Here is a 57,671-nt window from a genome sequence, read left to right as displayed (position 1 = left end):
TGAGGGCATGATTTCGTTGGTGCTGTATATGGTGTTCGTATTCGTGCAGACGGTGAGCCATCGCGATTACTTCCTGGCCAAAGCGCCGAGTGAGGAAGTGCATGTGGCACCGCCGTCGCGCCGCACGGCCGTGCTGAGCCTGGGGCTGCTGGTCGTGGCGTTGCTGGCCGTGGTCGGCCTGGCGAAAAAGCTCTCGCCCGCCGTCGAACAAGCGGTCGCCGAGGCTGGCGCGCCGAAAGCGGTCGTCGGTATTGTGATTGCCGCGCTGGTATTGTTGCCGGAAGGACTGGCGGCCTTGCGCGCCGCACGTGCGAACAAGCTGCAGACGAGCCTGAATCTGGCGCTCGGCTCAGCGCTGGCGAGTATCGGGCTGACGATTCCGACCGTGGCCGCCGTCTCGCTCGTGCTCGATCAGCACATCGAATTGGGGCTTGCGCCGAAGGAGACCGTGCTGCTTGCCGTGACGCTGCTCGTTGGCGTGATCACCCTCGGCACGGGACGCACGACCGTGCTGCAAGGCGCCGTCCATCTGGTACTGTTCGCCGCCTTCCTGTTCCTGGCGATCGTTCCTTGACCGGCACGCGGGCCGACACGACCGCCTGATGCGTTCAGTTGACGCGTTCGATTCTCGAGCGGGCCACCGTAGCGGATGTGGTGGATGTGGCGAACGTGGGATCATCGCGTCCGCCGCGCACTCGACGCGCTCAGTCCTTGTCAGCGCCCTGCTTTGTCGCGTCTTTGCCGGTCGTGCCGGCAGTGTCGGCGGCCGCCGTGTCGTCTTCCGACGCGGTGCCGAGCAACGCGCCCAGCAGCTTGCTGCCGGCGGCATTGCCCTTGTTTTGCACGCCAACCTGCTTGCCGCGTTGCGGGCCGCGACGCACGCTGCCGTCGATCTTCAGGCCCTTGCGCTTCTCAATTTCAAATTTCGTCTGTGTCATGATGCTGTCCGTGGTGGGCTTGCCCCTCAGGCAGGCCGGGGGTGATTCGGTGGTTCAGAGATCGATGCCGAGACTACCGTCGGCGGCCAGCGACTTCGCCAGCGCGTGAGCGGCTTCGAGCGCGTCGTTCGCCCAGCGATAGGCCTCAGGCGTAGTATGGGTCAGCGGCGGGTCCAGCGTTTCGATGACGTCGTCCACGTCGCGCCAGCCGGTGAAATGCACCACGCCGTGAAATTGCCCGTCCGGCGCGGGCGACGTCTCCGCCCAATAGTAAAAATCCTCCGCCAGCAGGCAACCTTCGAAACTCATGTCGATCCCGTGAAAAGGCGGCATCGTAGCACGCCGCACGGCGAGCGGCATACTGACGCAACGCAGTAGAATACTGCGACACAGCACCCCACGACTCTAGTTACCGACATCACGATGTTTACCGGAATTGTTCAAGGCACGGCCACGCTCTCGTCCATCGACGATCGCGACGGCATGCGCACCCTCGAGCTGGCCTTCCCCGAAGGCTTCTGCGAAGACCTTACCCTGGGGCCAGCGTCTCGGTCGACGGCGTTTGCCTGACGGTCACGCAATTGCTCTCGCCCACCAGCGCGTCGTTCGACGTGATTCTGCAGAGCCTGAACGTCACGACGCTCGGCGGCTTCGGCGCGGGCGCAAAGGTCAACGTCGAACGTGCCGCCAAGGATGGCGCTGAAATCGGTGGCCATCCACTCTCGGGCCATATCGATTTCTCGACCGACATCCTCAGCGTTCGCACGTCGGACACCAACCGCGTGCTGCGCATTGCGATTCCCGAAGCGTTCCGCAAGTACGTCTTCGCGAAGGGATATATCGCGATCAACGGCGCGAGCCTGACAGTCTCGGAGGTCAATCGACAGGAAGGCTGGTTCGAAGTGTGGCTGATTCCCGAGACGCGCCGCATGACGACGTTCGAGGACAAGCTCGCCGGCACACGCGTCAACATCGAGATCGAGCGGAGCACGCAGGTGGTGGTCGACACGGTGCGCGAAGCCGTGCAAGAGAGTCTCGGCCGTCTGCAACCGGTGCTGGAGGCGCTGCTTAAGGAAAAGGGCCTCTCGCTCGACGATTTCGTGTCGGTGCCGCAGTTGCCCGCTGGCACTGCCAGCGACACACCGCCTTCCAAGACCTGAGCCTGCCGAACACTACTGGACTGAAGGACATGCATGCGACTTGCCACGTGGAAGTTTCATGCATGTGCGAACACGTCTCGGTGAGCGTCACACACCGCTCGATAGCTCTGAACATTAAGACGGCGTCGTCGACGGCATGACGCAACGCCACACAACGCTGCGCCCTCGCACGCCATCAGCCTTGCGCAAATCATGAGCGCTCGACCGCCGCGCCCCAAAACGCGCGGATGGCGGCAATGCCGTGTGCCCCCGCTTCACGAGCCTCAGCCACGGTGCCAAGCGACATTCCGCCCAATGCATAGACGGGAACCGACGTCAGCGCCGCCAGTTCACGAAATCGCGACCAGCCAAGGGGGACTGCCGAGGTGTGTGTCGCTGTGGGAAGGACCGGTGAAATGGTCAGCAGGTCAGCCCCCATCTCAGTTGCATGTTTGACTTGGCGCTCGTCATGGCACGCGGCGGACACTAGCTGCCCATGCGGAAGTGGCCGGCGCCGACACGTCATCAACCGTGTGCTCGTGAGGTGTACGCCATCCGCCCGCAATGTCTCGGCCTCGCCGAGCGACGCGTTCAGCACGAGGCGCGCATCGTAACGTCGACAGCAAGCCACGGATTTCTCGGCCAACCATGCGTACTGCTCAGGCGTCACGGTCTTGGCACGTAACTGCACCAGTCGGACGCCGGAGCGCAATGCGCAGTCAAGTTGCTCAATGAAGACGTCCAGCGGCTCGTTTCGTGGCGGTTCGGGGTAATCAGATAGGTGAGCGGCAATCGCGTCATCGGTTCCATTGCAGTCAACGTCCAGCGCGAGACGCATAGGGGCCACCGGCGTCGGAACCGGCAAAATCAAGCGTTCTGTGACGATGGGTACGGCAGATATGGTAGGCCACCGGCGCTGCCAGCAAGCCACTTGCTGAGATATAGATCGCCGGCGCGCTTAGAAAGCCTGTCACCTGAATCAGATAGGCGCACACGACGGGCGCGGTTCCACCAAACAGAGCCGTAGCAAATGAGTACGTGACAGCCATACCGAAGTCGCCCCAGTTGCGCCTCAACAGGTCGGGGAGAAAGACAAAGATCACGCCCCCCATGCAACCCGTCATGATGGCAAACGCGGCCAGAGCGGCGACCACGGCCACAAACCCTCCCTCGCGCAGGACACAGAACAACGGATAGGTGCCGATCACCAACGAAGCGATTCCCACGACGACGAGCCTTGAGGCGTCGATAACGCGTGAGGCATAGCCTGAAACTGCCGAACATTATGACAATTGCTGAACACGTACTTTCCGGTATCCGATTCCTTAAGACTCGCCGGAACCGGGAAATTCTCTATTAGGCTGAGTAGTTTGCTGTCGGATTTCATCGTGACCTTGAAGTGTTTGATCAATCTATCGACGAGTGACCTTTCTATACGAATCCAACCTCAGTGGTTAGCGCGGATGTTTACAACAAGCGACGAAGAAATAATTGCCCATCCCTCTAGGCAGAGTCGATACGGTAGCGTCGAAATGGAGAGGCTTTCTCCGAAAGCGCGGCCTAAACGGAGCGACAACGCATCACGCACGTCCTGATTTGCATCGCAACGACTCGCAGATCACGCCAATGTCTGCCAGAGAGCTGTTGACCCTCAATACCGGAAGTGGAGTTCTCATGTCGAGGCAAGAACGCTATGAAAATGTCGTGGGATGGGCGAAAAAAATCAGAAAAGGCCCAGGTAAAGGCGACGCTGAAGAAAGACGCCGTGCGATACGTCCACCGGGTCAAGTGGCATTTAGAGGATTTGCCGTATGGCAATGTGCGAAGGGCACCTTTCTCATCGCCAAGGACGGCCGACCAATGCCCGGCGATCCTGAGCAGCCGTCCAACATTGCACGCTATTCCGATTTTGCTTCGGCGTGGAAATGTGCGCGGAAAGTGGGTCCGTACGGCGTGGTCATTTATGCGGGACCGGGGGGAACTGTGTTCACCGTTGGCTAGGGCGCGCCAGCGTCACCGGGCGATCACGGCCCGCACGATAGTCGCCTACAATGCCGGGTATCACGGCGTGCTGTCGCGCCCCCAACCGGGCGAAAAATGGGTTGCCGGATGGACATCCAGACACCGATCCGCCCGACGAAACGCCAACGAAACCCGCACCCATCAGAGGGATAAGAATTTTCATGCAACTCGCCACCTGGAACGTCAATTCGCTCAAGGTTCGTCTCGGTCATGTGCAGGACTGGCTACGCAGCAACCCGGTCGACGTGCTGTGCCTTCAGGAACTGAAGCTGACCGACGAGAACTTCCCCATCACCGAGATCGCCGCGCTCGGTTACACATCGCACTTCACCGGCCAGAAGACGTATAACGGCGTCGCAATGTTGGTCAACCACGCGAAGGTGGGAGAAGCGACCGACCTGGTCAAGAATCTGCCGAATTTTGCCGACGAGCAGCAGCGTCTGATTACCGCAACGATCGGCGGCGTACGCGTGGTCTGCGGTTACTTCCCGAACGGACAAGCCGTCGATTCGGACAAGTTCGTCTACAAGCTGAACTGGCTCGACGCACTCACGCACTGGCTCTCCGACGAATTGGTGCGCCACCCGCGCCTTGCGCTGCTAGGTGACTACAACATCGCCCCCGAAGACCGCGACGTACACGATCCCGCGAAATGGGAAGGTCAGAATCTGGTGTCGCCGCAGGAACGCCAAGCGTTCGCACGGCTGCAAGGACTCGGGCTGCGCGATACGTTCCGCATGTTCGATCAACCAGAGAAGACGTTCAGCTGGTGGGACTATCGCATGGGCGCGTTCCGACGCAACGCAGGGCTACGCATCGACCACATTCTCGTGTCTTCCGCATTGGCCGAGCGCTGCACCGGGTGCGAGATCGACCGCGTACCCCGCACCTGGGAACAGCCGTCGGATCACACACCCGTCATCGCCACTTTCAAGGACTGACGGGCGTCCTGACACGTCCTGGGCACTGCGCTCCGCGCTCTACGCGCACGCCATGCGAACGGCACCTGATTCAGGTGCCGTTTTTTCCATCGAAGGCTTTGCGGATCATTGGCCGCTGCGCGGATCCGTCAGGCGCGACTCATAGACAAAACAGCGAATCGCCGCCTTGTTTCGCGTGTCCATCTGCGTGAACTCCAGACCGTAGGCCCACGTTCCATCGATCCGCGGACCCTCCACGCTGCGAACCGCTGCCATACCGAGAATCGCCACCACATCGGCGCCGATCGGCACACGGAACTGCAACGCGACGAGACGACAGCCTTCCGGCAGCGGCGCCTTCACCACGATTCCCGCGCCATCCGCGCTGACATCGCGCACCAGTACGAGCCACTCAGGTGTGTCCTGCGGGTCCGCAAGCATGCGCGTGAACGAGACCCGCGACGTCTCGTCCAGTGGCGAGAGTCGCGCCACCAGCCGCGTATCGACGCGAGGTGTACGACGCACGGGCGTCTCACGCACCTGCGAAGGACGCGAAAGCACCACATAGTCGAACGGCCCCTGATGCACGCTGTGCACATCGCAAGTGAATTCGTACAGGTTGTCGCCCGGAAATGTCCAGAGCGCAAGCCGGTCGCCCGCCGTCACCGGTCGACGCGTGTCGCCCGAAGCGGGCGGCGTGATGATCAACATACCGTTGGGCGCGCGGCCAATCAGGCGAGCGCGTACGCGTGGGCTCTCGGCGTCCGGCGAGACACGCACCTGTATCCATGCGCCGACTGGCAACGGCACCGGCAACCCTTGCAGGTACACGGCCGATGCGCCGGTCCCTAGTGGCGACGCGGAATTTGCGGCCTCCGTGCGCCCCGCCGCTTCGCCCGTGGTCGCCCCCTCGGGAAGCGGCCGGTGCGGCGCGAACGTCGTGAAGAGCCAGTCGAGATCGGCCTCTGAAGGCAAACGCTCGCCCGCCGCCAGCAGCGGTGTGCCGTCGGCGTCGAACAACGGCCAGGAGAGTGGAATGTGAGCGTCAAGCTCGCGACGATTCACAGCCACGAACCCCGGATAGCCTGACGCGATACCAGTCGAGTCCATGATGCCTGGGAGAGTATGAAACCCTTGATTGCCTGAAAACAGGGCGTTGGCCTTCCCGTATCCCAACGCACGGGGCCGCCGCTTGGCCCCCCGCTTCGCAATGGCATCCGCAGCCAACACCCAACAAAAGTCACCAACGGCCGGCACTTGAAGCGTCCGGACGTCCGAAAAGCGTCACCGCGAACGGGAACGCTTGGCGCGCAAGCACGTTTTACCACGAAAGACGACATGCCCTGACGGTGAAACATCGGGCAAAAACCGGCTCATTCCTGATTAATCGCCATCGGTCCCCGCCGAAAAGCCGTCGTTGGCCTCCCCCGCTGAAAGCATCCATCGACGAATCGCGCCCGCCTGGAGCGGCAGACGGATCGCCCAGAACCAAGGCAGCGTTTGACGGCACGCCTGCGCCAGCCCCGGCAACTGTGCAATGTCCGGGCATGTCAGCCAGTCGGCCAACCGCTCCGCCAGTCGTTCCACCGCGCTCGTCTCGCCGGCCAGACACTCGCGCAACGCCAGCGCCTGCGGCAAGTGACGCGACGCGGCGTCTCCTCGCAGGGTTTCGTTCAGGGCCGCGAGCGCGTAGTCGCGATAAGCCCTCAACTCATCTGCCGGCAACCGCTCACTTGCCGGCGCCCCCGAGGCGCCGTTCGCGATCGACCACGGTCGGTGCCATTCCGGTTGGGTCGCCAGCCAACTCAATCCGGCGACGACGGACACCCATCGAACGTGCCGTGCCATGGCAACGCTCAACGGCGGCTCGCCGGCGGGCATGACGAAGGGAATCTCGCGGAAAACATCTTCGATGTCGGCATGTCCTGCCCGCCGCAGCTGCGCATGGTTCGGTGAGCGCGACGAACGGACCACGGCGTCGAGTCGGTCGGCCGTGCTCAATGGCGCTGACACGGCCTGCACTGTCGCCATGCCGACGGCCGAGTGCCACGGATCCCATGCCCCATGACACGCGGCATCGGCGTGGTTGGCGCCGCCCATGCCAAACCAACGCCCGACAAGCCGGACGAAGGGGGCGAGCGGATGCTCTATTGGCCAAAGCCCGGCAAGAAAGCCGAACTCCCTGAGCAGCCCCTGAAGTTGCGCCATGCTGCCCGGGACAAAATCGTCGGGCGACGCCGCATCGCGCACGATGACCCGCGTACCGACCCATCGCCAGCCCGGCAGCGTCTCGAAAACGTGGGACACGTTGCCCTGCGTCGCCGGACGCCCCGCCCCCCCCTCCAGCACACTCGCCAGCAGGTGCCTCGGCAGACGTGCCGCAACCCCGCCGTCCGCCCCAATCAGTACGATGTACGACGCATCGAATGCATCGATTCCATCCGCCGAAAGCGCCACGTGCACCTGTGGCGGCAGCGCCTCGAACCACGCGGACCGCAGCGCCTGTACACGCGTGTCGCCAATGCCATCCACGCCTTCTCCGGCCCAGTAGAGGGTTTGGCACATCGCCCCGGCCAGCGGCCATACGGCCTGCGACGACACATTGCTGCAGCGCCGGTGCAACGCCGTCATGAGCGACGCCGTCCCCCATTCCGCCCGTGGCCGCAACCACCGCTCGTCCACCAGTTCGTGAAGCGTGCGCCTGAGCCATTGCGCCCGAAGTTCGGCAATGCCGTCATGTCCGCCAATGGCTCCCGCCTCGCCCCCGCCGACCAGCAAACGACCGAGCCAGTCGCTGCGCTGCACGGACGCAGGCAGCCGCTCGAGCTGCGGCGCGACCTCGCGCCCCCCGCCCAGAATGCCTGGCGAACTGGCGAGCGCGACCAATAGTTGTATGAAGATGCTCGCGCGCATCGCCGGCTGGTCGAGCGGCAACGTCGTCAACGATTGCACGACTTTTTCAAGTTCGAACGGTGTCAGGTGGCGCAGCCACGCGGCGTCGAGGCGAACGCGGGCGCCGTGCCATTGCGTGCCGGCCAGATTGCAGTTGGCCCCGATGCGCACGTGCTTCAAACTCGCCCCGCTGAATCGGGAATGGCGCAGATCGCAGGATTCAAAAAACACGCCGTTGAGCTTCGCTCCGCGCGCGTCCCACCCCGGGCATTCGCAGTGTCGGAATTCGGCGCCCCGCAAGTCGGCGCCGATGGCCTGCGCGTTGCGCATGGCCACCGACGTCCATTGCGAGTGTTTGGCCTTTGCGCCGATCAGCTTCGCGCCGTGGGCGGTGCCCCCGGTAAAGCTCGCCTGCTGCAATTTGGCCCGGTGGAACGATGCGCCATCGAGACGAACTTGCACAAACTGCAGTCCCTGGCATCTCGCTTCGCTCAGGTCGGTGCCGCACATCACCGTATGCCAAAGATCGGCACAACGAAGATCGGCTTTCACGAGCCGTGCGCCACTGACATCCGCCGCCCGAAAACAGGCCCCTCGCAGATCTGTCTTTTCGAAGTCGGCATTGACATGATTCGAGTACGCAAATCCCGAATTTACCAACGATGCGCCAGTCCACCATGCCCCGCTGAAATACCCGCCGCCAAACTGAGCGCCTGGCGCCGTCACACCGCGCAAATCACCGTTCGGCATCGACAGATCGGGCAGCGTTGCATTGCGCAGATTCGACAGCGTTAGCGCAACACTCAGCACAGCGACCGGCCATTCACGCAAGGGCAAACGCTCGCATGCCCGCACGTCGGTCGCCGCTTCGTCGGTCGACGAGAGCCAATGCCATTGAGGGACGACCGGCATCCGGCCGTCAGGGACCGCGCACCACTTCATCAGATCGCGTGCCACTGCGCTGACCCGCGTACCGTCCAGCAGATGGGAAAAGCGGGTGCGCCAAGCCTGTCGCAGCGCATTTTTATCGAATGGCAAGTCGATGCCCATGGCGCTCGCGCCGCCCTGCGGCGCCGCATCGATCCCAAATCGATCCGCGGTCTCGGGGCGCCCGGCGAACCTGTGTGCCAGCCAGGCCACTTGCAGCGAAATCACGCGACGCTCGTCCGCGCTGGCACGCAGCACCGCATGGCGCAGCCCCTCGGGCGGCGGGGCACTGCGTGCCGCCAGATCGGAAGACGACAATGTGCTGTCGCTACGCCCGTCGATTGGGCGGCTAACAACGGATATTTGGGCCCCGCCCGATATCCCGCTCTGAACCGACCTCATGCGTCGCTCCTTGGCGCGCGCTCATGGGCGCGCGCAAAAAAGCACCATGTTGCCGAAGACGTGCGGCCCTGCGCACCGAGGAAATTCCGATTTGGTGCGCGGGCGCGTCAGGCAGGAGGGTCGTGTCAGCCGAGGCAGAGTGTCAGCGCGTCCCGCCAGTCGGGCGCGCGAAGACCGAAGGTGCGTGCGAGCTTGTCGTTGTCGAGGACCGAATACGCCGGGCGCTTGGCCGGTAATGGATAGGCAGAAGTCGGAATCGCCACAACGTTCGGACGCTTCTGCACTGCGCTCAGATCGAGAATCGCTTCAGTGAACCCGTGCCAGGTCGTCTGCCCGGCGGCCGTCAGGTGGTACAAACCGCCATGTTCGCGCCAGAAGTCGGCGTCGCTTCCCTTTGCTCCGAAACCTTGCACCAGCGCCTGCGAGGTCAGTTCGGCGATCGTGCGGCACCACGTCGGCGCACCGTGCTGGTCAGCCACGATCCGCAATTCGTCGCGCTCGCGGGCCAGTCGTTGAACGGTGAGCAGGAAGTTCGCACCGCGCGCACCGTACACCCAGCTTGTACGCAGCACCAGATGATTCGCACCGCTCGCCGCGATGGCCGCTTCGCCTGCCAGCTTGGTGCGGCCGTACGCGTTCTGTGGGTTGGTGGGTTCGTCCTCGCGGTAGGGCGTGGAAGACGTACCGTCGAAGACGTAGTCAGTGGAAAAGTGAACGACGAGTGCGCCGGTGCGCTTGGCCGCTTCGGCCATGATGCCGGGCACGACCGCGTTCACCTGATACGCGGCGGCCTCGTCCGTCTCGGCACGATCGACGGCCGTATAGGCCGCCGGATTGACGATCAGATCCGGCGAGAAGTCACGCAGGGTGCGCACGACGCTGTCGGTGTCGAGCAGGTCCATCTCGTCGCGCCCGGGGGCGTGCACGTCGCCCAAACCCTGCAGGCTGCGTGCCAGCTCCCAGCCCACCTGCCCGGTGGCGCCCGTCAACAGGATGCGTCTTGCCATGGTAAAGCTCCCTTGTGGCCGAATCGTCAAACCTGGGAGCCTACCGTGATTGGCGTCAGGTTTCCAGCCCGAGTTCCTGGATCTTGCGCGTGATGGTGTTCCGTCCGATGCCAAGGCGGCTTGCCGCCTCGACTTTGCGTCCGCGCGTGAAGTCGAGCGCCTCGTTGATCAACGCCGTCTCGAACCGGCGCGTCAATTGATCCATCACGTCGGGCGACGCGGAACGAAGCAGGCGCGCCACTTCACGGCGCAAGAGCGGCTCCCAGCTGTCCGCACCGGTGACGTCTCCCGTCGCGCCAACATTGCCCGCGACCGCAGCGGCACCACCGACACCCGCGATCCCGCCGACGGCCGACAGCCCCGCGTCCACGCCGCCATAACCCGCGATGGCCGGCACCGGGGCGGTGGTCCCCGTTGCCGCCTGGGGCGTCGCGGCGGGGTAGGCAGGCATGCTTGCCGACGCCCCCACTCCGGCCCCCGGCGCCGCTGCCAGCGTCTGGAACTCCGGCGGCAAATCCTTGATCTCCACCGTCTGCGCCGGGGCCATGACCGTCAGCCAGTTGCTCAGGTTTTCCAGTTGACGCACATTGCCCGGGAACGGGAAGCGCGTCAGATGCGCCAGCGCAGCCTCGCTGATGCGTTTCGTCTCGACGCCCAGGTCGCGCGCGCTCTTCTGCAGAAAGTGACGCACCAGCAGCGGGATATCCTCATTGCGCTCGCGCAGCGACGGCAAACGCAAGCGAATCACATTCAGTCGGTGATACAGATCTTCGCGAAACAGACCCTGCCGCACACGATCTTCCAGATTCTGGTGCGTGGCCGCGATCACGCGGACATTCGCCTTGATCGGACTATGGCCGCCGACGCGGTAGTAGTTACCGTCCGAGAGCACGCGCAGCAAACGCGTTTGCAGATCGAGCGGCATGTCACCGATTTCATCGAGGAACAGCGTGCCGCTCTCGGCTTGCTCGAAGCGCCCGCGCCGCGTGGCCTGCGCACCGGTAAACGCCCCGCGCTCATGGCCAAACAGTTCGGATTCCAGCAGATCCTTCGGAATTGCCGCCGTGTTGAGCGCGATGAACGGCCCGCCGGCGCGCGGCGAGTGGCGGTGCAGTGCACGCGCGACCAGTTCCTTGCCGGAGCCCGATTCGCCGGTGATAAGCACCGTGGCGCTCGAATGCGAGAGACGACCGATCGCTCGGAACACGTCTTGCATGGCGCTCGCCTGCCCGAGAATTTCCGGCTCTTCGGTGATGCGTTCGTCGTCCGTCGCCTCGCGCAGGCTTTCCTCGACCGCGCGCAAAATCAGCTCGACCGCGCGATCGACGTCGAACGGCTTGGCGAGATATTCGAACGCACCGCCCTGAAAGGCCGCGACGGCGCTGTCCAGATCCGAGAACGCGGTCATGATGATGACCGGCAGTCCGGGATGTCGTTGTTTGACCGTCTGCAGCAGTTCGAGCCCGGAGCCGCCCGCCATGCGGATGTCCGAGACCAGCACCTGCGGCGAGTCGTGTTCGAGTGCCGCGCTGGCTTCGCGCGGACCGGTAAAGCTGCGCACCGGCAGATTGGCTCGTGAGAGCGCCTTTTCGAGCACCCATCGAATCGATTGGTCGTCGTCTACTATCCAGATCGGCTTCATTGTTCACCGTTTAACGTCTATGCCCGGCCGCAGGTGCTACGGCCGACGGCGTGAGGGCCGCTTCAGCCCAGGGGCAGCAGGATTCGGAAATCCGTCCGTCCGGGCCGGCTTTCGCATTCGATCAAACCCTCGTGGCGCTGCACGAACGACTGCGCCAGTGTGAGTCCCAGACCGCTCCCCCTTCTCGCCCGGAGACGAGCGGATAGAAAATGCGGTCACGAATGTCGGCGGGAATGCCTGGCCCGTTGTCGATCACATGCAATTCCAATGCCAGCTTGTGCAAACGTTTGGCAATCGTGATCTTTCGCGCCACTCGCGTGCGCAAGACGATGCGCGCATCGCCCCGTGCAATCTGCCCGCGCAGCGCTTCGGCACCATTGCGAACGATGTTGAGCAGGGCTTGAATGAGTTGTTCCTTGTCGCCACGAAAGTCGGGCAGGCTTACATCGTAGTCGCGCTCGATCGACAGCCCCTGCGGAAACTCGGCGAGCACCACCGACCGCACGCGCTCGCACACCTCGTGGATGTTGACGTCGGTGGCAATGAACGGATGACGGTGCGGTTCGAGCAGGCGGTCGACCAGCGTCTGAAGTCTGTCGGACTCCTTGATGATGACCTGTGTGTACTCGCGCAGCTCACGCTGATCCAGCTCGAATTCCAGCAACTGCGCCGCGCCGCGAATCCCGCCCAGCGGGTTCTTGATTTCGTGCGCCAGGTTGCGGATAAGCTGTTTGTTCATCAGCGCCTGATCGATGATGCGCTCTTCACGCTCGTTCTTGATCTTCTGTTCGTTCTCGATCAGCTCAACGATCACGAAATCGGGGGCGGCCTCAGGGGCGGCAACAATCGCATGCGTGTGCAGAGGCTCCTGCGCGGTGCGCTCGAGCACCAAATCGAGGCGCGTCGTCTGAAAGCGGTTGGCGATGAGATCGGCCATCGTCGAGCCGAGCACCTCGCCGTTCGTGAAGACATCATTCCACGTCATTTGCGACAGCGAACGGCGCGAAAGCGCGAGTAGCGCCTCGGCGGCCGGGTTGGCAAACACGACACGCAGCGATTGCTTCTCAAGCACGAGCAAGACGGTGGGCAACGCTTCGAGACCGGGCAACACGCCCGTCGCAGCGAGCTTGGCTTCCCACGGATCGACGCCCGGCGGCAACACCGTCGTCTGGCCGGCGGCGTCGGGGGTCATATCGGCGGCATGGGGATCTTCCGCGGCAGCGGCGTGCTCGGCGCGCTTCGTCTGCCCTTTCCCACCGGCACGGACACTGTTCATTAAGGATCGAGGCGAGAGGTTCATGGCTGGCTACTTAGCGAATGCGCGCTGCGGATAAAAAAGGGGGACGGCCGCGGCCATCCCCCTTGCCTGTCGAGCATGACGGTCGGCCGCTGGCGTTCCGTCATGCCGGCGCATTCCCTGCGCAGCGATTCAATTACAGCGAGTAGTACAGTTCGAACTCGAGCGGGTGCGTGGTCATGGCGATACGACGCGCTTCGTCCGTCTTCAACGCGATGTACGAATCGAGCATGCCGTCCGTGAACACGCCACCACGGGTCAGGAACTCGCGGTCTTCGTTCAGGTATTCCAGCGCCTGTTCGAGGCTCGAGCACACGGTCGGGATCTTTGCGTCTTCTTCCGGCGGCAGGTCGTACAGGTTCTTGTCGGCAGCTTCGCCCGGGTGGATCTTGTTCTGCACGCCATCCAGACCGGCCATCAGCATGGCCGAGAAGGCCAGGTACGGGTTGGCCATCGGATCCGGGAAGCGCGCTTCGATGCGGCGGCCCTTCGGGTTGGCAACGTACGGAATACGGATCGAGGCCGAACGGTTACGGGCCGAGTAGGCCAGCTTCACCGGCGCTTCGAAGTGCGGCACCAGACGCTTGTACGAGTTGGTCGACGGGTTCGTGATCGCGTTCAGGGCACGTGCGTGCTTGATGATACCGCCGATGTAATACAGCGCGAACTCCGACAGACCGCCGTAGCCGTTACCGGCGAACAGGTTCTGACCATCCTTCCAGACCGACTGGTGGATGTGCATGCCCGAGCCGTTGTCGCCCACGATCGGCTTCGGCATGAACGTTGCCGTCTTGCCGTAGCTGTGTGCCACGTTGTGCACCACGTACTTCAGAATCTGCGTCCAGTCGGCGCGCTCGACCAGCGTCGAGAACTTCGTGCCGATTTCGTTCTGGCCCTGACCCGCCACTTCGTGGTGGTGCACTTCGACCGGCACGCCCAGTTGCTCGAGCAACAGGCACATTTCCGAGCGCATGTCCTGGAACGAGTCGACCGGTGCGACCGGGAAGTAACCGCCCTTCACGCCCGGACGGTGGCCCGTGTTGCCGCCTTCGAAGTCCTTCGCCGACGACCACGGGGCTTCTTCCGAATTCACGCGGACGAACGAGCCCGACATGTCCGTGCTCCACTGCACCGAGTCGAAAATGAAGAATTCCGGCTCCGGACCGAAGAAGGCGGTGTCGCCCAGGCCCGTGCTCTTCAGGTAGGCTTCAGCGCGCTTGGCGATGGAACGCGGATCGCGGTCGTAGCCCTTGCCATCGGCCGGCTCGATCACGTCGCAGGTCAGCACCAGCGTGTTTTCTTCGTAGAACGGGTCGATGTAGGCAGTGTTCGCGTCCGGCACGAGCAGCATGTCCGAGGCTTCGATGCCCTTCCAGCCAGCAATCGACGAACCGTCGAAAGCGTGGCCGCTCTCGAACTTGTCAGCGTCGAAGTGCGACACCGGCACCGAGACGTGTTGTTCCTTGCCGCGCGTATCGGTAAAGCGGAAGTCGACGAACTTGACGTCTTCTTCCTTAACCAGATTCATCACATCTGCCACAGATTTGCTCATGCTATCTCCCGAAAGATTCAATCTGGCGCTGCTGGCGCTTATCGCCCGCGTCGCCGTACCGTCTTAACGAACTCCGTGTTCGGATTCGCCAGTGATAAGCAGGAAGCGTGCCAACAATTCATCACCCTGCCCTCCCTGACCCTCGCCCTCTGATTTCTAAGCGAATATTCTATTCTGGTGCGTCCAGCCCGGAATCCCCGCTCACAGGCCACAATTCCCCAATTCAGTGCAACTCACGCCGAAACATCACCGCATTGGTGCATTTCGCGATTATGCACCTTTTGAGTGCCAACGTCCGATCGGTGCGAACCGAAATTGTGCGTCGCCCTGCACCGCCATCACGCGCGGCCAAACACTGACTGCGCGCCGGCCAACCCCGATGCCACGCAACACGTAAAGTGCCTCGCGCACGAAGGGCACGCTAGAATAAAGCACAATCATCGTCCAACGAGATCACAGCCCCATGACAAGCGCCAAAGCCATTCTCGAGCAAGCCTCCCAACGCCGCGCGAGCGCTCAGCTCGCCTACGCAGGCGCCGTGACGCCGGACGAAGCCCTGGCACTGCTTGGCGCCGATGCCAGCGTTCGCCTGATCGACGTGCGCACGCGTGCCGAACTCGACTGGGTCGGCCGCCCGCAGGTACCCGATGGTCAATACGCCAACGTCGAATGGGTTCGATACCCGGGCGGCGTGCCCAACGAACACTTCCTCGAGCAACTCGCTTCCCAGACGCCGGACAAGACCACGCCGCTGTTGTTCCTGTGTCGCAGCGCCGCCCGCTCGAAGGCCGCCGCCAAGGTCGCCTATGAAGCCGGTTACACGCAGTCGTTCGACATTCTCGAAGGCTTCGAGGGCGACAAGGACAAGGCCGGCCATCGGAAGACGGTGAGCGGCTGGTGCTTTCGCGGACTGCCTTGGCTCGGCGCCTGAGTGGGCATTCCTGTGTGCAAGTGAGCGCACAGGAGCACCCGTCGAGGCACGCGCGTCGACACTTTTCCAGACAACGCTGAACGTCTCAATCGCGAGGAAACACTGAGATGGAGTGGACCCCTTTACTTACGTTCGCGCTCGCCCTGTTCGTCGGCGCCGGCACGCCCGGCCCGGGCATCGCGGCCATCGTGGCGCGCGTGCTCGGACGCGGCACGCAGGGCGCCATCGCGTTCACAACAGGCGTGGCGATCGGCGATGTCGTGTGGCTGACGCTTGCCGTGCTGGGCGTCGCCGCACTGGCCCATACCTTCGCGGGCGTGTTTCTCGCGATCAAATACGCCGGCGCCGCCTACTTGCTCTACCTGGCCTGGAAGATGTGGCACGCACCGGTCGCCGCGCCTGCAGAACCGATGGCCGCCGCGCCGCGCGAGCAATCGTGGCGTCTGTTTCTCGGGGGACTGTCGGTCACGATGGGCAACCCGAAAGTCGTCGTGTTCTACTTCGCCCTGCTGCCCAATCTGCTCGATCTCCAACGGGTGACAGCGCTCGGCTACCTCGAAATCGTGGGCGTTACGCTGAGCGTTCTCGCGCTCGTCTTCGGCAGTTACATCGCGCTCGCTGCCCGCGCCCGCCGACTGCTCAGTTCGGCACGCGCCGTGCGACGTCTGAATCGCGCGACCGGTACGGTGATGGCCGGCGCCGCCGTCGTCATTGCGACTCGCTGAACGCAACACCAGCAGCCATCGCCACTGCGTCGTGATCGCCACCTGCGGGTGGCGTTTTTTTTGGCGCACGTCGCGCATTGTTGCGATTCCCGGAAGTATTTATTCCCTCAATTGCCATTTTTCCGTGATAGCCAGACGCTTAGACTGTCTTCAACGGTCGCACACAACGCATACCGAAGCCCACGAAAGCGAACGCCGGTACCGATGCATTGCGCGCCCCCGCAACTGAGAAAGACAGGAGTCAACGTCATGAATCGCAAGCACATCGCCTCAGCCCTGATGTCGGTCTTGATGGTCACCGCCGCCGGCGCCGCCTTCGCACAGGCGGGTCGGAGCAGCGATGCCTATCCCGAGGGTTCGCAATTCGCATGGGTGTCACAAACCTCGCAGGTCTCGCGCGAGCAGGTTCGCCAGGAATTGGTCGATGCCCGCGCGCAGGGTCTGATTCCGCAGAACGATTACGAGTATCCCGTGCTCGCCACGATGCAGCCCAATCAAGCGCCGGGCAAGACGCGCGCCCAGGTGTATGACGATCTCGTGCGCGCACGCCAGAACGGTGAAATGAAGTACTCGAATCCGTAAGCCTTGCGCCCTCGCTGAGCATTGCGGCACGCCGCAGCGCTCAATCGACAGCGTCGGTCGCCGCTCTCCACCCCCCCTCCGAGCCGCGCCGCACGCGCCGTCCCTCGTCGTGCTGCCGTACCCCGGCAGCACGACGTGACGCACACAGGCAGGACGGCATCGCCAGCCTGTGTTGCGTCACCTCGTATTGTCCCGCCGACAGGCACGCGCCTGAGCCTGACCGGGCAACCGGCACGCCCGCTCGTCCAGAACACTTCCCCTCTGGTCGGGCAGACACCGACGGTTTCCCCACGGGCGCCTCTCCTGTCGCCATGTGCTCCCGCGAGCGCATGGGACCTTCGCCCGCGCCCAGCCCAAGGCGCGGGCTTTTTTCTTGAGTCGCGCAAGCTGCGTGCTACCATGCAGCCGTTTCATTTTGCATAGACAGGATCATCCGGTGAGTCAGATCGAATTCGATATCGAGTGGACCGAACGCGCAGCGAAGAAGGTCGAAAAACTCGTCCCCAAGGGCACCCCTCTCGCGCTGCCGCCGATCGAATGCATGCCGGCCGAAGGCGACGTGCTGTTCCTCGGCCAAGGCGACAAGAAGCAACCGTTTATCGTGGTGGAGCGTCAGTACCACCACGAGGGCGAAGATGCATGGACGATCGTGCTGATTCTCGATCTGCCCGAATAACGTTGAGGATCGTTTGCGGCGCCTGGATCGCGTGAATCGAACGTTTCGGACAGATCGCAACGCAACAACGCGCGGCGCGGCCACTGGGGAAATCCCGGTTGCCGCGCCGCTTTGCTTGGACGGGGCCGTTTTCTATACTTGAAACATGATTTGACTCGCGCAATAGCGGCAGGGAGACCGGCGATGATCGTGCCCCACCTTTCCAACGCTGAACTCATGAGCATGTTTGCGATCGCGGCATTCGGCGCGATCGCTGTCGGCGCCATGCCCTGCAAAGGAGCCGTTCGCATGTGCTGGCGCTCGCTACTCGTTGTCGTCGGCGCGGTGCTTGCCGTGCTGGCGTTCGAGCTGGTACCCCTGCTGACGTAAATCGTTTTTGCGGATTTTCACCATTAAGGGTTGACCCCTTACGGAAGAGCCGATATTATCTCGGTCTCGTTGGGGCGTTAGCTCAGTTGGTAGAGCAGCGGACTCTTAATCCGTAGGTCGAGTGTTCGAGTCACTCACGCCCCACCAAACGAATTTTGAAAAAGGCTGCTACGCCGTGCAGCCTTTTTTATTCCCGGTAGCATCGGGGCGTTAGCTCAGTTGGTAGAGCAGCGGACTCTTAATCCGTAGGTCGAGTGTTCGAGTCACTCACGCCCCACCAAAGTACGACAGCGAAGGCTGCGCCACGTGCAGCCTTTTTTGTTCCCGGCAGCACCGGGGCGTTAGCTCAGTTGGTAGAGCAGCGGACTCTTAATCCGTAGGTCGAGTGTTCGAGTCACTCACGCCCCACCAGATGCATGACGAAGGCCGCACGCTGTGCGGCCTTCGTCGTTTCTGCCCGCCCATGCTCCGCCTCCGGCCGGTCATCCCCTGTCATCCGATTCCTACAGTCGATTCAGCCGCGACCGATAGTCCGCGAAACGCGTGCCATCTAAGCTGGATTCACGTCGTTGCGGGTCGCACGGCCACCCCTTGCTTCAGGAGACGCATCATGAATACGACGAAGTCGATTCTCGTTGTCATCACGGCACTCGCGATGGGCTCGCCCCTGGTCGGCTGCACGCTGGGCGGCGCTGCCGCGGGTGGGGTCATCGGGCACGAAGCCACCGGCGGCAGCACTGCCGGCACCATCGGCGGCGCGGTCGTCGGCGGGGTCATCGGGCACGAGTTGGGCAAGTAACGTTGCCGCTCGGCCCGGCGGACGCCGTCATCGCCCCACGGCATAGAGTGGGGAGTTGGCGGCGTAGCCGTACATGATCAGTACCGCACCCACCAAGGCGTCTGCCGCCGCCCGGGCCTCCGCCACATTCGCATAACGCTTGGCCTGTGCCGTGCAGGTCGCGTAATGACGCGCGCCATGCCTTAACGCGCCGTCGTGCCGACCGATAAACGCCGCCTGGCGGCCGCTCCATACGAAGTAGCCTTCACACCTCGCCATCTCCGGCGGCCGCCTGACCGTCAAGTCCTCCTTCTGCGAAGCCTCGCCCGCCTTGTGCAAGCGCCACTGACGCTTGATCGCCGCATCCGACCAGCGTCCCATGCCAATGTCTTTTCCTCGGTTCTTTGCCATTGCTCCCTCCTGGAGTTTGCCTGCGGCACTGCGCTCGCGGGCACTCCGATAATGGTGAACAATAACGCGGTGAAGTGGGATGGGGAGTGTCCGATATGCGATGCCACACCCTACGGCGACGCCCCACAAGACTCGATACTCGCTGCTCGTTATGCAAAGGAAACCAAACCGCGCTCTCGCGCCTCATGATTGGCCGCAAGGGAAGACGAGCCCGCTATCTTCCGGCAAACATAGCGCGGCGAACGCACAACAGTGCTGCACTGCACACCATGCAAGCCATCCGCATTGTCTACACTGAAGGTCTCGTTCTCTTCGGAAGATGGATCCGTTGGCCTCAACGGCATCCGCGAAACCAGGACATGGCGACCGTCACCTTCGCACCCGCAATTCAGCGCCACGTCTGCGTTGACGATCAATGCATCGATGGACCGACTGTCCATGCCGTGCTCGCGCAATGCGTGACGCTCACGCCCGAGTTGCGTGGCTACCTGTTCAACGATCAGGGACGATTGCGTGCGCACGTCGCGGTCTTTGTCGATGGCCGGCTGATCCGCGACCGACACACGCTGGGCGACACGCTGAACGACGCCAGCCGCGTGTATGTCGCCCAGGCGCTCTCGGGCGGATAAGGGAGCACGGCGCAAGCGGCAGATGAATGCGCGAGCATCGAACAAGACTCGCGCGAGCCAAGGAGGCAGATCGTGAAACACGTCACCGGAGCCACGTTGCTGGTTGCCACCCGCAAGGGATTGTTCACATGGCAGCGTGAGGACGCCGTCTGGCGCCTGAAGTCGAGCGCGCCCGACTTTCCCGGCGAGCCCGTGAGCATGGTGCTGCGCGACCCGCGCGACGGCACCGATTACGCCGCGCTCAATCTGGGTCACTTCGGCGTGAAGCTCTGGTGCCGCGAACGCGACGCAAACGAGTGGACCGAACTCTCACCGCCGGCCTTCGCCCCACAAATAGAACAGTCCGAAGCATCGGCGGACGATGCGCAGGCGTTGTCGGCACCGTCGGCACCCTCGGTCTCACTGCTCTGGTCGCTCGAAGCCGCGGGGCCCGACGCCCCCGGCGTTCTCTGGGCAGGCACGATTCCCGGTGGCCTCTTCCGCTCCCACGATCGAGGCCGCACCTGGACACTGGTGCAAAGCTTGTGGGATCGCCCCGAGCGCGCCGAATGGATGGGGGGCGGCTACGATCACCCCGGCATTCATTCGATCTGTATCGATCCGCGCGACAGCCGACAGGTGAGCGTCGCCATCTCGACCGGCGGCGTCTGGCGCACACGTGACGACGGACACACCTGGGCTTTGGCGGCCAGCGGCATGGAAGCCGATTACATGCCGCCCGAACGACGCCTCGATCCGAATGCGCAGGACGTCCACCGTCTCGTGCAATGCCGCGACGCCCCCAACGCCCTGTGGGCACAGCATCACAACGGCATCTTCCGCAGCCTCGACTACGGCGCCTCGTGGCGGCGGATTCAAGCGTCACCGTCGAGTTTCGGTTTTGCTGTCGCCGTCGATCCGCACGACCCCGATGTCGCGTGGTTCGTACCGGCCCAGCGCGACGCCTGTCGCATGCCGGTCGACGCCCGTCTCGTCGTCATTCGCACGCGCGATGGCGGCGAGTCGTTCACATCGCTCTCGCACGGACTGCCGGAGGTGCCGTCCTACGATCTGATCTATCGCCACGGCCTGGATATCGACGCCACCGGCCACTCGCTCGCCATGGGCTCGACCACCGGCGCGCTGTGGGTCAGCGACAACGCAGGCGAGCAGTGGCAATGCCTGTCCACGCACTTGCCCCCTATCTACGCCGTGCGCTTCGTGTAGCGGGCGTCTTGTCGTTCGAGATGCCGAGCGTCTCGCCGCCGCGCCCTCGCCCGTTTTGCTGAAGGAAACCTTCAGTTAGCGCATTTCGCGTCGTAGATAGAGATAGGCGAACTGGCTTCATTGATCCCCCCGTCACGCGTTGCTTGGCGTGTCGCACGCGCCGACGTCGGTGCGTGCGACAAGGTCGCGTCTTCCTGCTGAGCGTCGGCGTGCACCGCGCAGCGATCGGCAACCCGGCCTCGCAACGCAAGTGGGCCACAACGTCCCCCATGTCGTCCCGGCATCCAATCCCTAAATGGAGTCACCCGAATGCGAATCGCCGACCTGAAGATCCGAACCCGACTGGCCATCGGTTTCGGCACGTTGCTAGCCCTGTTGTTGACCATGCTTGTCATCGCCCTGATGCGTTTCGTCGCCATCGAGCGCGACAACGAAGAACTACTCACCAGCGCGTGGGCCAAGGCCGATGCGGCACACAGCATCGATGCCATGGTGCGTGGCAACGGCCGCCGCATGCTGGAGATCTTCACGATCACCGACGCCGCGCAACGCAACACCATCAACCAGCGTATCGACGCCAATCTCAGCCGGATCGCCGAGGCGCAGGCCGTGCTCGACAAGTACGTGGTGTCGGCGCAAGGCAAACAATTGATGACCTCGATCCGGCAACACAACGACGCGTTTGTGACGGCACGTCGTGCGACGCTCGCCGCATTGACCTCGGGCGAGCGAGACTTGGCGCTGGACGTCACCCATCGCGACGCCCTCCCCGCGCTCGACGCCATGCAGGCCGAAGCCGCCGAACTGGTCACGCTCCAGAAAAGGATCGTCGACGACACCGGCGCCACAACGCGCGCCGGCATCGTCTTCGCCAAATGGCTGCTCATCGCCATCGGTGCAGCGGCAACCCTCCTGGGCATCGGCGCCGCCTGGTCGGTCACGCGCAGCATCACGCGTCCGCTCGCGCGCGCCGTGGCCGTGGCCGAGCGCGTGGCACAGGGCGATCTCACGAGCCGCATCGACGTGACAAGCCGCGACGAGACGGGCCAATTGATGGGCGCGCTCAAGCATATGAATGAAAGTCTGGAACACATTGTGCGACGCGTACGACACGGCACAGCCGCCATCGCCTCGGCGTCGGGGCAATTGCTTGCCGGCAACACCGATCTGTCGTCCCGCACCGAAGAGCAGGCCGCATCCCTGGAAGAGACCGCCTCGTCGATGGAAGAGTTGACGGCCACCGTGCGCCAGAATGCCGATAACGCGCGGCAAGCCAGCCAATTGGCCACGAACGCGTCGGAAATCGCCGGTGAAGGCGGCCGGGTGGTCGAACGTGCGGTCGCCTCGATGCAGGGAATTGCGGCCAGCTCGACGAAGATCAACGACATCATTGGCGTGATCGACGGCATTGCCTTCCAGACCAATATCCTCGCCCTGAACGCCGCCGTCGAAGCGGCGCGTGCCGGCGAGCAGGGTCGCGGTTTCGCCGTCGTGGCGGGCGAAGTGCGCACACTCGCCCAACGCAGCGCCGCCGCTGCCAAGGAGATCAAGACACTCATCGAGACGTCTGTCGGCAAGGTCGAAGACGGCTCGGCACAAGTGCGCGACGCCGGTCGCACGATGGCGGAAATCGTGCAGGCCGTGCAGCGCGTGACCGACATCATGGGCGAGATCTCGGCAGCATCGAGCGAGCAATCGGGCGGCATCGAGCAGGTCAACACCGCCGTCATGCAGATGGACCAGGTCACGCAGCAAAATGCCGCGCTCGTCGAGCAGGCCACGGCGGCCGCCGGGTCGTTGGAAGATCAGGCGCGCAATCTGCGCGACGCCGTCGCCGTGTTTCGGCTGACCGATGGCGACGTCGTCACATCCGTGCTCGACGACGCCGCCCGGACGGCCGCCAACGGCCCGCGGGGCGACGTGCTGGCGTTCGCCCGGGCGCGCCATACCGCGTAATCGGCATCATCGGCATCATCGGCGCCCTCGCCGTTCCGGCCGTGCCGCTGGGGCGTGCCGGCGAGGCGCCGCGCCGGCCGGCAGGCGGTGCCGCCGCCCGGCGCAAACCCCCATGCCTGCTGGGCTTCCAGCCGATGTCACGGTCAGCGCGGCATGGAGACATTGGAGTATGATGGCTGCTGCTATGCTTTTTCCCACCGTCTGGAAAAGAGGTGTACCGTGGCCCGAAAGACCCCCATCGAGCGCTACCGAAACATCGGCATCAGTGCTCACATCGACGCTGGCAAGACAACGACGACCGAGCGCATCCTGTTCTACACAGGCGTCAACCACAAGCTGGGCGAAGTCCACGAAGGCGCTGCCACGATGGACTGGATGGAGCAGGAACAAGAGCGCGGCATCACGATCACGTCTGCCGCGACGACCTGCTTCTGGCGCGGCATGGCTGGCAACTATCCCGAACACCGCATCAACATCATCGACACGCCGGGCCACGTCGACTTCACGATTGAAGTCGAGCGCTCGATGCGCGTGCTCGACGGCGCCTGCATGGTCTACGATTCGGTCGGCGGTGTGCAACCGCAGTCAGAGACTGTCTGGCGGCAAGCCAACAAGTACAAGGTGCCGCGCATCGCGTTCGTCAACAAGATGGACCGCGTGGGTGCCGACTTCTTCCGCGTGCACAAGCAGATTCACGAGCGTCTGCGCGGCAATGCCGTGCCCATCCAGATTCCGATCGGCGCCGAGGACAGTTTCCAGGGCGTGGTCGATCTCGTGAAGATGAAAGGCATCGTCTGGGATGAGGAATCGAAGGGCGTGAAGTTCGAATACGTCGACATTCCGGCCAATCTCAAGGACACGGCGCAGGAATGGCACGACAAGATGATCGAAGCCGCCGCCGAGGCCGATGAGGCGCTGCTCGAGAAGTATCTTGGCGGCGATACGCTGACCGAGGCCGAGATCCGGCAGGGGCTGCGCAAGCGTACCGTCGCGGGTGAAATCGTGCCGATGCTGTGCGGCACCGCGTTCAAGAACAAGGGCGTGCAGGCCATGCTCGACGCCGTGATCGATTACCTGCCGTCGCCCGTCGACGTGCCCGCCATCGCCGGTCACGACGAAGACGACAAGGAGATCGAACGTCACCCGTCGGACGACGAGCCGTTCTCCGCCCTCGCCTTCAAGATCATGACGGACCCGTTCGTCGGCCAGTTGATCTTCTTCCGCGTGTATTCGGGCGTGATCGACTCGGGCGCCACCGTCTTCAACCCGACCAAGGACAAGAAGGAACGCTTGGGGCGTATCTTGCAGATGCACGCCAATCAACGCATCGAGATCAAGGAAGTGCGGGCGGGCGATATCGCCGCGGCGGTCGGTCTGAAGGAAGCGACGACCGGCGACACGCTGTGCGATCCGAACGCCGTGATCATTCTGGAGAAGATGGAATTCCCCGAGCCGGTGATTTCGCAGGCGGTCGAGCCCAAGACCAAGGCGGACCAGGAGAAGATGGGCCTCGCGCTCAATCGGCTGGCGCAGGAAGACCCGTCGTTCCGCGTGAAGACCGACGAAGAGTCCGGCCAGACGATCATCTCGGGCATGGGCGAGCTGCACCTCGAAATTCTGGTCGATCGCATGCGCCGCGAGTTCGGCGTGGAAGCCACCGTCGGCAAGCCGCAGGTCGCCTATCGCGAAACCGTGCGCAAGAAAATCGAAGACGTGCAGGGCAAGTTCGTCAAGCAGTCGGGCGGACGCGGCCAGTATGGCGACGTGGTCATCACGCTGGAGCCGGACAAGGAAAAGCCGTATGAATTCGTCGATGCGATCAAGGGCGGCGTGGTGCCACGCGAGTTTATCCCGGCCGTGGACAAGGGCATTCGCGAGACGCTGAACAACGGCGTAGTGGCCGGTTATCCGGTCGTCAACGTGAAGGTTACGCTCACGTTCGGGTCGTACCATGACGTGGACTCGAACGAAAACGCGTTCCGCATGGCGGGCTCGATGGCGTTCAAGGAGGCGATGCGCCGTGCCGACCCGGTGCTGCTCGAGCCGATGATGGCGGTCGAAGTCGAGACGCCCGAAGAGTTCATGGGCAACGTGATGGGCGACCTGTCCGGGCGGCGCGGCATGTTGCAGGGCATGGACGACATCGTGGGCGGCGGCAAGATCGTGCGCGCCGAGGTGCCGCTGTCGGAAATGTTCGGTTACTCGACCTCGTTGCGCTCGCTCACGCAAGGACGCGCCACATACACGATGGAATTCAAGCATTACGCCGAAGCGCCGAGGAACGTGGCCGACGCGATTATTTCGACCAAGAAGTAACGCGTCATCGGATGTCGGACGCGATGTCGGGCGCGGCGGGTCAGGATTGACCGCCGCGCCCGATGTCTTTGTCCGGCTGTCGCGTTTGCCAACGCGCTGACTGCCTCGCCGTCATAAGGCGTGATCGGTCCGAGGGAATCGGGCGCGCTCAGTAAGTGCGCAGATGCTCGGCGTGATGCGACAGATGATCCGCCATGAAGGTCTGAATGAAGTAGTAGCCGTGGTCGTAGCCGTGGTGGCGTCGCAGGTTCAACGGCTGACCGGCATCCTGGCAGGCGCGCTCGAAGAGGTGCGGATGCAGTTGCGATTCGAGGAATTGATCGTTCAAGCCCTGATCGATCAGGATACCGCCCGGAAACACCACCTGCCCGGCCTTCGCCATCAGTTCGCTCGCGTCATATTGGCGCCACGTCTCTCGATCCGCGCCCAGATATCCCGCGAATGCCTTCTCGCCCCATGGGCAACGCGTTGGCGCCGCGATCGGCGCGAATGCCGACACCGAGCGGAATTTGTCAGGGTTGCGCAGTGCGAGCGTCAGGGCACCATGCCCGCCCATGGAGTGGCCGAAGATGCCGATGCGTCCCGCGTCGATCGGCAACGATTGCGTCACCAATCCGTAGAGTTCGTCGACGATATAGCTGTACATGCGATAGTGCGCGGACCACGGTGCCTGTGTCGCGTCGAGATAAAAGCCGGCGCCGACGCCGAAATCCCAGGCATCGGTCTCGCCCGGCACGCCAGCGCCACGCGGGCTGGTGTCGGGCGCAATCAGCGCCACGCCGTGTTCTGCAGCGAGCCATTGCGCGCCGCCCTTGACCATGAACGTTTCTTCCGTGCAGGTCAGCCCCGCGAGATAGAACAGCGCCGGCACCGCGCGGCCGTCACGCGCCTGAGGCGGGATGAACACCGAGAAACGCATCGGCAGGCCGATGACCGTCGACGTATGGCGATAGAAGCGTTGCGCACCACCGAAACAACGGTGTTCGGAAATGAGTTCGAGCATGACGAAATCCGGGAGGGTTCGGGAAGTCGGCCATGGCGCCGCGCCGCCGGGAGCGTGGCAACCATTGCGATGATGGCCGCTATCTTACCTCGCGAGGCGGCGGGTGACATCGGCTAGGTGTGTGGGGTGCGCCGCGTGCGTGGGCGTGCGCTGAACGACGCCCCCTATGTCTCGCTTGTCGCTTCGCCCGCTTTCCCCAGCATCACCAGGCGAATTGATACCCCACCTGGCCGAACACATTCCGCCGGAACGCCCCGCCAATGCTGTGTTCGTATTTCACGCTCGCATAGACTTGGGAACGCTTGCCGAAGCTACCCGTCAGGCCGACGCCGACGTCGTACCACGTCTTGCCCAACTGCGTCGGGAACGCAATGCCGCTCACCGTGGTCTGGCCCGGCGAAAAGAAGTCATGCAGCACGTTGGCAGCAAAGTACGGCGTCACGGTCGACGTATGCAGGGCGTTGCTCATCCCCGACTTAAGCAGACGGAAGCCAATACGCCCGCGAAGCGCATTCGTCGTATTCGTGCCAACCGGCGAGATGCCGTCGCCGAAGCCGTTCAGGTGCACGTACTGGTACAGCAACTGCGCTTGCGGTTCGATCGCCACGCCAGTGGAACCGAGGGCCATCCGTTGGCCAATTTCGCCCGACAGGCCGACACCGAAACCGTTTTGGCTCGCGCCGACGCCATAAATATCGGCGTAGCGGTTCTGGTAATGCGTCAGTTGGCCCACGCCGTCGAAATAGCTGCCGTTCGCGGCGTAGCGGGTCCAGTAGCCACCGATTGACTGCGCCTGTGTCTGCACGCTGCCAGTCGTGGTCGAGCCGATGACGCTTCGCGCGCTGTCGGTGAACGAGGCCGACGACGAACCGAACGTCATCGTGGCACCGGCGTGCGTGCTGGCGCCATCGTCGTCGCGCGCCAGCGTCCAGTCACGGCCGATCTGCGCGAAGAATGTACGCTCGTTCGTCGCGTAGCGATCGCTTGCCTCGGCATCGAGATTCTGCCCGCCAATGCGACCCCAGACGCCGTTGGCATGCTCGGGCGCGGGGTCCGGGTTCGCGATGTCGCGCACCCGTTCGTTCAGGCGACCGAGGATGCTGAAACCGTAGTCCGTATTGAGTTGCGGCGCCACCGCGTAGCCGGCGATACCCGGACGATAGGCGATCGGTGCGTCGGTTGTCGAGGCAGACCCCGTCGACGCGGGAGCGAGCAGGTACGAGCGGAGATACCAGTCATTTGCGCCGGTCGGACTCCCCCGATACAACAGATACTCATACGCACCCGCTTGCAACGCCGAGGCGAGGCGGAAGCTGTTCGTGGCAGACGTGCCGCCAACTTGCACCACGCGGATGCCGTCGCCCACGGTCAGGACCCCCGTGCCCGTGCCATTGATCCTCAGCGCCGTGTCGCCGCCAGTGTTGCCGGCGACAATGAGCCGGTCCGTTTGCGTCGCGGCACCGCCCTCGTTGAGGACGGTGTTCAGCGTGACTAAACCGTTCGCGCCGATGTAGTTGCCGGCCACGTTAAGCGTGTTGCCGATGACGCCCGATGCCGCAGCGAGGTTGACGGTGCCCGCGTTGGTCAGATCGCCACCGATGGTGAACGTGCCGTTGCCGCTTGTTGCAAACGCGCTCAAGGCATTCCCGACAGCCACCGTGCCGCTATTCGTCACCGCGCCTGACACGATGCCGTAGCCGCCCAGCGTCGCACCTGCGGCGACGCTCGTCTGCGCGGACGCGATCGAGGCCGTCGCGTGCGCGGCATCGCCCACGGCCAACGTGCCGGCGAGCACGTTCGTGTCGCCGGTGTACGTGTTCGCTGCGGTAAGCACCGTGGTACCGGAACCCAGTTGATTCACCGATCCTGTGCCGCCGACAAGGTTATCGAACGTGAAGGTATCGCTACGGTTGAAGGCCAGCGTGGCGTTGTCGGTGATGTCACCGATGACGCTACCGCTGGTGCCACCGTTGCCGATTTGCAGCGTGCCCTGCGAGATCGTCCACGGCGTGGACGTAATGCCCGTGCCAGTTAGCGACCAGGTGCCCGTGCCGGTTTTCGTGTAGGTATTGAAATTCTGGTATTGGGCCGTGCTGCCGACAGTGGAGATGTCGAACACCGCATTGGTGCTGCCGCCCAGAATGAAAGCGTTGTTCGTTCCCGCGGCTGACGCGACAACATTGCCAACGATGGTGGAGCCGGCCTGAAGCTCGAGCGAAAATGCTGCCACGGTGGTACTTCGAATGGCAACGCTCTGGCCTGCACCGGCTTGAATCAGGCCGCTATTGACGACGCTGACACCGACCGTGTTGGCAATGGCGATGCCGCCATTGCCCCCCACGATCGTGCCCGTATTGACAATGGCGTTGGGACTGCCAGCCGCTCGCACGGCGACACCAATACTGCCTGTGGTGTTGACACCGGTCAGATCCGAACCGCCTTGTATGGTGCCGTGGTTGACGAGCGTTGCGCCGCCTGTAGACCAGTTGACGCCAGTGCCTCCGGCCCCCCCTGTGCTGTTGCCCCCCTGAATCAACCCATTGTTGGTCACCACCGCGCCGTTCCCGATCTGCGTGCCAGCGCCGCCGGGGCTATCGTGGTAGCGCTGCCCCCGGTGATCGTACCGTTGTTCACGAGTGACGCCGCATTCACGACGGCGCCCACGCCAGTGACGACACCTCCGGCAATGCCGGCCCCCGAGATGTTGCCGTTATTGACGAATGATGTCGTGGAAGAAACGCCGTTCAAATTGATGCCCGCCCTCGCGGCGGTCGCGCCGACACCGGTACCCACCAGCGTTCCGTCAAACGTGATGGGCGTGCCAGACCAGACTAACGCCGATCCCGACAGCGTGAAGCCCTGCGTATCTAACGTGATGGCTTTTGTCGCCGTGGGCAGCGTGCCGCTGGCCGAGAAACTGCTGCCCAGTTGAATGGTCGCGCTTGCGTCGCTCGATGCATTGGCATTGTTGATTGCCTGGACAAGCTCCGCCTGACTATTCACCACGTACGTGGCTGCGTGAGTTGCGCCGGGAAGTGCCCCCGCGACGGCAAATGCTATGCACGAAAGCTTGAAGTAGCCGCCGCGCTTCGCACGCTCCGCAGATAGCCGGCGCGCGCTCCGCCACGGGGTGTTCGCATGAGTTGCCGGCCCACGATCATTCACCGCAACGTGTCTATTCCGCATTCTCGCTGTCCCCCTTACACGCCATGCCCCGTATTTCACGGCCAAAGTACCCCGGGTGCGCAAATTATCGGAAGAATCGGAAAGGGTTTCTATCAAAATGATGGGATTGCTGCGACGGTGCAACAGAAATTTTTGGCATGCCTAACCTTTGTTAAGTCGCACGCCGAAACAGCGGACAGGCTTGCAGGACAAGGCAATAAAATATCTACACACGTGGATCTACGCATCGCTCGCGCTCGGTGTCGAGAAGATCGACCGGGAGCGCCTGGTTGACGTGAAAGTTGGCCCGACTCCCAAAGATGAGCAAAATTGAATGACGTTACGCCCCCCGGGCGCCGGCATTTGAGAAGTTTGATGTCAGAAAAACACCGATTATTTATGTAAATTGACGCCGACATTGCGCGCCGGATGAAAGCGATTCAATGGCCTACTAAATATCCGGGAAATAGACGGGTTCGAATTATTCTGATAGCGAACTTGAGCGAGGTACACCGATGGACGGAAGACCCATCAGGTTTGCGAAGCCGGATTACGCCGCCAAACGACCTATTGCATCGCAGTGCAACATTTGCAGGCTATCCGCGCCAAACGCTCGCGATGAGCAATGTCGCGCAACTTGACTTCGCACGGAATTGATTCAGGTTACGCCGCCCCCCGAACGCGAGCGCCTCCAGTCACCGGACGAACGCACGACTCGACAATCTCGAAGATCCGTATCGGCTGTTTCGCTGCCGATCGATGTTGAACTGCACCAACCTTTGCCCTAAGGGATTGAACCCAGCGAAGGCCATCGGCGAGATCAAAATCATGCTGGTACGCCGGACCCATTAAACCGAACGCCGCGCGAGCCCCCGGAAAACCGATCCACGTGCGACCGGCCGGCCCGAGCGTGGACGGTGCCAAGTCGGTGACGCTCACGCGATCCGACCCGCTTGAGGTCGTACGGCCTTCGACGAGAAACGCCCCCTCCCCTTTCGCCCCCAGTGCCGAACCGGGACGATCGCCGGGGCGGCCATGCATAACGACCTACGGCAGCCGCGCCGACACAGGCGCCCCGTGGCATGCCATCGCTTTCGCACGCCATTCCCACACGTCTCAAAAAATTTGTCACGATTTCTAAACTTTTCGCCGCGCACGTCGCTATACGGTAAAGGATGTGGGTGACGTGCGGTGATCTGTTGCACCGCGCTCGACGCGAGATTTTCGCCGCCGGGAGATTTGTCACATTTACCGGCTATGATGCTTCGCGCCATGTGAGACGCGAATGGCGATCAGGCCGCGTCAGGCACACCGAGCCCCGTCCCGAAAGGCAGTCGCAGCAACGTCGTCCATCATCAGTGCACAAGAAGCATCGCGCCACCATTGCCGGCACAGTCCACGCCAAGGACTGGTCAGGACAAGGACGACGATGCATGACACCGACCAGATCATCAGAGATTTACCGGGGCCCCTATGAAGCTGATCCTGCTGGCGCTTGCCGCCTCGCTATTTACGCTCGTCATGATGGTACAGGCGCGCAGCGAAGCCGACGACGTAGGTATCTCCGCCGCCCGCGCGCAACCGCCGGGCGTCATCGTCAGTGACCGCGTACGTACGCGCAAGGACATGGCAATGTGGAACGCTCGCCGCAAGATGCACGCGGTGCGTCAGGAAGACTGACGCGGCAAGGGCATCGTTTCCCGTGCAGCAACATGCTGCAACGCACCAAACTTGGGCATCCTCCGCAACCGTCCTATAGTGGAAGGGAAATTCAGGCGAGGAGACAAGAACGATGCCCGTACTTCACTTCAACCTTTACGACCTGACCCTGTTCCTGCCGATGGCCGTGGCCGGTGCATTGCTCGTTGGCGGCATTCCCGTCACCACACGGGCCACGCGCTACAGTCTGCGCGCGGTCGGTGCCGTGGTCGGCGCCCTCGTCGCGTTGCTGGTCATGGAGGCGTTGCCCGTATTGGTGTAGCCACCGGGCGCCGCAGGCGGGCAACCCGCCATCCGATTCTGGATGGCGTTGCGTAGCGTTCACGCTTTCGACCCTGGTCAGCCCCTATCACGCCTGCCACGGCCTACCGCCCCTGAAGTGACGGCGGTCACGCCGCTGTCATCGCCGCCACCTATGCTGGTTTCCGGCAACCTCGGTTGCGCTGTCACCCTCTCTGTTGCGCCGCCGACCCGCTCGGCGGCCTTTTTTATGCCGAGGCCGAGGCCTCGCATCCCCACGCTTGCACTGGCATCGTTTTCTCCCGACGCGCACGCCGCCATCGCCTACAATCACCGGAAGTGCAACGCTTCGCGCCAAGTCTCCAGCGCTCGACATCCGGGACACCGCGCTACGCCGACAGAGGAGGTTTCCGTATGTCCGACGCGTTTTCCCGCGCCTTCGCCGTGGTCATCAATCAGTACCGCTCGCCCCGTCAGTACACCGTTTCGGTCGAACGCACGAGTGAGATGATCGCCAAAAATATCGGACTGTTCTCCGACGGCTTCGCCGCGGAACCGCATCTGATCGTCGGCTTGTTCGAATGCGAAGCCGACGCCTGGGCCCTCGCCCGACGTCTGCAGCGCACGCGCACGACCATGCAGGCACTGCTACAAACACCCGCGCGCGCCACCTCCGTCTCGCCGCCCGAACTCGATCCTAGCGACTGACGCCTCCCCCTCGCGCCTCCGAACTTGCGCGCTTCCGAACTTCCTCCCCTCCCTCGCAACGACGGCTGTCGATCGAAAAAACGTCCCCGGGCGTTCGCTTGCACGAGTAGAATTCGGAATTCCAGATATCATCGATGTCGGTAAGTGCCCGAATCCCATGTCGAACTCCGCTAGCCACGCCGACTTCCCAGCGTCCGGTCCGTCGCCCGCGACTCATGCAGCGCTTGCGCCCCTTGGGCCACTCGCCAGCACGCCGGTGCTGATCGACCTGGTCTATTCGCGTCTGCGCGACGCCATCGCCGATCTCACATTGCCGCCGGGCGAGCGCATCCGGCAGGCCGAGTTGGCCGATGCGCTGGGCGTGTCGCGTCAGCCCGTCAGCCATGCGTTGCAGTTGCTCAAGCGCGACGGTCTGGTCTGCGACAGCGGGCGCCAAGGGCTCGAGGTCGCGCCGATCGACGCCGACCATCTTCGCCAGCTCTATCAGGTGCGCACCGCGCTGGACGGTCTGGCCGCCCGGTTGGCAGCCACGCGCATGGCACAGGGCACGCTGACCGACGCCGAATTGCGCCGCCTGCAGGACGCCGTCGCCGCCGGCATGGCGATGGCACGAGGCACGCCGGTGGCGCGTCAAGTCCGCGTGGAGGTTGCCTTCCACACGGCGCTGCATGACGCCTCGGGCAACCCATTGATCGCGCAGACGGTGGCGCCGCAATGGCCGCACATCATGCGGGCGATGGCGGCAACGCTCGGCGCGATGCCAATGCAGGAAGTCGTCTGGCATGAGCATGGGGAAATCGCCGCGCGCATCGCCGCGGGCGACGCCATCGGCGCCGAAGCCGCCGCCCGCGAACACACCGAAGCCGACGGCGGCCAGTCGCGACGCGCGTGGCTCGCCCGACTGGCGGGGACCAACTGACGATGCAAGCCGTTATCTCTGCTGCCCTGCCCGTCTTCGGGCTGATCTTCGTGGGCTATCTCTGCGCTCGCCGGGCCTGGCTCGGCGAGGGCGCCCTCGACGCCCTCAATCGCTTCGTCGTCTATCTTGCCCTGCCCGCCGTACTGTTCCAGTCGATGGCGCAGATTACGTGGGCGGAACTGGTCAATCCGGGGTTTCTGGGGGCGTTCGGCGGCGGCATGGCGGCAACGTTCGCACTGTCGTTCCTGCCCGATCGCACGGTGCGCGGACGGCTGACCGATGCGAGCATCGAAGGCATGGGCGCCGCCTATCCGAACGCCGGGTTCATGGGACTGCCGCTGTGTCTCGTGGTCTTCGGTCCGGCCAGCGTGCCGGCGGTTGTCGTTGCGATGCTGCTCACCGCCACCGTGCTCTTCGCGATCTCGATCGCGATCATCGAGACGGATCTGCAAGCCACGCCGAACTGGCGTCGCACGGCAGGCTTCGTGGTCCGCGCGCTGGTGCGCAATCCGCTTGTCGTCTCACCGTTCGCCGGCATGGCATTTGCGGGCGCCGGTATCGCGTTGCCCGCCCCCGTGCTGCACCTCACGACACTGCTCGGCGGTGCCGCGAGTCCCTGCGCATTGGTCGCGATCGGCCTGTTTCTCGCGCAGCGATCGGGCGCGGCGCGAGAGCCGCGCATGGCACGGGCGGTCGGGCGTCTCGTCGGACTCAAGCTGGTGTTTCAACCGGCAATCACGGCGTTCCTGGCGTTCCGCGTTTTCGATCTTCCGGCGATCTGGGCGCACAGTGCCCTGCTGCTCTCGGCCCTGCCCATCGGCACCGGTCCGTTCATGCTCGCGCAATTGTACGGACGCGAAGCCACCGTCGCTTCGCGCGCGATTCTGATGTCGACGGTGCTCTCCGTGGTAACGGTGTCGCTGCTGATCGGGTGGTTCAGCGTGCGTTAAGCGCGCAGAAAGCGACGCCCCGAGACGGCCGGCGCGAACGGTCGCCCCCTTCAGCCCAGGCTCGCCGCAGGTGCCACGACCACGCGGTCGCGCCCCCCGCGCTTGGCGGCGTAGAGCGCCGCATCGGCGGCGCCAAGCAAACGCATCGGCAGCGTGTCCCGGTCGGACACATCGCGCGGATCCACGCTGGCAAGCCCGATGGAAATCGTGAGCGGTACGCGCGCGCCATCGTCGTCGGGCACGTCCAGCCGTGCCACGGCCCGACGCACTCGCTCGGCGACCGTGCCCGCCCAGTTCTGCTCGGTCTGCACGAGCAACGCAGCAAACTCTTCCCCGCCATAACGCGCGAGCGTATCCGTCACCCGAAGTTGCGCACGCATGCATGCGCTGGCCGCCCGCAAGGCCCGGTCGCCCGTGGCATGACCATGACTGTCGTTGACGCGCTTGAAATGGTCGATGTCGATGAGCAGGCACGCGAGCGGCGCGCCATAACGCGCCCCCCGGATCACCTCTTCCCGCAAGCGCTGATCGAAGTAGCGTCGGTTCGACAAGCCTGTGAGCGGATCGGTCAGGCCGATACGCTTCAGACGCTCGCGATTCCACATGTTCTCGAGACACACCGCAACGACCGCGCCGAAGCGTTCGATGAAATCGGTGGCCATCTCCGGCGCGAAGCGGCGCGCGTCGCGACTCCCCAGCGCGATCACGCCAAAATACCGGCCGTTGCGTGCCAGGGGCATCACCACGGCGCTGGCCGGCGGACGCGCCCCGAAGAGCGGCGCGTGGCGCTCGCGCGGCGCACCGATCCAAAGCTGCCCGTCGCCGCAGACGGCCGCGAACGTGCCGGCATCCTGCGCAATGCACAGACCGGCGTCGAGTGCGCGAATGCCCTCGGCCGTATCGATGAGATCGCGCAGGGTGTCGTCGACCTCGGCGAGCATCAGCCGTACGCCCGACAGGTCGAAATCGTGACGCAGGCGATTGAGCACCACTTCCAGAAACTCGCCGAAGTCCGGGGCGCCCATGAGCGCCAACTCGATATCCTGGAATCGCTTTAGCGAGCGCTCATTGCGCTGGACCGTCGCCAGCAGCGATTGCAAGGAGTCGAGCGTCGGTGCCTGGTTGGTTGCCACGTAAGGTCTCGAAAGACACGCGGCACTTCGCGGCCGCCTAGCGTGATCGCCCGGCATTGTGCCGTAGCGCCCCGGTATCGCGCTCGCACTGCGCGCCGAGAAACAAGTTCCGGGCAGAGACGCACACGTTGAACGCATTCGCCGAACCCGATGGTGAGGCCATGACGACGCCGGTTATCCGACTGTCATTAGCCGTTAACGGCACGTCCCCCACCGGAGTGAAGGGTAGCAGAATCGAATCTTGCCAGACGTGAAATCGAGCCGTCACGCGGCCCTCCGATACCCTAGGGAAAATACTTAGTTCACCCCAACGTCATGCGGCAGCGCATCAAAACGCTCGCTGCGGCTCAGGACGTCTTCCGGGCGATCGGCCGGCCATCGCGCCAAGCCGCAGCCGATGGCGACCCATCACCTTCACGGTGCATCAGCAAAATCGTTGACAGTCGACGTCGCGAGCCCGCATCGCGCCCGCCATCGCCCGCCATCGCTCGCGTTGCGCCCGCGCCACATGACATTCGCCTGTACTCGGCTTTTGCGCGTGTCTTTGCGTCGTCGACGTGTGACTGCCGACGGGGCCGATTCGCCGGGCACACTGTCCGGATAAGACATTCCGATATTGGGAAACCGGTCGTCCGGAACGCATGCATACCTATCGCAACGCAGCGAAAAATCATCGAAAACTGGCGTAGATCAACAATCCCAATGTTTCCCCGCTTGACACCTTCCCACCTTTCCCGTAAAAAAACGACTGCATGAACGTTGTATGGCGAGTCTTGTGTTCATCTAATGTCGCCCTAGCGTCGCCTCGGTTGTACCTGATCAGCTTTAATGTCATGCGCTCACTGAGCTTCTGGCTCGCTCATTTGAAAACTTTAAGGATTTAAGAAATGGCAACTGGTACCGTCAAGTGGTTCAACGACGCCAAGGGTTTTGGTTTTATTACGCCGGACGAAGGTGGTGAAGATCTCTTCGCTCACTTCTCGGAAATCCAGTCGAAGGGCTTCAAGTCGTTGCAAGAAAACCAGAAGGTCACCTTCGAAGTGAAGATGGGACCGAAGGGCCGTCAGGCCAGCAACATCCAGCCGGTCTAAGCGACGGATGTTTCGCTGCTGATCGCTTAACGCGATCGACGCGTCTCGGGCAGGGCTAAAATGGCCCGCCCGAACTGAAAACCCCGCTCTCGCGGGGTTTTTTCGTTTGGCTCGACCGGCGCGTCAGCGCCACGCAATCACACCGCGCGCGGCTTCACCCGACTCGCGGCTTCGACCGCGTGACGACGGGCTACCTCCAGATCGCTGTCGTACGCCAGCGCCACCCCCATACGACGCTTCACGAAGCTCTCCGGCTTGCCGAACAGACGAATATCGGTGTGCGGCACCTGAAGCGCCTGATCGACGCCGTCGAACACAATGCCCGCCGCATCCACGCCACCATAGATGACCGCGCTCGCCCCCGGCGTCTTCAGCGTGGTGTCGACCGGCAAGCCGAGAATCGCCCGCGCATGCAGTTCGAACTCGTTCTGCCATTGGGTAATCATCGTGACCATGCCCGTATCGTGCGGACGCGGACTGACTTCGCTGAACCACACCTCATCCCCTTTGACGAACAGTTCGACACCGAAGATGCCCTGCCCCCCAAGGTTGTTCGTCACCTCGCGCGCCACCACGCGCGCACGCTCGAGCGCCACCGACGACATCGGATGCGGCTGCCAGCTCTCGACATAATCGCCGCTCACCTGCTTGTGGCCGATCGGCGCGCAGAAGTGCGTTTCGACTTGGCCGTCGGCACCACGTGCTCGCACGGTCAACAGCGTTATTTCGTAGTCGAAATCGATGAAGCCTTCGACGATGATGCGACCGTGACTCACACGGCCACCGGCCATGGCGTAGTCCCATGCCGCCTTCACGTCGTCAGGGCCGTCGATCTTGCTCTGTCCCTTGCCCGAACTGCTCATCACCGGCTTGACAATGCACGGGTAGCCGATCCCACTATCGATGGCCGCTTGCAGTTGCGCCAGCGAATCGCAGAATTGATACGGGCTCGTCGGCAAACCGAGCGTCTCGGCCGCCAGACGGCGAATGCCTTCGCGATCCATCGTCAGACGCGCGGCACGGGCCGTGGGAATGACGCGGACCACGCCGTCGGCCTCCAGCGCTTCGAGCATCGGCGTGGCGATGGCTTCGATTTCGGGTACGACGAGATCCGGCTTCTCGGCTTCGATCAACGCCTTGAGTTGCTCGGGATCGGTCATCGCAATAGTGCGCGCGTGATGCGCCACCTGCTGCCCCGGCGCATTTTCATAACGATCGACGGCAATCGTCTCGACGCCAAGACGCTGCAGTGCGATCAGCACTTCACGGCCGAGTTCGCCGGCGCCCAACAGCATGACCTTCGTCGCGCTCGGCGACAGCGGTGTTCCGATAGTGGTCATGGGTGACCTTTGGAGAGTGAGAAATCAGAAGGCGTCGACGCACCCTGGCGCCGTACGCGAAAGTCGTATTGTAGCGAGCATGAACGGCAACGCGGCATCAAACCAGCGCGCCACGCAGCACGCGACGGCAGCTGGCAACCATGCACGCTTCAGTATCCTGGTAGCCCATGAGCACCCAGGCGGTGCCGGCGTTGGTCATTGCGCCCACGAGCGCCAGGCCGACGATTCTCGCCTGCGCTTGCGCGTCCTCACCGATGGGCGCCGGTGCGTCGGCCATCGCCAGGATCAGCTTCGCGAACTCGAAGATGTAGCGCTGATACGTCTGGTCCGTCTCCGGACTCACCCCCATCACTTCGAGCAGCAAGACGCGCGCTGCAGGCGGTTGGCGCAAAAACGCGAAGAAGGTGCGCAGGCCGGCGTCGAGGCGGGCGTCCAGGGTCGGTGCGCTCTCGGCAACGGCGGCCTGCAACTGGCCGAGCAACGATTGCGCGTGATGGGCGTACGTCGCGCGCAACAAATGCTCCAGATTCTCGAACGCCGCATAGAAGTACCGGTCGTTGAGCTTGGCCAGACGACAGACCGAGCGCACCGTGGCGCGGCGAAAACCCACGGTGCCGAAGACTTCCGTGGCGGCGTCGATCAGCGCCGCACGGCGCGCCTGCTCTCGCTGCGCCTGCCCCACGCCACCGTAGCGCCGTCCGGGCGTCGCCCCGGGCGGTGTCGCGTCCGTGCCGACCTGTGCCGATGCCGATGCCGATGCTGTCGACGCGGTATCCCTCGATTCGAGTCCTTGTTCCATTTCGCTATTTGACATCACTCGGACGCAAAATTAAAGTGGTGACACACATCACCAAATTATAGGCAACGCGATCCTCGTAGCCAAACAGCGGATCGACGCGGCACCGATGGGAGACAGCACCATGAAGACATTCACGGGCAAGGTGGCGGCCATCACAGGCGCAGGCTCCGGCATGGGACGTGCATTGGCGCTCGAACTGGCGCGTCGAGGGGCGCATCTCGCGTTGTCCGATATCGACGAAGCGGGCGTGACGGACACGGCCATCGCCTGCCGCGCCTTCGGCGTGCGCGTCACATCGCATCGGCTCGATGTGGCCGACCGCGCGGCCGTCTTCGACTGGGCCCGCGAGACCGCCGCCGCGCACGGCAAGGTCAATCTCATCTTCAACAATGCCGGTGTCTCTCTATCGGTGCCGGTCGCGACCGCACGCCACGAAGATTTCACATGGCTGATGGACATCAACTTCTGGGGCGTCGTGCACGGCACGCAGGCGTTCCTGCCTTACCTCACCGCGTCCGGCGACGGCCACGTCGTCAATACGTCCAGCCTGTTCGGCCTCATTGCGATGCCAACGCAATCCGCCTATAACGCGAGCAAGTTCGCGGTACGCGGGTTCACCGAGGCGCTGCGCATGGAGCTCGATCTGGCGAATGCCCCAGTGTCCTGTACCTGCGTGCATCCGGGCGGCGTAGCGACAAAAATCGTGCAGGCCTCGCGCATCGATGACAGCATTGCCGCGCTCACCGGCGTGGATGCACTCACACACCGGCAACGTGCGAACCAACTCATCGACGTGACGAGTGCTGACGACGCCGCGCGGCAAATGCTGGCAGGCGTCGAGCGCAATGCGCGGCGCGTGCTCGTGGGCCCCGATGCGCGCCGCGTCGACAAGCTGGCCCGCCTGCTGGGTGCGCGCTATCAAGGCATGGTCGTATGGTTCTACCGGCGCACGGCCATGTCGCGCAAACCGTCGTCGAACAAAGGCCGCGCGACAACGCGCCCCACCACGCCCCAGTAACGGACGACGGCCGAAGGACATCGCGATGAACACCCACACCACAACCACCGATATCGCCAGCGCCGCCACGGATCTCGACGTCATCGTCGTTGGCGCCGGGCTCTCCGGCATTGCCGCCGCGCATTACCTGCGCGAGCGCTGCCCGGGCACGCACTTTGCCATGCTCGAAGCGCGCCAGTCGCTGGGCGGCACATGGGACCTCTTCCGCTACCCAGGCGTACGCTCGGACTCCGACATGTTCACGCTGGGCTTCAGCTTTCGCCCCTGGCCAAGTGACCAGGCGATTGCCGAGGGCGGCAAGATCCTCGACTACCTCAACGACACCGCCCGCGCAGAGGGCCTGGACGCTCGGATCCGCTACGGCCACAAGGTGCTTGAAGCCCGCTGGGATTCGAACATCGCCCGCTGGACGCTGGACATCGAACGCACGCACGCCGACGGCGCTCAGGATACGCAATCGCTCACGTGTCGCTTTCTCTTCATGTGCAGCGGGTACTACGCCTACGACGCCGGACACACGCCAACCTGGCCGGGCACGGACACCTTCACCGGCACCGTCGTCCATCCGCAGCATTGGCCGGCCGATCTCGACTATCGCGACAAGCGCATCGTCGTGATCGGCAGCGGCGCCACGGCGGTGACACTGCTGCCGAGCCTGGCGGCGAGCGCGGCGCACGTCACAATGTTGCAACGCTCGCCAAGCTACATCCTGTCGATGCCGCAGCGCGACGGCGTTGCCGAACGGCTGCGCGCGTGGCTGCCGGCGAGCGTTGCGCATCGCATCGTCCGCATGAAGAACGTGCTCATTGCGCTCGGCTTCTATCAGGCGGCGCGACGCTGGCCGCATGCCATCCGCCGCGTGCTGATCCGGCGCGCGGCGCAACAGGTGCAGGGTCATGCCGACGTCGCACGCGATCTCACGCCGCGCTATCAGCCTTGGGATCAACGCCTTTGTCTCGCGCCGGGCGGCGATATCTTCAAAGCACTGCGCGGTGGACGAGCGGCCATCGTGACCGACGAGATCGCGTCGTTCACGCCACGCGGACTGGCACTCAAGAGCGGCAAGACGCTCGACGCCGACATCGTCGTGACCGCCACCGGCCTGCGCGTGCAACTGATGGGGGGCGCGCGCCTGCGGGTCGACGGCAAACCGGTGGATCTCTGCGACGCGGTCGCCTACAAGGGCATGATGTACAGCGACGTGCCCAATCTCGCGTCGATCTTCGGTTACACCAACGCGTCGTGGACGCTCAAGGCCGAGCTGATTGCGCAATACGTCTGCCGCCTCATCAATCATATGAACGCACACGATGTCGACACCTGTGTGCCGCGCCTGCGCGAAGGCGAGCATGGCGAGTTGCCGGCCATTGGCCTGACGTCGGGCTATATTCAGCGCGCCGCGGGCGTGCTACCGAAGCAAGGGCGGCGCAAGCCTTGGGTGTTCTATCAGAGCTACCTGCGCGATCTTCGACTGATGCGCTGGGGCAGCGTCGACGACGGCGCCATGCGCTTCGAGCGTCGCGCCACGCGCTCGGTCGTGCCGGGCACAACGGTGCGCGACGCCAACGCATCGAGTGCCGTAGCTGCCACGACACAATAGCCCGCGCCATTCGACGACGACGCCAGACATGCGGCGCGTCGCCCCATAGCCAACCCCTGCCGCACGTTGCTACGATGCGGCCTAACCGAACTTGCCTGCGGATCCACTCGACGCCATGCTCATCGTCTACTTGTTGGGTTGCCTCGCCATTGCGATTGCCGCCGTGGTGTTCGTGCTGAGACGCTTCACGCGCCGCGTCGAGCGTCGCGCCGAGGCGGCCGTGCCACCGGACGGGCAATATCTCGACATCGATGGCGACCGCCTGCACTACGTCGACATCGGGCGTGGACCGGCCATCGTGTTCATCCACGGCCTTTGCGGCCAGTTGCGCAACTTTGCCTATCTGCCGCTGGCGACGTTGGCCCAAACGAATCGCATCGTGTTGATCGACCGCCCAGGGTCCGGCTACTCGACGCGCGACGCGCAGCGCGACGGCGGACTCGCGTCACAGGCGAACGCGGTCGCGCGCTTGATCGACGCGCTCGCACTCGACCGGCCGCTGGTCGTGGGTCACTCACTGGGCGGCGCAATAGCGCTCAGGCTGGCGCTCGACCATCCGCAGCGGGTGGGGGCGCTCGCGTTGATCGCCCCGCTGACGCAACCGGTGTCCGACGTGCCGGCGCCGTTCCGCTCGCTCGCGATTCGCAGTGCCGGGTGGCGTCGCTGGATCGCGCGCACGCTCGCCGTGCCTGTCGGCATGATGACGGGCCGCACGACGCTCGCCTATGTCTTCGGCCCGGAAGACGCACCAAAGGACTTCCTCATTCGCGGTGGCGGCGTGCTCGGCTTTCGTCCCGGCAACTTCGAGGCCGGCTGCGCCGACGTGCTCGCCGCCGAACGCGACATGCCTGGCCTCGCCGCACGTTACGCCGCGTTGACCGTGCCCGTCGACATTCTCTACGGGCGCCGCGACCGCATCCTGGATTGCCATGTGCATGGCGAGACGATGCCGGCGCTCAGCGAGCGCGTGCGCCTGACGCTCGTCGACGGCGGGCACATGCTGCCCGTGACGCAACCGGAAGCGACCCTGCAATGGTTGCAGGACGTCGTTGCACGCATGCCCGCGCCGCAATACGGCGCAGCCCAACCCAACATGACGGTGCCGATCTGCGTGGCGAACGACGCTGACTGAGCGCCACGACCCTGGCGACTTCGCCTGAGCAACGCTGCCCAGGCGCACGACACTATCGCGTCGCCGCCGACGACCCCGACGTCCCTGTCGCGCATCGGCGGCCACCCCGCGTGCGGCGGCGTCCGTCCAATGGCAAACTAGGGACTTTCCGATTTCGCGCGGCCTGCGCGCGCATGCCTCATGTCCGATCGTCCTGAAGCGCCTCCCGTGCCGTCCAGCTTGCGCATGGCCGCCAGTCTCGTCACGCTGCGCGAGCGCGCAAGCGGCATGGAAGTCTTGTTGCTCCGGCGCGCCGTTCGGGCGAACGACCATAGCTCCGATGCCTACGTCTTCCCCGGCGGCGTTGTCGATGCGGCCGATGCTGCCGGCGCATTCGGCCACGCCGCCTGCGACGGCCTCGACGACGCCACTGCCAGCCAACGCCTGTCCCTCGCGCACGGCGGCCTCGATTACTACGTGGCCGCCATACGTGAGTGCTTCGAGGAAACCGGCGTGTTGTTTGCCGACGATATCTCGGGCATGCCGGTCGACGCAGCTCGCCTCGTCGCCATGCGCGCGCAACGCGATGCGCTGCATGAGGGACGGATCGATCTGGTGTCGCTATGCCGATCGTTCGGCGTCAGGCTCACGCCGGAACGTCTGCACTATTTGAGCCACTGGGTCACGCCTTTGGGTCTGCCGAAGCGCTTCGATACGCGGTTCTTTCTGGCGATGCTGCCCGCGGGCCAGCAGGTGGAAGTCGATCAGGTCGAGACGGCGGCGCACCGCTGGATGCGCCCCCAATATGCGCTCAAGCATGCCGATCAACTTCGGCTGTTGCCTCCCACGCGCAAGCTGCTGCAATGGCTGGACGGTGTCGGCACGGCGGATGCCGCCCTGGCGGCCGCCAGGGCGCTGGCGGCGGTGCCACGCATTCAGCCGCGACTGGCCACCGGCAAACGCGGCCGCTGGCCGGTCACGCCCGACGAGCCGGCATGGGCCGAACTGACACTGACCGATCCCCATGAACTCGGCACCGGCAGCTACGACATCGTGCCTGGGCGTAGCGTGACGCTGATGCCGGGCGTGCTGCGTCTCACCGCCCCGAATCCCGGCATGATGACCGGCCCCGGCACGAACACGTACCTCCTGGGCGGTGGGCCCGACAATGCGTGGGCCGTCATCGATCCGGGCCCGGATGACCCGGCGCACATCGACGCGATTCTGGCCGCGGTGCCCGGCGCCATCCGGCAGATCTTCGTGACGCACACCCACCGCGATCATTCGCCGGGGGCGCGCCGGCTAAAGGCGACGACGGGCGCAACGACGTATGGCATGCGCGCGCGTCACGACGACGGGCAGGACGCGGCGTTCATCCCTGACGTGGCGCTCGCCGATGGCGATGCGGTGCCCTTGCCGGACGGCCGAATCTTGCGGGCCATTCATACGCCGGGGCACGCGGCCAATCATCTGTGCTTCGGACTGGACGACGCGGCGCTGGTCTTCACTGGCGATCACGTCATGCAGGGTTCGACGGTCGTCATCAACCCGCCTGACGGGCATATGGCGACCTATCTGGCGTCGCTCGAGAAGCTTGCGGCACTTGCGCCCGCGTGGCTCGCGCCGGGACACGGCTTCGTGATGGATCGGCCGGCGCAGCGGATTGCGCGGCTCATGGCGCATCGACTCGCGCGCGAATCGCGCACGCTCGAGGCGCTTGCGCAAATCGGCCCGGCCACGCTCGACATGCTCATTCCGGTGGTCTACGCCGACGTGCCCCTGGCACGTCACGCAGTGGCGCGGCGCTCGCTGCAGGCGCATCTGGAGAAGCTGGCGGAGGATGGCCTCGCGGCAGTATCACCAGATGCGCGGTGGCGGCGTGTCGGAACGATGGCGGCAGGGTGACGCCCACTGGCGTGGGTCGACGTCAGTCGTAGGCGTCGCCGAGCAACTCGTCTACGATGCGTTCCCCCGCCTTGCGCCCGGCCATTTCGGCGTCGAGGCGATTGTCGCGATGCCCGTCGGGGGATCGCACCTCCGGCCCCTCCGGCTTGCCGTGCCGGATGACCTGGACCAGGGAGTCCCACGGTCCCGCGTACTCATTCTGAAAGGCCCGCACGCGAATCTGATAACCCGCGCGATAGTCGTAGACCTGCTCGTGCGATGCATAGCTCATGACGGACTCCGCTTGTCTTGAAAACGCCCTGCCCTGTTGAAAAGCGTAGCACCTTCACCATTCATCGGCCACATAGAGGCTTGACTCCAAACGAGAGAACAATGCCGCGAACCGGCGAAAAAAAACCCACCTGAGCGAGGTGGGTTTCAAAGCCGGGACGCATGGGGCACCATGACACGCCCGGGAAGACAGGGTCATGCGAACATGACGAGCCCATTATGGACGGACGCGCTCCCTCGGGGCGCGTGTGCCATGCTTGGAATTAGACATAGATCAAATGTTGCGATGTTGAGAGCGTCGTGTGGGGCGCGTCGGCGGATTGCGCAGGCAAAATGCGGGCTGCGCTGACGCGCGGACATCGTCGAGCGCCCGGCGCCCGCTGTGCACGAGATTCGCCCAAGGGGGCAACTTCCGCCGGGCGGCGCATTGGCCACGGATCAACGAGATCATGGCGCCTTCATCGAATTCGGCTATGCTGACGACAAAACAAGCCGAGACGCTGGCAAAACGACACGACATGGGGATGTCGCCCGAGGGAACGGGGTCGTATTGTCTGGCAACTGCGTCAGTAGGCAAAACATCATAATCAGTCACGCGGCCATGCCCATTTCGGCAGTTTTTATCAGCATTGCGGTTCTGTCTTGCGTCATGAGCGTAGCCGTTCTGGGTTCGTTGTTCGGAACGAAAGTCCCGGGGGTACGCCTGTGGTGTTTGGCGAGCGCACTCCTGGCGATCGTGGCGGCCCTGCTCCTGACGGGTCCCTCGGACATTGTCGTCGCGGTATCGAGCAGCGGGCTGCTCATCGCCTCGCTGATCGGCTTGCACGGCTTCCGGCAATTCCTTAACGCCCGAGCCTCGTACGCCTGGGAGTATGTCGCGCTCGGCGTCATCCTCGTCATGCTGATCTACTGGACCTTTCTTTCGCCCCACGTCGACGCTCGCAGCACCATGATCTCGGGGTGTATTGCTTACGTCCGCTTCAGTATCGGTGGGGCGGTGCTGAAATACCGACCGCGGGAACGCCCTAAATACGCGTATTACTTTGTGGCCATTGCAGCGATTCTCGGTGCTGTTGTGCATGCCGTTCGTTCCATTGCGTATGGATTGGGTCTGGCGCATGAATCCACGTTCCTGCAACCGACGCCGTTGAACGTCATGTTCCTGGGCATGGCGACGCTGACCTTGCCGTGTCTGTCGGTCGGCATGGTGCTGTTGGCGCACGACCGGCTGGCCGACCGCATGGAGCGCCTGGCGACGTTCGACGACCTGACCGGCCTGCTCGCGCGGCGAGCGTTCATCGCGCGTGCGGAGGCCATCGCCAGGGAGTGCGCCCACAAGCATTCGACGTTTTCGATCGCGATTCTGGACATCGATAACTTCAAGAGCATCAATGACCGTTATGGGCACGCGGCGGGAGATCTTGCGCTTGCGCATGTGGCGTCGTTGATCGCCGGGGCGGTGCGCGCCACCGACATCGTCGGGCGCATTGGCGGCGAAGAGTTTGCGTTGTTGCTGCCGGGTGAAACCCGGGAGCATGCGGGACACCTCATCAATCGGTTGCGCGACATCGTGGCCACCTCGGGCTCCTGTGTGCCCGGCAGGGAGGTGATGTCGACCCTTAGCGCGGGCGTCGATGCGTTTCGCGATGGCGACACGTTGGCGTCCGTGATGGCGAGAGCCGATGCTGCGCTTTACGCTGCAAAGGCCAAGGGCAGGAATTGTGTCGTGGTCGCGCCCGCGATGGAGCCGCTGCCTATCGTTGTCGAGCACGGGAATGGCGCCGGCGTCGGTGGCAAGACCGCAGTTGGCTGATGCTGGAGTAAGACTTTTGGAGAATTCCCGAATCGGGAGAGAAATGACGCGCGAAACGCTTTGAACTACAAGGGAATTTTGGGGTGACCGATGGGACTCGAACCCACGACGACTGGAATCACAATCCAGGACTCTACCAACTGAGCTACGGCCACCGCCGTGATCAGCAACATCACTTGCTTGCTGAACAGAAACAAGATTATAGCGACGTTTTTGTTGCGCTGCCAAGCACTATTTTCGCTCGATCCAAATATTTCTCGGCCGGCATGCACGATCGATGCGCGAGATCGTCATCTCACGCGGCGAGCGCTCACAACGCAACGCCACATCTCGATGCCGGACGTCACGCCGTCGCAAGAGACTCCACGGCATCGCGCTCAGAAAACGCCCCTGCGCGCAATTGCGCACGCGCCTCTTCGAACGCACCGATCCCCGCCTTGAGACGCTTTGGATCCGACAGCACCCGACGCCATCCCCGCGCCCCCGGCACACCGCGATACAAGCCCAACGCATGACGTGTAATCGCGCCGAGATATTGGCCCTTCTCCACCTGCGCCGCCGCGTATTCGATCAACGCGTCTTCCACCGCCTCACGTGATTTCACTGCAGACGTGTCGCCATAGAATCGCGCGTCGACCTCCGCGAGCACATAAGGATTGTGATACGCCTCGCGACCCAGCATCACGCCATCGACGTGCTGCAAATGCAGTTCGACTTCATCGAGCGTCTTCACGCCGCCGTTAATCAGAATCTCGAGCTGCGGGAAACTTTGCTTCAGACGATACGCATAGTCGTACTTGAGCGGCGGAATCTCGCGATTCTCTTTCGGGCTCAGCCCCTTGAGGATGGCATTGCGCGCATGCACGATGAAGGTCGTGCAACCGGCTTGCGCAATGCTGCCGACGAAATCCTCGACGAAGGAGAACGATTCGACGTCGTCGATCCCGATGCGATGCTTGACCGTCACCGGCACCTGCACCACATCGCGCATCGCCTTGACGCAATCGGCCACCAGGGCCGGCTCCGCCATCAGACATGCACCGAACGCGCCACGCTGTACCCGCTCCGACGGGCAGCCGCAGTTCAGGTTGATCTCGTCATACCCCCACTGTTCGCCAAGCTTCGCGGCCCGCGCAAGGTCCTGCGGCTCGCTACCGCCCAATTGCAGCGCGACGGGATGCTCGACGGCATCGAAATCGAGATGGCGCGCAACGTCGCCGTGCAACAGCGCACCGGTCGTGACCATCTCGGTATAGAGCCACGTGTGACGCGACAACTGACGATGAAAGACCCGGCAGTTCGAATCCGTCCAATCCATCATCGGCGCGACACTGACGCGGCGGGCAGGCAGGTTCATGCAAATTCCTCGGCTACGGCAAACGTCGCCTCACCCCAGCAAGACGACGTCTCTTGATACGCAAAACACGAAGTATACGTCATGCCCCCATCGGGCGCCGGCGCGAGCGCGCCCCCTCGGCCCCGCGCCGCATCAGGCCACGAGGGCATTGGCGCGAGGACTTCGCCACCACACGTCGACGCCCCAGGAGTACACTTTCGCCTTCCCGAACGCCACACCAATGCCGCACAAGGAGACGCCAGCATGGCACCGAAGGACTTGTTACGGGCACTCATCGTCGTACTCGCCTGGGGCGTGAACTTCGTCGTCATCAAGGTCGGGTTGCACGGCGTGCCGCCCATGCTGTTGGGTGCGCTGCGATTCCTGCTCGCGGCCTTCCCCGCGATCTTCTTTGTCAAACGTCCGCAAGTGCCATTGCGATGGCTAATCGCTTACGGTGCGACAATCTCGTTCGGGCAGTTCGCGCTCCTGTTCACTGCGATGTACGTTGGCATGCCCGCCGGCCTTGCCTCGCTCGTCCTTCAGGCACAGGCGTTCTTCACCTTGGGGCTCGCCGTGGCGTGTCTGGGCGAACGCTTCCGCGCGCAGAACGTGGCCGGCCTGCTGATCGCGGCGGCAGGCCTCGCCGTCATCGGCATGCAAGGCGGCGGCGCCATGACGCTGCTCGGCTTCGCGCTCACCCTCTGTGCCTCGCTTGCCTGGGCAACGGGCAACATCGTCACCAAGAAGATCGGCAACGTCGATCTCGTCGGCCTTGTGGTCTGGGCAAGCCTGATCCCGCCGATTCCATTCGCGCTGCTGTCGTATTGGTTCGAAGGCCCGCAGCAAATCGCGAACTCACTCGCGCATCTCTCGGCGGCATCGATCTTCGCGGTCGCCTACCTGTCTTTCGTGGCGACGCTCGTCGGCTATTCGCTGTGGGGTCGTTTGATGACGCGCTATCCGGCCAGTCAGGTCGCGCCGTTCTCGCTGCTCGTGCCGATCATCGGCCTGGCATCGGCGGCACTGCTGCTCGACGAGCAACTCACTGCGCCGCAAATCGCGGGCGCGGCGCTGGTCATGGCGGGCCTCGTGGTGAATGTATTCGGCGCAAAGCTCAAGCAACGCCTGCTACCGACGTCGCAATAACGCCAATAACGCTCTTCGGCGCGGAAGCGGGCGCGCCCGCTTCCGACCGGAACACGACGCGCACACGACACCGGCGGACACGGGCGTGATACCGCGACACCGCCGAGCCGAAACGCAAAAAGCCTGATTTCGTAAAGAAATCAGGCTTTCGAATTTGGTTGCGGGGACAGGATTTGAACCTGTGACCTTCGGGTTATGAGCCCGACGAGCTGCCAGACTGCTCCACCCCGCGTCTGAAGAATTAAAGTATATGACAATTGCCACCGCAGTGCAACATAACTCGCCGATTATTTTCCTTGTGACCACGCGGCCGCTAACGCCGGTTCGCCGCACGCGGCGGCAACCCGGGATATCCCGGCCCACCACGTGCGCCACCGCACAGCGTGCGTTGCCGATGATACACTCGCAGCAACCATGAACCGACGCCCTCCCATCCAATTCTGTTCCGCCTGCGGCCACTCGGTCGAGTCGCGCATTCCGCCCGGTGATAACCGCGAGCGGCACGTGTGCACCCATTGCGGCACCATTCACTACGAGAACCCGCGCAACGTGCTTGGCACGGTACCCGTGTGGGGTGATCAGGTGCTGCTGTGCAAGCGCGCAATCGAGCCGCGCCTGGGTTACTGGACACTGCCCGCCGGCTTCATGGAAATCGGCGAGACAACGGCACAGGCCGCCGCACGCGAAACGCTGGAAGAAGCCGGCGCAACCGTCGAGGTCGGCGCCCTGTTCTCGCTGCTCAACGTGCCGCATGTGAATCAGGTCCACATTTTCTATCTGGCGCAGATGCGCGAGCCGCAGTTCGCCGCGGGAGAAGAGAGCCTCGAAGTCGCCTTGTTCTCGGAGCACGAAATTCCGTGGGATGACATCGCCTTCCCGACGGTGGCGAAGACGCTGCGCTTCTTCTTCGAAGACCGTCGCGCAGGGGCCTTCGGCGTGCACCTCGAGGCCTCCCCCAACGGCGCTGCGGCGCCCGGCGTGCCGGTGCCGTCGCTGCCCGTCAATACGGCGCACACCGAAGATATCCTCACGCCGATGCTGCGTGTCTGAGCCGGCCTGCGCGGCCCATCGCACCACGTCACCCGACACGCCGGAACGCTGACATCGACATGGTCGTCTGGCTCGAAGCAAACGATTCCTTTCCCCCGGTGGACGAAGCGCTCGGCGCATCGAGCGAGGCGCCGGGTTTGCTGGCGGCCGGCCTCGACCTCTCGCCGCAACGTCTGCTTGCCGCCTACCGGCAAGGCATCTTCCCGTGGTACTCGCAGGGTCAACCCGTGCTCTGGTGGAGCCCGGACCCGCGCATGGTGCTGCGTCCCGAGAATTTCGTCGTCAGCCACAACTTCCGCAAACTGCTGCGTCGCGTGCTGCGCGACGACGCCTGGGAAATCCGTCTCGACGCCGACTTTGCCACCGTCATGCAAGCCTGCGCACAAGCCCCCAGGCGCGCTCAGGACGGCACATGGATCACACCTGCGATCGTTGCCGCCTATCGCGCACTGCACGACGCCGGACTCGCCCACAGCGTGGAAACCTTCTACGAAGGTGAGCGCGTCGGCGGTCTTTACGGCGTGGCGCTCGGACGCATGTTCTATGGCGAATCGATGTTCGCCCGCCGCACCGATGCGTCGAAAATCGCCCTCGCCGCGCTCGTCGCGTTTGCACGCGCGCACGCAATAGAGGTGATAGACTGCCAGCAAAGTACCGCTCATCTGGCGTCGCTCGGCGGCAGCGAAATTCCCCGCCAGACATTTCTGACGCACGTGCAGAAGGCGGTCGTGGCGCCCGCCCCGGTCTGGCGTCTGGATAAGCAAATGCTCAGCACACTGGCCTACGGTAACGCAGCAGACAAGGCTCACGAGGTTTCCCAGTGACCCATCCGAACGAACTGCCGCTCTCCCCGCTATCCGCCCTTCAGTTCTACGCAACGGCGCCCTACCCATGCAGCTACCTCGATAATCACACGGCACGCTCGCAGGTCGCCACGCCCAGCCATCTGATCAACTCGGACGTCTACAGCGAACTCGTTCGCGCCGGGTTTCGCCGCAGCGGCGTGTTCACGTACCGCCCGTATTGCGACGGCTGCCGCGCGTGTGTGCCCGTGCGCGTACCGATCGCGCGCTTCGCGCCGAACCGCACACAACGTCGTATCTGGCGCCGCCACGCCGGCCTCGCGGTCAACGTCTCGGGGTTGCATTACACCGAAGAGCATTACCAGCTCTACATGCGCTACCAGTCGCAACGTCATGCGGGCGGCGGTATGGACCATGACAGCCGCGAGCAGTATGAGCAGTTTCTGCTGCAAAGCCGCGTGAACTCCCGACTGGTGGAATTTCGCGAGCCGCCCGGCCATCAAGGCGCAGGCACGTTGCGCATGATCAGCATGGTCGACATCCTGAGCGACGGCCTGTCGTCGGTCTACACGTTCTTCGATCCCGACATCGAAGGCGCGTCGTACGGCACGTACAACATTCTTTGGCAGATCGAGCAGGCGCGCGCGCTCGGACTGCCGCACGTCTATCTCGGCTACTGGATTCAGGCAAGCCGCAAGATGGTCTACAAGGCGAACTTCCGCCCCCTGCAAGGCCTGCTCGACGGCCAATGGCAAGACATGCCGGAAGCCATGCTCGACGCCGCCGGCGAGTAACGTCGGGACTGTGCTCCGGGGTGCTGTCGGGCGCGCGATTCGCGGGGCGGCCACCCGTGCGCACCGCGCTCATTCCCTTGCCAGCCCGCCGCCGTTCAGGAGTACGCAGAGCGTAGAAAATTGGCGCGCTCGGCGACCGGGATACCGGTAAAATGTCGACTTTCCGATTCTGCCGAACCCGACATCGTGCTTGCGCCCCTCTACCCTCTGGCCCGTCGCGCCCTGTTCTGTCTTGATGCCGAACAAGCCCACCATTTGACGCTGGCCACGCTGCGCAGTGCTGCCTCGCTCGGCTTGGCCGGTCTCATCGGTCAGACGCTGCCCGAAGATCCGCGCACGGTCATGGGCATCCGCTTCCCGAATCCCGTGGGCCTCGCCGCAGGCCTCGACAAGGACGGGAGCTGCATCGACGGCCTCGCCGCACTGGGCTTCGGCTTCGTGGAAGTCGGCACGGTCACGCCGCGTCCGCAGCCGGGTAATCCGAAGCCGCGCATCTTCCGCCTGCCGCAAGCCGAAGCGATCATCAACCGCATGGGCTTCAACAACGGCGGTGTCGAGCAGTTTCTTCAGAACGTGCAGTCGGCGCACTACAAGGGACCGCTGGGCCTGAACATCGGCAAGAACGCCGACACACCGATCGAGCGCGCGGTCGACGACTACCTCATCTGCCTCGAGAAGGTGTACCCGTACGCCACCTATGTGACGGTCAACATCTCGTCGCCCAATACGAAAAACCTGCGCCAGTTGCAAGGCGGCGACGAACTCGACGCCCTGCTCGGCAAGCTCAAGGACAAGCAACGCGCGCTGTCCGACCGCCACGGCAAATACGTGCCCATCGCCCTCAAGATTGCGCCGGATCTCGACGACGAGCAGATCAAGGTCATCGCGGGCACACTCACGCGTCATGGTTTCGACGGTGTGATCGCCACCAATACAACGCTCTCGCGCGAGGCGGTAGCGGGCCTGCCCTATGCCAACGAAACCGGCGGCCTGTCGGGGCGGCCCGTGTTCGAAGCCTCGAATCGCGTGATCCGCGCACTGGCCGCCGAGCTGGGCGGCGCGCTGCCGATCATCGGCGTGGGCGGCATCCTGTCGGGTGCCGACGCGCAGGCCAAGCTCGATGCCGGGGCCAGTTTGGTACAAATCTACAGCGGGCTGATTTACCGCGGCCCCGAGCTGGTGCGAGAATGCGTGCAAGCGCTGCGTACGGCCTGATCGGCCGCACGTCGCGCCCCCTTTATTTGACACAGGGAGACCTCAACATCATGAAAAACTGGCTCAAGACGCTGTGCCTCGTGCCACTAACCGCCGTTGCGCTGTTGGGCACCGCACCCGCGCGCGCCGCCGATCTGCTCGACACCGTGAAATCGGCGGGCGTACTGAAAATCGGGATCGAAGGGACTTATCCGCCGTTCAACTATCGCGCGACCGATGGCCAGCTCGAAGGCTTCGATGTCGACGTCGCCAAGGCCGTTGCCGAACGTCTCGGCGTGAAACCGGTGTTCGTGACGACGGAATGGAGCGGCATCATCGGCGGTCTCGTGGCCGGTAAATTCGACGTCATCGTCAATCAAGTGGCCATCACCGATGAACGCAAGCGCTCGCTCGACTTCAGCCAGCCGTACACCTTCTCGGCCGCGCAGCTCATTCAGCGCAAGGACGACAAACGCGAGTTCAATTCGCTCGATGCCCTCAAGGGCCACAAGCTCGGCGTAAGTCTCGGCAGCAACTACGACAAGCTCGCGAAGGCGGTGCCGGGCATCGACGTGCGCACCTATCCGGGCGCGCCGGAGTACCTGCGCGATCTCGCCGCCGGGCGCATCGACGCGGCCCTCAACGATCGCCTGATGCTCGCCTACCTGATCAAGACGTCGAACCTGCCGCTGCGTTCGGGTGCCGTGTTGCAAGGCGCCAGCGAGTCGGTGGGCATTCCGTTCCGCAAGGGCAACCCCAAGTTCGCGAAGGCCATCGACGATGCCCTCACGGCCATGAAGCAGGACGGCTCGCTCGGCAAGCTCGCGCTGAAGTGGTTCGGCGAGGACACGTCCAAGCCGGCGAAGTAACCCGCACGCCGCGCGCGACACACTTCGGTCGCATCACGGCCGGCACCACGCAAACCAAGCGGGTGCCGGCCGTCGTCGTTCAGGCCCACGTTCCCCCCCAGACACCCCCCTCATGAATCCATTCGAACTCGCCGCCCAATCCATGCCCGTGCTGCTGCAAGGCACCGTGCTCACGATCAAGTTCGCCTTGATGTCGATGGTGTTCGGCCTGGCGATCGGCGTCATCGTGGCGATCATGGGTATCGGCAACGTCCGCGTGCTGCGCGGCATCGCCCGCACCTATGTCAGCATCATGCGCGGCACCCCGCTGCTGGTGCAGATCTTCGTGATCTATTACGGCCTGCCGGGCGTTGGCATCGCGCTCGATCCGACACCCGCCGGCGTGCTCACGCTCAGCCTGAACGTCGGCGCCTATCTGTCGGAGAGCATGCGCGGCGCCCTCGAAGGCATGCCGCGCGGACAATGGCTCGCGGCCTATAGCCTCGGCCTGTCCTATTGGCAGACGCTGCGTTACGTCATCGCCCCGCAAGCCCTGCGCATCGCTGTGCCGAGTCTCGGCAACAGCCTCATCAGCCTGATCAAGGACACATCGCTGGTCTCGGTCATTACCGTGACCGAGTTGCTGCGCTCCGCGCAGGAGGTCATTGCAACGACCTACCAGCCGCTGCCGCTCTATCTCGCCTGCGCCGCCATCTACTGGGTGCTGTCGACCGGGTTGTCGGCACTGCAGCGACGCATCGAGAAACGCCTGGCGTTGCCCGCCAGAACCTGACGGGCGCGCCAATAAAAAAGCCGGGCCCCGGATGCCAATGTCAGACATTCGGTGCCCGGCTTTTGCTTTGAACGCCGGCACGTCAAGGCCACCGGTCATTCCACATCGCTGAACGCTTAAGCGCTTACCGCGGCGCGCGACGCTCGCGATACATCGCGCGAAACGTCTTGCCGCTCGGGGCAGGCATTTCCCGCGTATCGCTCCATCCTGCGGCGAGCGGCAGCTTCGAGAGACTGCCACGCTCGCGCCCCATCCAATGGAGCACACGCGCACCCAGGCCGGCAAGCGCGGCATACAGACGAGGGCGACGCGCCGCAAACGCCCACGCGGCGAGCGCCGTGCGCTCCTGCCACGGACGCAGGCCTCGATCGACCTGGCGCTCGCGCAGCTTGCGAAGCAGGTCGGAAATCGGAATGCCCACGGGGCAGACGCGATTGCACTCCCCGCACAACGTGGCGGCCTGCGGCAGATCGAGGGTCTTCTCCAGGCCGACATAGCTCGGCGTGAGCACCGACCCCATCGGCCCCGGATACACCCAACCGTAGGCGTGCCCGCCGATCTTCTGATATACGGGACAATGATTCATGCAAGCGCCGCAACGGATGCAACGCAGCATGTCTTGAAACGCGCCGCCGATCAGTCCCGAGCGGCCACCGTCGACCAGCACGAAGTACATATGGTCGGGGCCATCGAGTTCACCCTCGACGCGCGTACCGGTCAGCAGCGAGAAGTAGTTCGACGTGCCCTGCCCGGTCGCGGAGCGCGGCAGCAGACGCATGGCCGTCGCCAGATCCTCGAGCGTGGGCAACACCTTCTCGATACCGGTCACGGCCACATGCACGCGCGGCATGATCGTGCACATGCCTTCATTGCCTTCGTTCGTCACCACGGCCACGGAGCCGGTTTCGGCGACGAGAAAATTGCCGCCGGTCACGCCCATGTCCGCCGAGAGAAACTGCGGACGCAGCATCTCGCGCGCTTCGCGCGTCATCGCCGGAATGTCGGTCAGACGCGGCTTATGGTGAACGCGAGCGAACAGGTCGGCAACCTCGTCCTTGTCCTTGTGCACGACCGGCGCAATGATGTGCGACGGCGGTTCGTTGTCGTTGATCTGCAGGATGTATTCGCCCAGATCGGTCTCGACCGATTGCACGCCCATGTCGGCGAGCACCTTGTTGAGCTGCAATTCCTCCGTGACCATCGATTTCGACTTGATCACCTTCTTGACGTCGTGCTTGCGGGCGATTTCGGCAATCAGGCGGGCGGCGTCCTGCGTCGATTCGGCGAACAAGACCGTGGCGCCACGTCGCGTGGCCTCGCGCTCGAAAATCTCCAGCCAGACATCGAGCGTCTCGAGCCCGCGATTACGACGCGCCTTGAGCGCCTCGCGCGTGGCCTCGAAGTCGATTTCCTCGATGGCCGTGGCGCGCGCCGTCACGAACTTGGTCGAGAGTTTCCGGAGGTTGGCCTGCAGACGCTGGTCCGCGAGCTTTTGCCCGGCGCGCGCCTTGAATTGCATCGATTGAACTTGCATCGCGACTCACTGGAGGTGATGGCCGCCGGTGTGCGTCATCGCGCACACGGGCGTGAAGGTCGGGAGGGTCGGGAGGACAGCGGCGAGCTCACACATCGCCCGCGAGCACCTGGGCAATGTGAAGCACGCGCGTCTTCGTGTCGCCGGTGCGGCGCAGACGTCCTTCGATGTTGAGCATGCATCCGAGGTCACCCAGCACGACCGCTGGCGCCCCGCTCGCGGCGATGTTCGCGCACTTCTCGTCGACGATGGCCGTCGAGATGTTGCCGTACTTGAGTGCGAAGGTGCCTCCGAAACCGCAACAAGCCTGGCAGTCCTTCATTTCCGTCATCTTGACGCCCGGCATTTTCGCGAGCAATGCGCGCGGCTGCGTCTTGACGCCCAGCTCACGCAACCCCGAGCATGCGTCGTGATAGGTCACTTCGCCGTTGTAATCGCCGGGCACGGTATCGATGTGCAGCACATTGACGAGGAAATCGGTCAGCTCGAACACGCGCGGGCGCAGTCGCTCGTACCGGCCCATGAGTTCGGGGTCGTCGGCGAAGAGGTCGCCGTAGTGCGCCTTGACCATGCCACCGCACGATCCCGACGGCACGACGACGTAGTCGAACGATTCGAACTCCTCGAGAAACTTCTGAGCGAGATCGCGGGCGATGGCCCGTTCGCCCGAGTTATAGCCGGGCTGACCACAGCAGGTCTGGGAATCGGGAATCACGACCTCGCAGCCCGCCGTCTCCAGCAGCTTGAGCGTCGAGAAGCCGATCTCCGGACGCATCAGGTCGATCAGACACGTGACAAAGAGTCCGACGCGCATTGGGGGAATCCTCTTTCCGGGAATAATGGGCCATTATAAGTCGCTGGGCCGGTCTGGCCCAGCGTGGATTCCCGCATATCGCGCCGTCGCTTACGCCATCCGGGGGGCCGCGTCGCTCAACGCGCTCAACGAGTTTGTCCGCGTCAGCCCGCGTCGCTCGGCGCGGGGCGCCGCTGCAGGATAGGGCATGAGCGCCAGGCGCGCCGCCATCATCTCCTGCACCCGCGTCAACCGCTGCAAGTCTTTTCTGAAGCTTTCAAATTTGGCGTCGGTGTTCGCGAACCCTGCGGCGACTTCCGACGACAGGGTGTCCAATCGGTTCGTGAGGGTATCGACTTGACCGGTGACGCCATCGAGCCGAGTGCTGAGGCTGCCGACTTGATCGGTGAGCTTTCCGAATCGATCGGTCAGGCTGCCGACTTGGCCGGAGAGGTTATCGACTTGATCGGTGAGCTTTCCGAATCCATCGGTGAGGCCGCCGACTTGACCGGTGAGGTTATCGACTTGACCGGTGAGGTTATCGACTTGACCGGCGAGGTGATCGAATTGACCGGTGAAGTTATCGACTTTACCGGTGAGCTTACCGACTTGACCGGTGAAGTTATCGACTTGACCGGTGAGCTTACCGACTTGACCGGTGAGCTTACCGGCTTGATCGGTGAAGCTGGACGCTTGCGTGGTGAAACCGTCGAACCGATGGGTGAGGGTGTTCACTTGACCGGTGATCCCATCCAATCGACCGTCCATTCGATTCGCCACGGTGGCCATTTGCGTCGAAAGGACGCCTGCCCGACTGTCCAGCGAGTCCACGTGACTATTGACCTGGCCCAGGCCAGTCTTGATGCCCGTCAAAAGATTCCACACCATACTTTCACGCTCGAGCGCGGCACGCCGATCGGCCACGTCCAAATACGATCTCATCATAGTCCCCTCCGTTTCAATGAATTGCTTGGTGCTTGCCAACAGACTTTCTACCGACTTCCATCCTCGCTCACGATCGAACCCACGAATACTTCCCAGGCTGACCCCGCGGATCACCAGCGTCATCACCGTCGCCACGACGCCGAGAAGACCGCCCGACAAAAACAATCCCGCCACCGCCACGGCGGCCGCCGCGGAGTATAGGGAAGACGTCATGACAACGCGCTTGCCGTAGTGCTTGCGTTCCGGCCACACCTCCTTGGTGGCCAGTGCGATCGACTCGCGCACGCCAGCCAGGCATCGCTCGATCTCGGCGACGCCATCGGCGCGCTCG

At 63.7% G+C, this 57,671-nt stretch carries 51 protein-coding genes, 5 tRNA genes and 4 pseudogenes (2 of these 60 running past the window's edge); 36 read left to right on the top strand and 24 right to left on the bottom strand.

All coding sequences use genetic code 11. The annotated features are described in order from the left end of the window. Positions 1–574 carry the 3' portion of a calcium:proton antiporter gene (locus DRB87_RS09490; RefSeq protein WP_130025713.1) on the top strand. The gene continues 509 nt to the left of window position 1, outside the view, so the window shows 574 of its 1,083 coding nt (coding positions 510–1,083); its start codon lies beyond the left edge, outside the window; the stop codon is at positions 572–574. 130 nt (positions 575–704) lie between these two features. Here the strand turns inward: DRB87_RS09490 and DRB87_RS09485 are convergent, their stop codons facing one another. Next, positions 705–938 carry a hypothetical protein gene (locus tag DRB87_RS09485; RefSeq protein ID WP_130025712.1) on the bottom strand — a complete coding sequence of 78 codons (234 nt, stop codon included), beginning with the start codon at positions 936–938 and terminating at the stop codon, positions 705–707. A gap of 54 nt (positions 939–992) precedes the next feature. Beyond that, positions 993–1,271: a hypothetical protein gene (locus DRB87_RS09480; RefSeq protein WP_130025711.1), complete on the bottom strand. Its 279-nt coding sequence runs from the start codon at positions 1,269–1,271 to the stop codon at positions 993–995. Between the two features lie 90 nt (positions 1,272–1,361). Between DRB87_RS09480 and DRB87_RS09475 the strand changes: the two are divergent. Then, positions 1,362–2,098: pseudogene (locus DRB87_RS09475) on the top strand (riboflavin synthase subunit alpha). A 190-nt stretch (positions 2,099–2,288) separates the two neighbouring features. Here DRB87_RS09475 and DRB87_RS09470 read toward each other — a convergent pair. Further along, positions 2,289–2,887: pseudogene (locus DRB87_RS09470) on the bottom strand (thiamine phosphate synthase). Between the two features lie 5 nt (positions 2,888–2,892). Then, positions 2,893–3,288 (bottom strand): hypothetical protein, encoded by a 396-nt coding sequence (locus tag DRB87_RS09465; RefSeq protein ID WP_130025709.1) that lies wholly within the window; start codon positions 3,286–3,288, stop codon positions 2,893–2,895. Positions 3,289–3,721: 433 nt separating this feature from the next. Between DRB87_RS09465 and DRB87_RS09460 the strand changes: the two genes are divergently transcribed. Together DRB87_RS09460 and xth are read left to right on the top strand one after the other, a co-directional pair. Continuing rightward, entirely contained in the window at positions 3,722–4,078 is a 357-nt protein-coding gene (locus tag DRB87_RS09460) for a hypothetical protein (RefSeq protein ID WP_130025708.1), read from the top strand. Between the two features lie 182 nt (positions 4,079–4,260). After that, the gene (gene xth, locus DRB87_RS09455; protein ID WP_130025707.1) at positions 4,261–5,040 is read left to right on the top strand and encodes an exodeoxyribonuclease III; all 780 of its coding nucleotides are present in this window, start codon (positions 4,261–4,263) and stop codon (positions 5,038–5,040) included. Positions 5,041–5,145: 105 nt separating this feature from the next. Here xth and DRB87_RS09450 read toward each other — a convergent pair whose 3' ends face one another. The 6 genes and pseudogenes from DRB87_RS09450 to glnA form a co-directional block, all read right to left on the bottom strand. Further along, the gene (locus DRB87_RS09450) at positions 5,146–6,129 is read right to left on the bottom strand and encodes a flagellar brake protein (RefSeq protein WP_130025706.1); all 984 of its coding nucleotides are present in this window, start codon (positions 6,127–6,129) and stop codon (positions 5,146–5,148) included. Between the two features lie 273 nt (positions 6,130–6,402). After that, positions 6,403–9,156: a pentapeptide repeat-containing protein gene (locus DRB87_RS09445; RefSeq protein ID WP_165385267.1), complete on the bottom strand. Its 2,754-nt coding sequence runs from the start codon at positions 9,154–9,156 to the stop codon at positions 6,403–6,405. A gap of 209 nt (positions 9,157–9,365) precedes the next feature. Next, a complete protein-coding gene (gene rfbD / locus DRB87_RS09440; RefSeq protein WP_130025704.1) occupies positions 9,366–10,247 on the bottom strand; it encodes a dTDP-4-dehydrorhamnose reductase in 882 nt (293 codons plus the stop codon). Positions 10,248–10,302: 55 nt separating this feature from the next. Beyond that, positions 10,303–11,889, bottom strand: a complete 1,587-nt coding sequence (ntrC, locus tag DRB87_RS09435; protein ID WP_130025703.1) for a nitrogen regulation protein NR(I) — start codon at positions 11,887–11,889, stop codon at positions 10,303–10,305. A 62-nt stretch (positions 11,890–11,951) separates the two neighbouring features. Continuing rightward, a pseudogene (gene glnL, locus DRB87_RS09430) lies at positions 11,952–13,165 on the bottom strand (nitrogen regulation protein NR(II)). Between the two features lie 157 nt (positions 13,166–13,322). Beyond that, complete coding sequence (glnA, locus tag DRB87_RS09425) at positions 13,323–14,738, bottom strand: type I glutamate--ammonia ligase (RefSeq protein WP_017233517.1); 1,416 nt, start codon at positions 14,736–14,738, stop codon at positions 13,323–13,325. A 463-nt stretch (positions 14,739–15,201) separates the two neighbouring features. Here glnA and DRB87_RS09420 point away from each other — a divergent pair, with 463 nt between their 5' ends. The 9 genes from DRB87_RS09420 to DRB87_RS09380 all read left to right on the top strand — a co-directional run bounded on the left by DRB87_RS09420 (position 15,202) and on the right by DRB87_RS09380 (position 18,820). After that, on the top strand, positions 15,202–15,669 hold the full coding sequence (locus DRB87_RS09420) for a rhodanese-like domain-containing protein (protein ID WP_130025702.1): 468 nt from the start codon (positions 15,202–15,204) through the stop codon (positions 15,667–15,669). A 107-nt stretch (positions 15,670–15,776) separates the two neighbouring features. Further along, positions 15,777–16,394, top strand: coding sequence for a LysE family translocator (locus DRB87_RS09415; RefSeq protein ID WP_130025701.1), 618 nt, complete (start codon positions 15,777–15,779; stop codon positions 16,392–16,394). Positions 16,395–16,643: 249 nt separating this feature from the next. After that, positions 16,644–16,976, top strand: coding sequence for a DUF4148 domain-containing protein (locus DRB87_RS09410; RefSeq protein WP_017233513.1), 333 nt, complete (start codon positions 16,644–16,646; stop codon positions 16,974–16,976). 436 nt (positions 16,977–17,412) lie between these two features. Continuing rightward, a complete protein-coding gene (locus DRB87_RS09405; protein WP_130025700.1) occupies positions 17,413–17,652 on the top strand; it encodes a DNA-binding protein in 240 nt (79 codons plus the stop codon). Between the two features lie 183 nt (positions 17,653–17,835). Further along, positions 17,836–18,021, top strand: a complete 186-nt coding sequence (locus DRB87_RS09400) for a hypothetical protein (RefSeq protein WP_017233511.1) — start codon at positions 17,836–17,838, stop codon at positions 18,019–18,021. A 71-nt stretch (positions 18,022–18,092) separates the two neighbouring features. Then, positions 18,093–18,168, top strand: a tRNA-Lys gene (locus DRB87_RS09395). A gap of 57 nt (positions 18,169–18,225) precedes the next feature. Continuing rightward, a tRNA-Lys gene (locus tag DRB87_RS09390) sits at positions 18,226–18,301 on the top strand. 55 nt (positions 18,302–18,356) lie between these two features. Then, a tRNA-Lys gene (locus tag DRB87_RS09385) sits at positions 18,357–18,432 on the top strand. Between the two features lie 199 nt (positions 18,433–18,631). Continuing rightward, a complete protein-coding gene (locus DRB87_RS09380; protein WP_130025699.1) occupies positions 18,632–18,820 on the top strand; it encodes a glycine zipper 2TM domain-containing protein in 189 nt (62 codons plus the stop codon). Between the two features lie 27 nt (positions 18,821–18,847). Here the strand turns inward: DRB87_RS09380 and DRB87_RS09375 are convergent, their stop codons facing one another. Further along, positions 18,848–19,210 (bottom strand): hypothetical protein, encoded by a 363-nt coding sequence (locus tag DRB87_RS09375; protein WP_130025698.1) that lies wholly within the window; start codon positions 19,208–19,210, stop codon positions 18,848–18,850. A gap of 359 nt (positions 19,211–19,569) precedes the next feature. Here DRB87_RS09375 and DRB87_RS09370 point away from each other — a divergent pair, with 359 nt between their 5' ends. From DRB87_RS09370 to fusA, 4 genes are all read left to right on the top strand, one after another. After that, positions 19,570–19,839, top strand: coding sequence for a MoaD/ThiS family protein (locus DRB87_RS09370; protein WP_026131863.1), 270 nt, complete (start codon positions 19,570–19,572; stop codon positions 19,837–19,839). 72 nt (positions 19,840–19,911) lie between these two features. Continuing rightward, the gene (locus DRB87_RS09365) at positions 19,912–21,045 is read left to right on the top strand and encodes an exo-alpha-sialidase (protein WP_130025696.1); all 1,134 of its coding nucleotides are present in this window, start codon (positions 19,912–19,914) and stop codon (positions 21,043–21,045) included. A gap of 309 nt (positions 21,046–21,354) precedes the next feature. Continuing rightward, a complete protein-coding gene (locus DRB87_RS09360) occupies positions 21,355–23,001 on the top strand; it encodes a methyl-accepting chemotaxis protein (protein ID WP_130025695.1) in 1,647 nt (548 codons plus the stop codon). Between the two features lie 219 nt (positions 23,002–23,220). After that, complete coding sequence (fusA, locus tag DRB87_RS09355; protein ID WP_130025694.1) at positions 23,221–25,317, top strand: elongation factor G; 2,097 nt, start codon at positions 23,221–23,223, stop codon at positions 25,315–25,317. Positions 25,318–25,465: 148 nt separating this feature from the next. On the opposite strand, the gene fghA is transcribed toward fusA, so the two are convergent. The 3 genes from fghA to DRB87_RS09340 form a co-directional block, all read right to left on the bottom strand. Continuing rightward, positions 25,466–26,320, bottom strand: coding sequence for an S-formylglutathione hydrolase (gene fghA / locus DRB87_RS09350; RefSeq protein ID WP_130025693.1), 855 nt, complete (start codon positions 26,318–26,320; stop codon positions 25,466–25,468). 202 nt (positions 26,321–26,522) lie between these two features. Continuing rightward, complete coding sequence (locus DRB87_RS09345; RefSeq protein ID WP_130025692.1) at positions 26,523–28,874, bottom strand: autotransporter outer membrane beta-barrel domain-containing protein; 2,352 nt, start codon at positions 28,872–28,874, stop codon at positions 26,523–26,525. Further along, entirely contained in the window at positions 28,868–29,326 is a 459-nt protein-coding gene (locus DRB87_RS09340; RefSeq protein ID WP_130025691.1) for a hypothetical protein, read from the bottom strand. The genes DRB87_RS09345 and DRB87_RS09340 overlap by 7 nt, the downstream gene beginning before the upstream one ends. 861 nt (positions 29,327–30,187) lie before the next feature. Between DRB87_RS09340 and sdhB the strand changes: the two are divergent. The 6 genes and pseudogenes from sdhB to DRB87_RS09310 form a co-directional block, all read left to right on the top strand. Continuing rightward, a pseudogene (gene sdhB, locus DRB87_RS23490) lies at positions 30,188–30,337 on the top strand (succinate dehydrogenase iron-sulfur subunit); the annotation flags it as partial. A 621-nt stretch (positions 30,338–30,958) separates the two neighbouring features. Beyond that, entirely contained in the window at positions 30,959–31,165 is a 207-nt protein-coding gene (locus tag DRB87_RS09330; protein ID WP_017232346.1) for a hypothetical protein, read from the top strand. A 112-nt stretch (positions 31,166–31,277) separates the two neighbouring features. Next, the gene (locus DRB87_RS09325; protein WP_130025690.1) at positions 31,278–31,466 is read left to right on the top strand and encodes a hypothetical protein; all 189 of its coding nucleotides are present in this window, start codon (positions 31,278–31,280) and stop codon (positions 31,464–31,466) included. 392 nt (positions 31,467–31,858) lie between these two features. Further along, entirely contained in the window at positions 31,859–32,152 is a 294-nt protein-coding gene (locus DRB87_RS09320; protein WP_130025689.1) for a hypothetical protein, read from the top strand. 157 nt (positions 32,153–32,309) lie between these two features. Continuing rightward, positions 32,310–33,071, top strand: coding sequence for a GntR family transcriptional regulator (locus DRB87_RS09315; RefSeq protein WP_130025688.1), 762 nt, complete (start codon positions 32,310–32,312; stop codon positions 33,069–33,071). 2 nt (positions 33,072–33,073) lie between these two features. Further along, the gene (locus DRB87_RS09310; protein ID WP_130025687.1) at positions 33,074–34,021 is read left to right on the top strand and encodes an AEC family transporter; all 948 of its coding nucleotides are present in this window, start codon (positions 33,074–33,076) and stop codon (positions 34,019–34,021) included. Positions 34,022–34,071: 50 nt separating this feature from the next. Here the strand turns inward: DRB87_RS09310 and DRB87_RS09305 are convergent, their stop codons facing one another. After that, a complete protein-coding gene (locus tag DRB87_RS09305; RefSeq protein ID WP_240756241.1) occupies positions 34,072–35,154 on the bottom strand; it encodes a DUF484 family protein in 1,083 nt (360 codons plus the stop codon). Positions 35,155–36,041: 887 nt separating this feature from the next. On the opposite strand from DRB87_RS09305, the gene DRB87_RS09300 reads away from it, so the two are divergent. Beyond that, the gene (locus tag DRB87_RS09300; RefSeq protein WP_017232339.1) at positions 36,042–36,245 is read left to right on the top strand and encodes a cold-shock protein; all 204 of its coding nucleotides are present in this window, start codon (positions 36,042–36,044) and stop codon (positions 36,243–36,245) included. A 137-nt stretch (positions 36,246–36,382) separates the two neighbouring features. Here DRB87_RS09300 and purT read toward each other — a convergent pair whose 3' ends face one another. Both purT and DRB87_RS09290 read right to left on the bottom strand, forming a co-directional pair. Continuing rightward, positions 36,383–37,585, bottom strand: coding sequence for a formate-dependent phosphoribosylglycinamide formyltransferase (gene purT, locus DRB87_RS09295; protein ID WP_130025685.1), 1,203 nt, complete (start codon positions 37,583–37,585; stop codon positions 36,383–36,385). A 97-nt stretch (positions 37,586–37,682) separates the two neighbouring features. Further along, on the bottom strand, positions 37,683–38,399 hold the full coding sequence (locus tag DRB87_RS09290; RefSeq protein ID WP_370363797.1) for a TetR/AcrR family transcriptional regulator: 717 nt from the start codon (positions 38,397–38,399) through the stop codon (positions 37,683–37,685). 106 nt (positions 38,400–38,505) lie between these two features. Here DRB87_RS09290 and DRB87_RS09285 point away from each other — a divergent pair, with 106 nt between their 5' ends. The 4 genes from DRB87_RS09285 (at position 38,506) to DRB87_RS09270 (ending at position 44,018) form a co-directional block, all read left to right on the top strand. Continuing rightward, entirely contained in the window at positions 38,506–39,402 is an 897-nt protein-coding gene (locus tag DRB87_RS09285) for an SDR family oxidoreductase (protein ID WP_130025683.1), read from the top strand. A 25-nt stretch (positions 39,403–39,427) separates the two neighbouring features. After that, positions 39,428–41,002 (top strand): NAD(P)/FAD-dependent oxidoreductase, encoded by a 1,575-nt coding sequence (locus DRB87_RS09280; RefSeq protein ID WP_130025682.1) that lies wholly within the window; start codon positions 39,428–39,430, stop codon positions 41,000–41,002. A gap of 115 nt (positions 41,003–41,117) precedes the next feature. Further along, positions 41,118–42,134, top strand: coding sequence for an alpha/beta fold hydrolase (locus DRB87_RS09275; RefSeq protein ID WP_130027806.1), 1,017 nt, complete (start codon positions 41,118–41,120; stop codon positions 42,132–42,134). Between the two features lie 180 nt (positions 42,135–42,314). Continuing rightward, positions 42,315–44,018 (top strand): MBL fold metallo-hydrolase, encoded by a 1,704-nt coding sequence (locus tag DRB87_RS09270; RefSeq protein WP_130025681.1) that lies wholly within the window; start codon positions 42,315–42,317, stop codon positions 44,016–44,018. Positions 44,019–44,040: 22 nt separating this feature from the next. Here DRB87_RS09270 and DRB87_RS09265 read toward each other — a convergent pair whose 3' ends face one another. Further along, positions 44,041–44,289: a hypothetical protein gene (locus tag DRB87_RS09265; protein WP_130025680.1), complete on the bottom strand. Its 249-nt coding sequence runs from the start codon at positions 44,287–44,289 to the stop codon at positions 44,041–44,043. A gap of 426 nt (positions 44,290–44,715) precedes the next feature. Here DRB87_RS09265 and DRB87_RS09260 point away from each other — a divergent pair, with 426 nt between their 5' ends. Next, complete coding sequence (locus tag DRB87_RS09260) at positions 44,716–46,101, top strand: GGDEF domain-containing protein (RefSeq protein WP_240756240.1); 1,386 nt, start codon at positions 44,716–44,718, stop codon at positions 46,099–46,101. A gap of 79 nt (positions 46,102–46,180) precedes the next feature. Here DRB87_RS09260 and DRB87_RS09255 read toward each other — a convergent pair. Then, a tRNA-His gene (locus tag DRB87_RS09255) sits at positions 46,181–46,256 on the bottom strand. Positions 46,257–46,444: 188 nt separating this feature from the next. Beyond that, positions 46,445–47,458 carry a tRNA dihydrouridine(20/20a) synthase DusA gene (gene dusA, locus DRB87_RS09250; RefSeq protein WP_130025679.1) on the bottom strand — a complete coding sequence of 338 codons (1,014 nt, stop codon included), beginning with the start codon at positions 47,456–47,458 and terminating at the stop codon, positions 46,445–46,447. Between the two features lie 243 nt (positions 47,459–47,701). On the opposite strand from dusA, the gene DRB87_RS09245 reads away from it, so the two are divergent. Further along, complete coding sequence (locus DRB87_RS09245; protein ID WP_017232329.1) at positions 47,702–48,586, top strand: O-acetylserine/cysteine exporter; 885 nt, start codon at positions 47,702–47,704, stop codon at positions 48,584–48,586. A 155-nt stretch (positions 48,587–48,741) separates the two neighbouring features. On the opposite strand, the gene DRB87_RS09240 is transcribed toward DRB87_RS09245, so the two are convergent. Next, positions 48,742–48,818: transfer RNA gene (locus DRB87_RS09240), tRNA-Met, on the bottom strand. A 200-nt stretch (positions 48,819–49,018) separates the two neighbouring features. Here DRB87_RS09240 and DRB87_RS09235 point away from each other — a divergent pair. The 6 genes from DRB87_RS09235 (at position 49,019) to DRB87_RS09210 (ending at position 54,068) form a co-directional block, all read left to right on the top strand. Continuing rightward, a complete protein-coding gene (locus DRB87_RS09235) occupies positions 49,019–49,636 on the top strand; it encodes an NUDIX hydrolase (RefSeq protein WP_240756293.1) in 618 nt (205 codons plus the stop codon). 59 nt (positions 49,637–49,695) lie between these two features. Further along, positions 49,696–50,460 (top strand): leucyl/phenylalanyl-tRNA--protein transferase, encoded by a 765-nt coding sequence (gene aat, locus DRB87_RS09230; RefSeq protein WP_130025677.1) that lies wholly within the window; start codon positions 49,696–49,698, stop codon positions 50,458–50,460. Beyond that, on the top strand, positions 50,457–51,233 hold the full coding sequence (locus DRB87_RS09225) for an arginyltransferase (protein WP_017232326.1): 777 nt from the start codon (positions 50,457–50,459) through the stop codon (positions 51,231–51,233). Before aat ends, DRB87_RS09225 begins: the two co-directional genes overlap by 4 nt. Positions 51,234–51,419: 186 nt before the next feature. Beyond that, positions 51,420–52,448, top strand: coding sequence for a quinone-dependent dihydroorotate dehydrogenase (locus tag DRB87_RS09220; RefSeq protein WP_130025676.1), 1,029 nt, complete (start codon positions 51,420–51,422; stop codon positions 52,446–52,448). A gap of 50 nt (positions 52,449–52,498) precedes the next feature. After that, the gene (locus DRB87_RS09215) at positions 52,499–53,296 is read left to right on the top strand and encodes a transporter substrate-binding domain-containing protein (protein ID WP_130025675.1); all 798 of its coding nucleotides are present in this window, start codon (positions 52,499–52,501) and stop codon (positions 53,294–53,296) included. 112 nt (positions 53,297–53,408) lie between these two features. Further along, positions 53,409–54,068: an amino acid ABC transporter permease gene (locus DRB87_RS09210; RefSeq protein WP_017232323.1), complete on the top strand. Its 660-nt coding sequence runs from the start codon at positions 53,409–53,411 to the stop codon at positions 54,066–54,068. A gap of 124 nt (positions 54,069–54,192) precedes the next feature. Here DRB87_RS09210 and DRB87_RS09205 read toward each other — a convergent pair whose 3' ends face one another. The 3 genes from DRB87_RS09205 to DRB87_RS09195 form a co-directional block, all read right to left on the bottom strand. Next, entirely contained in the window at positions 54,193–55,602 is a 1,410-nt protein-coding gene (locus tag DRB87_RS09205; RefSeq protein WP_130025674.1) for a lactate utilization protein B, read from the bottom strand. 88 nt (positions 55,603–55,690) lie between these two features. Next, positions 55,691–56,416: a (Fe-S)-binding protein gene (locus tag DRB87_RS09200; protein WP_130025673.1), complete on the bottom strand. Its 726-nt coding sequence runs from the start codon at positions 56,414–56,416 to the stop codon at positions 55,691–55,693. A gap of 90 nt (positions 56,417–56,506) precedes the next feature. After that, positions 56,507–57,671, bottom strand: partial view of a hypothetical protein gene (locus tag DRB87_RS09195; protein WP_206100079.1) — the 3' portion only. The gene runs 644 nt beyond the window's last position; the window shows 1,165 of its 1,809 coding nt (coding positions 645–1,809); the start codon falls outside the window, past its right edge; the stop codon is at positions 56,507–56,509.

Origin of the sequence: Pandoraea sp. XY-2 (genome assembly GCF_004193915.1) — a bacterium.
Lineage (GTDB): Bacteria > Pseudomonadota > Gammaproteobacteria > Burkholderiales > Burkholderiaceae > Pandoraea > Pandoraea cepalis.
The sequence above is the reverse complement of the archived record's forward strand: the minus strand, read 5'-3'. Positions and strand labels throughout refer to the sequence as shown.

Bases quoted from the DNA above. Each gene is read 5' to 3' on its own strand.
- rfbD (WP_130025704.1), bottom strand. From the start codon at position 10,247: ATGGCAAGACGCATCCTGTTGACGGGCGCCACCGGGCAGGTGGGCTGG.
- DRB87_RS09290 (WP_370363797.1), bottom strand. From the start codon at position 38,399: ATGTCAAATAGCGAAATGGAACAAGGACTCGAATCGAGGGATACCGCG.
- DRB87_RS09410 (WP_017233513.1), top strand. From the start codon at position 16,644: ATGAATCGCAAGCACATCGCCTCAGCCCTGATGTCGGTCTTGATGGTC.
- DRB87_RS09315 (WP_130025688.1), top strand. From the start codon at position 32,310: ATGTCGAACTCCGCTAGCCACGCCGACTTCCCAGCGTCCGGTCCGTCG.
- DRB87_RS09320 (WP_130025689.1), top strand. From the start codon at position 31,859: ATGTCCGACGCGTTTTCCCGCGCCTTCGCCGTGGTCATCAATCAGTAC.
- DRB87_RS09285 (WP_130025683.1), top strand. From the start codon at position 38,506: ATGAAGACATTCACGGGCAAGGTGGCGGCCATCACAGGCGCAGGCTCC.
- DRB87_RS09300 (WP_017232339.1), top strand. From the start codon at position 36,042: ATGGCAACTGGTACCGTCAAGTGGTTCAACGACGCCAAGGGTTTTGGT.
- dusA (WP_130025679.1), bottom strand. From the start codon at position 47,458: ATGAACCTGCCTGCCCGCCGCGTCAGTGTCGCGCCGATGATGGATTGG.
- DRB87_RS09205 (WP_130025674.1), bottom strand. From the start codon at position 55,602: ATGCAAGTTCAATCGATGCAATTCAAGGCGCGCGCCGGGCAAAAGCTC.
- fghA (WP_130025693.1), bottom strand. From the start codon at position 26,320: ATGCTCGAACTCATTTCCGAACACCGTTGTTTCGGTGGTGCGCAACGC.
- DRB87_RS09420 (WP_130025702.1), top strand. From the start codon at position 15,202: ATGACAAGCGCCAAAGCCATTCTCGAGCAAGCCTCCCAACGCCGCGCG.
- ntrC (WP_130025703.1), bottom strand. From the start codon at position 11,889: ATGAAGCCGATCTGGATAGTAGACGACGACCAATCGATTCGATGGGTG.
- DRB87_RS09280 (WP_130025682.1), top strand. From the start codon at position 39,428: ATGAACACCCACACCACAACCACCGATATCGCCAGCGCCGCCACGGAT.
- glnA (WP_017233517.1), bottom strand. From the start codon at position 14,738: ATGAGCAAATCTGTGGCAGATGTGATGAATCTGGTTAAGGAAGAAGAC.
- DRB87_RS09360 (WP_130025695.1), top strand. From the start codon at position 21,355: ATGCGAATCGCCGACCTGAAGATCCGAACCCGACTGGCCATCGGTTTC.
- DRB87_RS09265 (WP_130025680.1), bottom strand. From the start codon at position 44,289: ATGAGCTATGCATCGCACGAGCAGGTCTACGACTATCGCGCGGGTTAT.
- DRB87_RS09245 (WP_017232329.1), top strand. From the start codon at position 47,702: ATGGCACCGAAGGACTTGTTACGGGCACTCATCGTCGTACTCGCCTGG.
- xth (WP_130025707.1), top strand. From the start codon at position 4,261: ATGCAACTCGCCACCTGGAACGTCAATTCGCTCAAGGTTCGTCTCGGT.
- DRB87_RS09415 (WP_130025701.1), top strand. From the start codon at position 15,777: ATGGAGTGGACCCCTTTACTTACGTTCGCGCTCGCCCTGTTCGTCGGC.
- DRB87_RS09485 (WP_130025712.1), bottom strand. From the start codon at position 938: ATGACACAGACGAAATTTGAAATTGAGAAGCGCAAGGGCCTGAAGATC.
- DRB87_RS09325 (WP_130025690.1), top strand. From the start codon at position 31,278: ATGCCCGTACTTCACTTCAACCTTTACGACCTGACCCTGTTCCTGCCG.
- purT (WP_130025685.1), bottom strand. From the start codon at position 37,585: ATGACCACTATCGGAACACCGCTGTCGCCGAGCGCGACGAAGGTCATG.
- DRB87_RS09480 (WP_130025711.1), bottom strand. From the start codon at position 1,271: ATGCCGCCTTTTCACGGGATCGACATGAGTTTCGAAGGTTGCCTGCTG.
- DRB87_RS09375 (WP_130025698.1), bottom strand. From the start codon at position 19,210: ATGGCAAAGAACCGAGGAAAAGACATTGGCATGGGACGCTGGTCGGAT.
- DRB87_RS09310 (WP_130025687.1), top strand. From the start codon at position 33,074: ATGCAAGCCGTTATCTCTGCTGCCCTGCCCGTCTTCGGGCTGATCTTC.
- DRB87_RS09275 (WP_130027806.1), top strand. From the start codon at position 41,118: ATGCTCATCGTCTACTTGTTGGGTTGCCTCGCCATTGCGATTGCCGCC.
- DRB87_RS09450 (WP_130025706.1), bottom strand. From the start codon at position 6,129: ATGGACTCGACTGGTATCGCGTCAGGCTATCCGGGGTTCGTGGCTGTG.
- DRB87_RS09370 (WP_026131863.1), top strand. From the start codon at position 19,570: ATGGCGACCGTCACCTTCGCACCCGCAATTCAGCGCCACGTCTGCGTT.
- DRB87_RS09270 (WP_130025681.1), top strand. From the start codon at position 42,315: ATGTCCGATCGTCCTGAAGCGCCTCCCGTGCCGTCCAGCTTGCGCATG.
- aat (WP_130025677.1), top strand. From the start codon at position 49,696: ATGGTCGTCTGGCTCGAAGCAAACGATTCCTTTCCCCCGGTGGACGAA.
- DRB87_RS09330 (WP_017232346.1), top strand. From the start codon at position 30,959: ATGAAGCTGATCCTGCTGGCGCTTGCCGCCTCGCTATTTACGCTCGTC.
- DRB87_RS09215 (WP_130025675.1), top strand. From the start codon at position 52,499: ATGAAAAACTGGCTCAAGACGCTGTGCCTCGTGCCACTAACCGCCGTT.
- DRB87_RS09400 (WP_017233511.1), top strand. From the start codon at position 17,836: ATGATCGTGCCCCACCTTTCCAACGCTGAACTCATGAGCATGTTTGCG.
- DRB87_RS09210 (WP_017232323.1), top strand. From the start codon at position 53,409: ATGAATCCATTCGAACTCGCCGCCCAATCCATGCCCGTGCTGCTGCAA.
- DRB87_RS09200 (WP_130025673.1), bottom strand. From the start codon at position 56,416: ATGCGCGTCGGACTCTTTGTCACGTGTCTGATCGACCTGATGCGTCCG.
- DRB87_RS09380 (WP_130025699.1), top strand. From the start codon at position 18,632: ATGAATACGACGAAGTCGATTCTCGTTGTCATCACGGCACTCGCGATG.